This window comes from Streptomyces asiaticus, assembly GCF_018138715.1.
Classification (GTDB): Bacteria; Actinomycetota; Actinomycetes; order Streptomycetales; family Streptomycetaceae; genus Streptomyces; species Streptomyces asiaticus.
On the sequence record NZ_JAGSHX010000006.1, the window covers coordinates 3,087,892 to 3,145,562 of the forward strand.

A 57,671-nucleotide genomic window follows, 5' to 3' on the forward strand; every position below is an offset into this window, starting at 1 on the left:
AGGACACCGCGGCCCGGCGCGGACGGCCGGTCTCCGGCCACTCCGTCTGGTCGGTGAGCAGCGACACCGCGCCCGCCGTCCAGTCCACGTGCGGGGACGGCTCGTCCACGTGCAGGGTCCTGGGCAGCACACCGTGCTCGATGGCCTTGACCATCTTGATGATCCCGGCGACACCGGCCGCGGCCTGGGTGTGGCCGAAGTTGGACTTCACCGAGCCCAGCCAGAGCGGTTCGTCCTCGGTGTGCTCCTGGCCGTAGGTGGCGAGCAGCGCCTGCGCCTCGATCGGGTCGCCCAGCGTCGTACCGGTGCCGTGGGCCTCGACCACGTCCACCTCCGAGGCGGACAGCCGGGCGTTGGCGAGGGCCTGACGGATGACGCGCTGCTGGGACGGGCCATTGGGGGCGGTGAGGCCGTTGGAGGCACCGTCCTGGTTGATGGCCGAGCCCCGGACGATCGCGAGGACCGGGTGGCCGTTGCGGCGGGCGTCCGACAGCCGCTCGACCAGCAGCATGCCCACGCCCTCGCCCCAGGCCGTACCGTCGGCCGCGGCGGCGAAGGGCTTGCAGCGGCCGTCGGTCGCGAGGCCGCGCTGCTTGCTGAAGGCCACGAAGGTGCCGGGGGTGGCCATGACGGTCACACCGCCCGCGAGGGCGAGCGAGCATTCGCCGTTGCGCAGCGCCTGCACCGCCATGTGCAGGGTGACGAGGGAGGACGAGCAGGCCGTGTCGACGGTGACGGCCGGGCCTTCGAGGCCGAACGTGTACGAGACTCGGCCCGAGGCGACGCTGCCGGAGCTGGCGGTGCCCATGTAGCCCTCGAGGCCGTCGGGGGCGCGGTGCAGCAGGGTGCCGTAGTCGTTGTACATGACGCCGGTGTAGACACCGGTCCGGCTGCCGCGCACCGTCGCCGGGTCGATCCCGGCCCGCTCGAACGCCTCCCAGGTGGTCTCCAGCAGCAGCCGCTGCTGCGGGTCCATCGCGAGCGCCTCACGCGGCGAGATCCCGAAGAAGACGGGGTCGAAGTGGTGGGCGTCGTGGAGGAATCCGCCGTTGCGGGCGTAGCTGGTGCCCTGCTGGTCGGGGTCGTCGTCGTAGAGCGACTCGATGTCCCAGCCGCGGTCGGTGGGCATGTCGGTGATGGCGTCCGCGCCGTCGGTGACCAGCTTCCACAGGTCCTCGGGCGAGGTCACGCCGCCGGGGAACCGGCAGCTCATCGCCACGATGGCGATCGGGTCGTCGTCGTGGGCGGTGGCGGCGGCCACGGGCGCGGCCGCGTCCTCCTGGCTGCCCTGGGCCTCGGCCCGCAGATACGCGGCGAGGGCGGCGGGGGTCGGGTAGTCGAAGATCAGCGTGGCGGGGAGCCGGACGCCGCTGACGGCGGTCAGGCGGTTGCGCAGTTCCACGGCGGTGAGCGAGTCGAAGCCGACCTCGCTGAACGCGCGCTGGGGCTCGACCGCTTCGGGTCCGGCGTAGCCGAGCACGGCCGCCACCTGCGTACGCACCAGGCCGAGGACGATGGCCTCGGCCTCGGCGTCGGATGCCGCCCCGGCCAGTTGCTGGGCGAGCGCGCCGGACCGCGCCGCGGCGGCGGCCTGGGCCGCGCGGCGGGGCGGGACGCGGACGAGTCCGCGGAAGAGCGGCGGCAGCATTCCGGCGCTTGCCTGTGCCCGGAGGGCGGCCAGGTCGAGGGGCATGGGGACCAGCAGCGCGTCGTCCGTGGCGTTCGTCGCCAGGTCAAACAGCTCTCGGCCCTGGTCGGCGGTGATGGCGGCGATGCCACCGCGCTGGAGGCGGGCGAGTTCCGCCTCGTCCAGGTCTCCGGCCATGCCGCCGGGCTCGGCCCACAGGCCCCAGGCGAGGGAGGTGGCGGGCAGGCCGGCGGTGCGGCGGTGCTGGGCGAGGGCGTCCAGGAAGGCGTTGGCCGCGGCGTAGTTGCCCTGGCCTGCGCCGCCGAAGACGCCTGCGGCTGAGCTGAACAGGATGAACGCGGACAGGTCCGCGTCCTGGGTCAGCTCGTGGAGGTTCCACGCCGCGTCTGCCTTGGGGCGGAGGACGGTGGTGAGGCGGTCGGGGGTGAGGGACGCGATGACGCCGTCGTCCAGGATGCCTGCGGTGTGGACCACGGCGGTGAGGGGGTGTTCTGCCGGAATGGCGGCGAGGGTTTCGGCCAGGGCGGTACGGTCCGCCACGTCGCAGGCCGACCAGTGCGCTTCGGCGCCCAACTCGGCGAGCTCGGTGGTGAGTTCGGCTGCGCCGGGGGCGGTTTCGCCGCGGCGGCTGACCAGGAGGAGGTGGCGTACGCCGCGGTCGGTTACGAGGTGGCGGGCGAAGAGGGTGCCCAGGGTGCCGGATGCGCCCGTCAGCAGCACCGTGCCGTCCGGGTTCCACTCGGGGGTTTCGGTCTCCGGCTGCGTGGTGGCGCGGGTCAGGCGGGGGGCCTTGACCTTGCCTTCGCGTACCGCGAGTTCCTGTTCGCCGGAGGCGAGGGCGGTGGGCAGGGCTTCGAGGGAGTCCGGGTGGGTGTCGGTGTCCACCAGGATGATGCGGCCCGGGTTCTCCGACTGGGCGGAGCGGATGAGGCCGTGGGCGGCGGTGTGGGCGAGGTTGGTGGCGGAGGTGAGGACCACCAGGCGGGTGTTCGCGAAGCGGTCGTCCGTGAGCCAGGTTTGGAGGAGGTGGAGGGCTTGGGTGGTGGCCTCGTGTGCGGCTTCGGCGGGCGAGGGGTTGTTCCCCACCCCGCCCCTTCCCGAATCCAGGGGCTCCGCCCCTGGCACCCCGCCGGGGCTCCGCCCCGGACCCCGGTCCTCAAGCGCCGGACGGGCTGGAGAGGCCGCGCCTGGGCGCCCTTCGGGCGTGTCCTCAAGCGCCGGACAGGCTTGATTTCGCGCACTGTCCGAGGCCAGAGGTGACAGGGAGACCACTACGTACTGCGGGGTCTGCGCGCCCGCGTCCAGGGCCTCGGTCAACGCCTCCAGGTCCGGGTAGGGGGCGTCGGGGCCTATCGTCGTCCAGTCGGCCTGGGACACCGGCTCGGACGTTGCCGGGATCGGGGTCCAGTCCACCGTGAACAGGGCGTCCGACGCGCCGCCCGGGGCCGTCAGCTGGTCCTGGGAGACCGTGCGGAGGGCCAGGCGGTCGACCGTGGCCACCGGGGTGCCCGTTACGTCCGCCAGTTGGAGGGAGACCGTGCCGTTTCCGGCGGGCGACAGGCGGACGCGTACCGTGTCGGCGCCCACCGAGTGGATGCGGACGCCGGTCCAGGAGAAGGGGAGTCCGCCCTGGCCCGGGTTCTCGGTCAGGTCGCTGAGGCCGATGGTGTGCAGGACGGCGTCCAGCAGGGCCGGGTGGAGGCCGAAGTGGGCGGCGTCGGGCTCGGTGTCCTCGGGGAGGGCGACCTCGGCGTAGACCTCGCCGTCGGCGCGCCAGGCGGCGCGCAGGCCCTGGAAGACCGGGCCGTAGCCGAAGCCCGCCTCGGCCAGACCCTCGTACAGGCCGTCGGTCTCGATGCGCTCCGCCCCGGCGGGCGGCCAGGCGCTCAGGTCGAACGACGGGGCCGCGGGGGCGCTCTCCGCGAGGACGCCCGTGGCGTGGCGCAGCCACGGCTCCTCGTCTCCGGCCTCGTCGGGGCGGGAGTGGAGGGCGAGGGTGCGGCGGCCGGTGTCGTCCTGGGCGCCCACGGCGATCTGGAGCCGGACCCCGCCCCGCTCGGGCAGGATCAGCGGGGCCTCCAGGGTGAGCTCCTCCACCAGATCGCAACCGGCCTGCTCACCGGCGCGCACCGCCAGTTCCACGAACGCGGTGCCGGGCAGCAGCACCGCGCCCATGACGGCGTGGTCGGCCAGCCACGGGTGGGTGTCCAGCGCGAGCCGCCCGGTGAACAGGAAGCCCTCCGCGTCGGCCAGGGAGACGGCCGTGCCGAGCAGCGGATGATCGGCGGCGCCGAGGCCGAACGAGGAGACGTCGCCGTAGGCGGTGCCCGCGTCCAGCCAGTAGTGCTCGCGCTGGAAGGCGTACGTGGGCAGCTCGACGCGCTCGGCGCCGGTGCCCGCGTAGTACGCCGCCCAGTCGGGGGCCGTGCCCCGGGTGTGCAGGGTGGCCAGGGCGGTGGTCAGGGTCTCGGCCTCGGGGCGGCCGGACCGCAGGGCGGGGGCGAACGCCACGTGTTCGGACTCGCCCGCCAGGCACTCCTGGCCGAGCGCGGACAGCACACCGTCCGGGCCGAGCTCGAGGTACGTGGTGACGCCCTGCGCCTCCATCGCGCGCATACCGTCGAGGAAGCGCACGGCCTCGCGGACGTGGCGGACCCAGAAGTCGGCGGTGGCGATCTCCGCGGCGGGCGCGATGCCGCCGGTGAGGTTGGAGACCACCGGGATCTTCGGGGCCTCGTACGTCAGGCTCTCCGCGACCTTGCGGAACGGCTCCAGCATCGGGTCCATCAGCGGCGAGTGGAAGGCGTGGCTGACGGTGAGCCGCTTGGTCTTACGGCCCTGCGCCTCGAACGACGCGGCGATGGCGACAGCGGCGTCCTCATCACCCGCGATGACCACCGACGACGGGCCGTTGAGGGCGGCGATGGACACCCGGTCGGTGAGCAGCGGCGCCACCTCGTCCTCGGACGCCTGGACGGCGATCATCGCGCCGCCACCCGGCAGCCGCTGCATGAGGCGGCCCCGGGCCGCCACCAGCAGGGCGGCGGCGTCGAGGGAGAGCACCCCCGCGACATGCGCGGCGGCGATCTCGCCGATGGAGTGGCCGGAGACCACGTCCGGCTTCAGGCCCCAGGATTCGACGAGGCGGAAGAGGGCCACCTCGATGGCGAACAGCGCGGGCTGGGTGAAGCCGGTCCGGTCCAGCGCGGCGGCGTCGTCCCCGAACAGCACGTCCTTCAGGGGACGTTCGAGGCGCGGGTCGAGCGCGGCGCACACGGCGTCCAGCGCCTCGGCGAACGCCGGGTAGGTGTCATAGAGCTCGCGGCCCATGCCGAGCCGCTGGCTGCCCTGGCCGGTGAAGAGGAACGCCAGCTTGCCCCGGGTCTCCACGCCCTGGACCACCCCGGCGGCGGGCTCACCGGAGGCGAGCGCGGCGAGGCGGTCGAGGAAGGTGGCGCGGTCACCGGCGATGACGGCGGCGCGGTTCTCCAGGGCGGCGCGGGTGGTGGCCAGCGAGTGGCCGACGGACACCGGGTCAAGATCGGGACGTTCGGCCACGTGGGCGTGGAGCCGGGCGGCCTGGGCGCGCAGCGCGTCCTCGCCCTTGCCGGAGACCAGCCACGGCAGGAGGGGGAGGGTGCGGGGCGCCGCCGTCTCCTCTGAGGGCGCCGCCGTCCCTTCGGCGGGGGCCTCCGCGGTCTCCTCCTCGGCGTCGGGGTCCTCCGCCGGGGGCTGCTCGATGATCAGGTGGGCGTTGGTGCCGCTGATGCCGAACGACGACACGGCGGCGCGGCGCGGACGGCCGGTCTCCGGCCACGGCCGGCCCTCGGTCAGCAGCGAGACGGCCCCGGCCGACCAGTCGATATGCGGTGACGGCTCGTCGATGTGCAGGGACTTGGGCACATAGCCGTGCTCGATGGCCTTGACCATCTTGATGATCCCGGCGACACCGGCGGCGGCCTGGGTGTGGCCGACGTTGGACTTGATCGAGCCCAGCAGCAGCGGCCGTTCGGCGGGCTTCTCCTTGCCGTACGTGGCGAGCAGCGCCTGCGCCTCGATCGGGTCGCCGAGCGTGGTGCCCGTGCCGTGGGCCTCGACCACGTCGATCTGGTCGGCCGTCAGCCGGGCGCTGGCGAGCGCCTGGCGGATGACGCGCTGCTGGGACGGGCCGTTGGGCGCGGTCAGACCGTTGGACGCGCCGTCCTGGTTGATGGCCGAGCCACGGACGACGGCCAGCACCTTGTGGCCGTTGCGGCGGGCGTCCGACAGCCGCTCGACCAGCAGCATGCCCGCGCCCTCGGACCAGCCGGTGCCGTCGGCGGACGCCGCGAAGGACTTGCAGCGGCCGTCGAAGGACAGCCCGCGCTGGCGGCTGAACTCGGTGAAGGTGCCGGGCGTCGACATCACGGTGACGCCGCCGGCCAGGGCGAGTGAGCATTCGCCGTTGCGCAGCGCCTGCATGGCCAGATGGAGGGTGACCAGGGAGGATGAGCACGCCGTGTCGACGGTGAGCGCGGGGCCCTCCAGGCCGAAGGTGTACGCCACCCGGCCGGAGGCGATGCTGCTCGAACCGCCGGTGCCGAGGTAGCCCTCGACACCGGGCGGCACGGCGCGCAGCCGGGAGGCGTAGTCGTGGTACATGACGCCCGCGAAGACACCGGTACGGGTGCCGCGCACGGAGGTGGCGTCGATGCCCGCCCGCTCGAACACCTCCCAGGTGGTCTCCAGCAGCAGCCGCTGCTGGGGGTCCATCGCCAGGGCCTCGCGCGGATTGATACCGAAGAACGCCGGGTCGAAGTAGTTGGCGTCGTGGAGGAAACCGCCCTCCCGGACATAGCTCGTGCCCGCGCCGTCCGGATTGTCGTCGAAGAGCCGCCCGATGTCCCAGCCGCGGTCGGTGGGGAATTCGGAAATGCCGTCCCCGCCCTCGGACACCAGCCGCCACAGGTCCTCGGGCGAGCCGACCCCGCCCGGGTAGCGGCAGCTCATGCCGACGATCGCGATGGGCTCCTGGTCCTCCGACTCCACCTCTTGCAGGCGGCGCCGGGTCTCATGCAGGTCGGCGGTCACCCGCTTGAGAAAGTAGCGGAGCTTTTCCTCATTCATACGTGCGTTTCCCTCTCGAGGAATCCGGAAGACCTTGTCACTTGACGTCGGCTGCGGTCGTTTCAGGAGATCCCGAATTCCTTGCCGATGAAGTCGAAGAGGTCGTCGTCCGTGGCGGACTCCAGCTCCTCGGCGACTCCGGCGCCGTCTTCCGGTCCTCGGTTGTCATTCCATTGCGCGAGCAGGGCCTGGAGTCGCGCGGTGACCCTGCTCCGGTCCTCGTCGTCCGGGGCGGCCCCGGTCCCGGCTCCGGCCCCGGCTCCGGACCCGGCCAGCGCCAGGGCCAGGGACTTCTCCAGGCCGTCGAGCTCCGCGAGCAGCGAGGTGACCGCCGACGCGTCGTCCGGGAGGATCTCGCCCCTGAGGTACTCGACCAGTGCGTTCGGGGTCGGGTAGTCGAAGACCAGCGTCGCCGGGAGGCGGACTCCGGTCGTCGCGTTGAGACGGTTGCGGAGCTCGACCGCGGTCAGCGAGTCGAAGCCGACCTCGCTGAACGAGCGGGCCGGGTCGACCGTCTCCGGGCCGGGGTAGCCGAGGACGGCCGCCACCTGGGTGCAGACCAGCTCCAGCAGCACCTCCTCGCGCTCGGGCTCGGAGAGCCCGGCGAGCCGCTCGCGCAGCGCCTCGGCACCGGCCGCGGCGGCCGCAGCGGACTCGGCGGCGCGGCGGGCGGGGGCGCGGACCAGGCCGCGGAAGAGCGCCGGGAGCATGCCGCTGCCCGCCTGTGCCCTGAGCGCGGCCATGTCCAGCGGCAGCGGTACGAGCAGGGGCTCGTCCGAGCCCTGCGCGGCGTCGAACAGCTCCAGGCCGCTCTCGGCCGTGAGCACGCCGACACCGCCGCGCCGGATCCGGGCGATCTCGGCCTCGTCCAGCTCACCGCCCATGCCTCCGGCCACCGACCACAGGCCCCAGGCGAGGGAGCTGGCGGGCAGGCCGTTGGCGCGGCGGTGCTGGGCGAGGGCGTCCAGGAAGGCGTTGGCCGCCGCGTAGTTGCCCTGACCGGGGCCGCCGAAGACGCCCGCGGCCGAGCTGAACAGGATGAACGCGGACAGGTCCGCGTCCTGGGTCAGCTCGTGGAGGTTCCACGCCGCGTCCGCCTTGGGGCGGAGGACGGTGGTCAGCCGGTCCGGAGTGAGAGACGCGATCACGCCGTCGTCCAGGATGCCTGCCGTGTGCACGACGGCGGTGAGGGGGTGGGCGGTGGGGATCGCGGCCAGGGTTTCGGCCAGGGCGGTACGGTCCGCCACGTCGCAGGCCGACCAGTGCGCTTCGGCGCCCAACTCGGTGAGTTGGGTGGTGAGTTCGGCGGCGCCGGGGGCTTCCGCGCCGCGACGGCTCACCAGGAGGAGGTGGCGTACGCCGTGCTCGGCCACCAGGTGGCGCGCGAAGAGGGCGCCCAGCGTGCCACTGGCACCGGTGACCAGAACGGTGCCCTCGGGGTCGAACGCCGGGGTCTGCTGGTCCGCCGTCCCGGTGACCCGTGCCAGCCTTGGCGCCCGGGGGGCGCCGTCGCGGAGGGCGATGTGGGGTTCGCCCGTTGCCAGGGCGGTGGCCAGGGTGTCCTGTGGCTTGCCCTTGCCGTCGGTGTCCACCAGGACGATGCGGTCCGGGTTTTCCGCTTGGGCGGAGCGGGCCAGGCCCCAGATGGCGGCTTGGGCCGGGTCGGTGGCGGGGGTGTCCGTGCCGGTGCTTACGGCCCCTGAGGTGAGGATGACTAGGCGAGCGTCGTCCGTGAAGCGGTCGTCGGCCAGCCACTGCTGGAGGAGGGTCAGGGTGTGGGTGGTGGCGTGGTGCGCCGTCTCGGCGGGCGAGGGGGTTTCCCCAATCCCGCCCCTTCCCGAAACAAGGGGCTCCGCCCCTGGACCCCGGTCCTCAAACGCCGGACGGGCTTGATTTACCACGACGTATTCCGGGAGCCGCGTGCCGGAGGCGATCGCCTCTGCCAGTGCGTCCAGATCCGCGTAGGTCGGGACGTCCAGGGTGTTGGGGCCTACTGCTGCCCAGGTGTTGGGGGTCACCTCGGTGGACTGGGCCGGGGTCGGGGTCCAGTCCACGCGGAACAGGGCGTCGGACGCGGCGCCCGGGCGGGTTGCGCCCAGTTGGTCCGGGGAGATCGTGCGGAGGGCCAGGCCCTCGACCGATGCCACCGGGGCACCCGTTGTGTCGGCCAGCTCCAGGGTCACCGTGCCCGTGGCCGTGCCGTCCAGCCGCACCCGTAGGGCCGAGGCGCCCACCGCGTGCAGGGAGACTCCGGTCCAGGAGAAGGGCAGGCGGCCTTGGCCTCCAGCCTGTTCGGCCGTCTGGAGCCCCAGTGCGTGCAGTGCGGCGTCCAGCAGTGCCGGGTGGAGCCCGAACGCGCCCGCGTCGGACCTGCGGTCCTCCGGCAGGCTTACCTCGGCGAACACCTCGTCGCCGCGTCGCCAGGCGGCCGTCAGGCCCTGGAAGACCGGGCCATAGGCGAAGCCCGAATCGGCCAGGCCCTCGTAGAGGCCCTCCACCTCGATCTTCTCGGCCTCCGCCGGGGGCCAGGCGGTCAGGTTGAACGACGGGGGCGTGGCGTCCGACGCCACCAGTGCACCCGTGGCGTGGCGCAGCCACGGTTCGTCCGTCGGGGCGCCCTCCGCACGCGAGTGCAGGGTGAGCGCGCGGCGGCCGGTGTCGTCGGGGGCGGCGAGGGAGAGCCGGAGCTGGACGGCGCCCTGGTCGGGGACGATCAGGGGGGCTTCCAGGGTGAGCTCGTCCAGGCGGTCGCAGCCCGCGTGGTGCCCGGCGCGCAGGGCCAGTTCCACGAAGGCGGTGCCGGGCAGCAGCACCGTGCCCATGACGGCGTGGTCGGCGAGCCAGGGCTGGGTCTGGAGGGAGAGCCGTCCGGTGAAGGCGATGCCGTCCGAGTCGGGCAGCTCCACGGCGGCGCCCAGCAGCGGGTGGCCCGCCGCGTGGAGGCCGATCGCGGTGGCGTCGCCGCCGACCGGTCCGGCGTCCAGCCAGAACGAGCGGCGCTGGAAGGCGTACGTCGGCAGATCGACCAGCCGCGGGCCGTACGGGGCGTACAGCGGACCGAAGTCCACGGCGGCGCCGCGGGCATGGGCGGTGCCCACAGCCGTCAGCAGCGTCTCGGCCTCGGGGCGGCCCTTGCGCAGCGCGGCGGCGAAGGCGGCCGTGTCGGCGTCGGTCACGCAGTCCTGGGCCATGGCGGTCAGGACACCGTCCGGGCCCAGCTCGAGGTAGGTGGTGATGCCCTGCGCCTCCATCGTCCGGACGCCGTCGAGGAAGCGGACCGCCTCGCGGACGTGGCGCACCCAGAAGTCAGCCGTCATGATCTCCTCGGCGGAGACCACGGCACCGGTCAGGTTGGACACGATCGGAATGCGCGGGGCCTGGTACGTCACCTCGTGCGCCACCTCGCGGAAGGCGTCCAGCATGCCGTCCATGTGGGGCGAGTGGAACGCGTGGCTCACGGTGAGCCGCTTGGTCTTGCGGCCCTCCGCCTCGAAGGCCGCCGCGATCTCCAGCGCCGCGTCCTCGTCGCCCGCGACCACGACCGAGGTCGGGCCGTTGACGGCCGCGATGCTCACGCGCTTGCCCAGCCGCGGGGTCACCTCGTCCTCGGACGCCTGGACGGCGATCATCGCGCCACCGGCCGGCAGCCGCTGCATCAACCGCCCACGGGCGGCCACCAGCTTGGCGGCGTCGGCGAGCGTCAGCACACCGGCCACATGGGCGGCCGCCAGTTCGCCGATGGAGTGGCCGGAGAGGAGGTCCGGCTTCACGCCCCACGCCTCGACCAGGCGGAACAGCGCCACCTCGATCGCGAACAGCGCGGGCTGGGTGAAGCCGGTCTGGTCCAGCTCCTCCGTGTCGTCCCCGAACATCACCGTCTTCAGGGGCCGCATCAGGTGCGGGTCCAGCGCGTCGCAGACCTCGTCCAGCGCCTCGGCGAACGCCGGGTAGGTGTCGTAGAGCTCGCGGCCCATGCCGAGCCGCTGGCTGCCCTGGCCGGTGAACAGGACGGCCAGCTTGCCGCCCTCGGCCACCGCGCCCTCGACAAGACCGGTCGTGGCGCGGCCCTCGGCGAGGGCGTCCAACCCGGCCAGGAAGGCGTCCCGGTCCCGGGCGACGAGGGTCGCCCGGTGCTCGAACGGCACCCGGGAGGTGGCCAGGGAGTGGCCGAGGTCGGCCAGGGACAGCTCGGGGTGGTCGGCCACATGGGCGCGGAGCCGGGCCCCCTGGGCGCGCAGCGCCTCGGGGGTCTTGGCGGACAGCACCCACGGCAGCGCCGACGGCAGCACGGACGGCTCACCCGACGGGAGCGCGGAAGCCTCCGCCTCCTCGGGCTCCGGCACCTGCTCGATGATGGCGTGCGCGTTGGTGCCGCTCATGCCGAACGACGAGATACCGGCCCGGCGCGGACGCCCGGTCTCCGGCCACTCCCGCGCCTCGCTCAGCAGCGACACCGCACCCGCCGCCCAGTCCACATGCGGCGACGGCTCATCGATGTGCAGCGACTTCGGCAGCACACCGTGCCGCATCGCCTGCACCATCTTGATGATGCCCGCGACACCCGCCGCGGCCTGCGTATGACCGAAGTTGGACTTGATCGACCCCAGCCACAAGGGCTGCTCGGAAGACTTCTCCTTGCCGTACGTGGCCAGCAGCGCCTGCGCCTCGATCGGGTCACCCAGCGTGGTGCCCGTACCGTGCGCCTCGACCGCGTCCACCTCGGACGCCGACAGACCCGCGTTCGCCAACGCCTGACGAATCACCCGCTGCTGCGACGGACCGTTCGGCGCCGTCAGACCATTCGACGCACCATCCTGATTGACCGCCGTGCCCCGCACGACCGCCAGCACCTTATGACCGTTCTTCTTCGCCTCCGACAGCCGCTCGACCAGCAGCATGCCCACGCCCTCGCCCCAGGCCGTGCCGTCGGCGGCCGCGGCGAACGGCTTGCAGCGACCGTTCCTGGCCAGGCCGCGCTGGCGGCTGAACTCGGTGAACACATCAGGGGTGGTGATGATGGTGACACCGCCCGCGAGCGCCATCGTGCACTCGCCGTTGCGCAGCGCCTGCGCCGCCAGGTGCAGCGCCACCAGCGACGACGAACACGCCGTGTCGACCGTGACGGCCGGGCCCTCGAAGCCGAAGGTGTACGCCACCCGGCCGGAGGCGATGCTGCTGGAGCCGCCGGTGCCGAGGTAGCCCTCGACGCCCTCGGGGACGGTGTGCAGCCGGGACACGTAGTCGTTGTGCATCTGGCCGACGAACACGCCGACCTGTTTGCCGCGCAGCGCCCCCGGGTCGAGGCCCGCCCGCTCGAAGGACTCCCAGGAGGTCTCCAGCAGCAGTCGCTGCTGGGGGTCCATCGCCAGGGCCTCGCGCGGGTTGATGCCGAAGAAGGCCGGGTCGAAGTGGTGGGCGTCGTAGTAGAAGCCGCCCTCGCGGGCGTACGAGGTGCCGGGTCGGTCGGGGTCCGGGTCGTAGAACGCCTCGAGGTCCCAGCCCCGGTCCTCCGGCAGCCGGGCGATGCCGTCCCGGCCCTCGGCCAGCAGCTCCCACAGCTCCTCGGGGGTGCGCACATCCCCGGGGAAGCGGCAGCTCATCGCGATGATGGCGATCGGGTCGTCCTCGTCCGCCCCGGCGCCCGCCGACCCCTCGGCCCGCGCGGGGACGGCCGCCGCCTCGGAGCCGAGCAGCTCCTCCAGCAGATATCCGGCGAGCGCGGTCGGTGTCGGGTAGTCGAAGACCAGCGTGGCGGGCAGCCGCAGCCCGGCGGCGCCGCCGAGGCGGTTGCGGAACTCCACCGCGGTCAGCGAGTCGAAGCCGAGGTCCTTGAAGGCCCGGCTCGCCTCCACCGCGTCGGGCGAGTCATGGCCGAGCACCACGGCCACCTGGGCGCGCACCAGGTCCAGCAGGGTCTGCTCGCGCTCGGCCGCGTCCAGCCGGACCAGCCGCTCCACCAGCGAGGAGCCGTCCCCGGCCGCGCCCGACTCGGCGGTGCGGCGGGTCGTACCGCCGCGCACCAGACCGCGCAGCAGCGGCGGCACCATCTCGATGGGCGCGCCGGTGAGCGGCGCCAGGTCGAGCTGCATGGGCACCAGGAAGGCGTCGCCCACCTCCTGGGCGGCATCGAACAGCGCCAGGCCCTCCTCGGAGGAGAGCCCCAGCACTCCGGAGCGGCTCATCCGGGACTTGTCGGTGGCCTCCAGCTCACCCGTCATCCCGCTGGCCTCGGCCCACAGGCCCCAGGCCAGCGAGGTGGCGGCGAGGCCCTGGGACTGGCGGTGGCGGGCCAGGGCGTCCAGGAAGGAGTTGGCCGCCGCGTAGTTGGCCTGGCCGGGGCCGCCGAACGTCCCGGCCGCCGAGGAGAACAGCACGAACGCGGCCAGGTCCTGGTCGCGGGTCAGCTCGTGGAGGTTGACGGCCGCGTCCACCTTGGGGCGCAGCACCTTCTCCAGCCGCTCCGGTGTCAGCGCGTCGATCACCCCGTCGTCCAGCACACCGGCGGTGTGCACGACGGCGGTCAGCGGACGCCCGGCGGGGATGTCGGCCAGGACGGCGGCGAGCGCGTCCCGGTCGGCCGCGTCGCAGGCGGCGATGGTGACCTCGGCGCCCAGCTCACGCAGTTCGGCGGCGAGTTCGGCCGCGCCCGCGGCCTGCTCACCGCGGCGGCTGGTGAGCACCAGGCGGCGTACGCCGCGCTCGGTGACCGCGTGCCGGGCGACCAGGCCGCCCAGGGTGCCGGTGCCGCCGGTGATCAGCACCGTGCCGTCCGGGTTCCACGGGGCGGGCACGGTGAGCACGACCTTGCCGATGTGGCGGGCCTGGCTGAGGTAGCGGAACGCGTCCGGGGCCTGCCGCAGGTCCCACGCGGTGATCGGCAGCGCCCGCAGCGCGCCCTGCCGGAACAGCTCCAGCAGCTCGCTCAGCATCTCCTGGATGCGGTCCAGGCCCGCCTCGGTGAGGTCGAACGCCTGGTAGGAGACGCCGGGGTAGGTGGCCGCGACCTCCTCGGGCGCCCGGACGTCGGTCTTGCCCATCTCGACGAACCGGCCGCCGCGCGGCAGCAGCCGCAGCGAGGCGTCCACGAACTCCCGGGCCAGCGAGTCCAGTACGACATCGACGCCGCGCCCGCCGCTGACCTCGCGGAACTTCTCCTCGAAGGCCAGGTCGCGGGAGGAGGCGATCCGGTCGTCGGCCAGCCCCAGCGAGCGCAGCGTGTCCCACTTGCCCTGGCTGGCGGTGGCGTAGACGTCCACGCCCCAGTGGCGGGCCAGCTGCACGGCGGCCATGCCGACACCACCGGCGGCGGCGTGCACCAGCAGCGACTCCCCGCCCTGGAGGTCGGCGAGGTCGCGCAGCGCGTAGTAGGCCGTCATGAAGACGATCGGCACGGACGCGGCCTGGGCGTACGACCAGCCCTCCGGCATCGGCACGACCATGCGGCGGTCCACGACCACCAGCGGGCCGAAGCCGCCGGGCAGCATGCCCATCACCCGGTCGCCGGGCGCCAGATCGGTGACGCCGGGGCCGGTCTCGAGGACGACTCCCGCGCCCTCGCTGCCCATCAGGCCCGCGTCACCGGGGTACATGCCGAGCGCGTTGAGCACATCGCGGAAGTTCACACCGGCGGCCCGGACCGCGACCCGCACCTGCCCGGCCTCCAGCGGCGCGGCGGCCTCCGGGCTGGGCAGCAGGGTGAGGTTCTCCAGGGTGCCCTTGTCCTGGATGTCCAGCCGCCAGGCCGGCTCGCCGGGCGGCGGCACCATGGGCCCGGTGGCGGCGGTGCGCGCCAGCCGGGGGGCGTGTACGGCGCCCCGGCGCAGCACGAACTGCGGCTCGCCGGAGGCGAGCGCGGCGCCCAGCGCCTCGTAGGAGGCGTCGGTGCCGTCGAGGTCGGCCAGTACCAGCCGGTCCGGGTTCTCCGACTGCGCCGAGCGCACCAGGCCCCATACCGGGGCGTGCGCCAGGTCGTGGGTCCCGGCGTCCCCCGCGGTGGCCACCGCGCCCCGGGTGACCAGCACCAGCTGGGACGCGGCGAACCGGTCGTCGGCCAGCCACGCCCGGACGAGCGCCAGCGTCCGCTGGGTGGCGGTGTGGACGGCGGCGGTCACCTCGTCGCCGGTGGCGCCGCGCGGGTCGAGGTACGCCAGGACGTAGGCGGGCGGGTCCCCGGCCGCGGCCAGCGCGTCCAGGTCGGCGTGGATCGCGGCGCCGGAGGTCAGCGGGGCGGGCGCGCCCTCGCCGAGCACCGTCCAGAACGCGGCCGGGCTCTCGGTGGACATCGGCACGGTGGCCCAGTCCAGCCGGTACAGCGACTCGTGGTACGCGGCGGAGCGGCCCTCGGCGAGCTGCCCGGCCGAGACCGGGCGCAGCGCGAGCTGCTCGACCGAGGCCACCGGGGCACCGGTGCCGTCGGCCAGCTCCAGCGACACGCCGTCGGCACCGGCCGGGGTCAGCCGGACCCGGAGCGCGTCGGCGCCGACCGCGTGCAGCGACACCCCGCTCCAGGAGAACGGCAGCCGCCCCTGCTCATCGCCGCCCGCGCGGGCGAACGTGCTGTGCAGCGCGGCGTCCAGCAGCGCCGGGTGCAGCCCGAACGCGCCCGCGTCGGCCTTGCGGTCCTCCGGCAGCCGCACCTCGGCGAACACCTCGTCGCCGCGCAGCCAGGCCGCCGTCAGCCCCTGGAACATCGGCCCGTACGCGAAGCCGCCCTGCGCCAGGTGCTCGTAGAGCCCCTCGACCTCGGCGGGCTCGGCGCCCTGCGGCGGCCACGCCGTCAGGTCGAACGAGGGCCGCGGGCCGCCGGCCACCAGCACACCGCTCGCATGCCGGATCCACGGCAGCTCGGCGGGCGCGTCCTGCGCCCGCGAGTACAGCTCCAGCGTGCGGTGCCCGGCCTGCTGCGGGGCGCCGACGACGATCTGCAACTGGACCGCGCCGCGCTCGGGCAGCACCAGCGGCGCCTCGATCGTCAGCTCGTCCAGCCGGTCGCAGCCCACCTGGTCACCGGCGCGGATGGCCAGTTCGACGAAGGCGGTGCCGGGCAGCAGCACGGTGCCCATGACGGCGTGGTCGGCGAGCCACGGGTGGCTTTCGAGGGAGAGCCTGCCCGTGAACAGGAAGCCGTCGGAGTCCGCCAGCGGCACGGCCGCGCCCAGCAGCGGATGGTCGGCCCGGTCCAGACCCGCCGACTCGACGTCGCCTACGAAACCCGCGGGGGACGTCAGCCAGAAGCGGCGGTGCTGGAAGGCGTAGGTCGGCAGGTCGACGCGGTGGGCACCGGTCCCGGCGAAGTACGCGGACCAGTCCGGCGTCACACCACGGACGTGCAGGGCGGCGAGGGCGGTGGCCACGGTCTCGGCCTCGGCGCGGTCCTTGCGCAGCGCGGCGGCGAAACCGGCCACGTCGGCGTCGGTGACGCACTCCTGGGCCATGGCGGTGAGGACACCGTCGGGGCCGAGTTCGAGGTAGGTGGTGACTCCCTGGGCTTCCAACGTCTGTACGCCATCGAGGAAGCGGACCGCCTCGCGGACGTGGCGCACCCAGAAGTCCGGGCTGGTGATCTCCTCGGCGGAGACCACGTTCCCGGTGAGGTTGGAGACGATCGGGATGCGCGGGGCCTCGTACGACAGCCCCTGCGCCACCTCGCGGAACGCCTCCAGCATCCCGTCCATGCGCGGCGAGTGGAACGCGTGGCTGACCGTGAGCCGCTTGGTCTTACGGCCTTGGGCCTCGAAACCGGAAGCGATCGCGACAGCCGCGTCCTCATCGCCCGCGATGACCACGGAGGTCGGGCCGTTGAGGGCGGCGATCGAGACGCGCTCGGTGAGCAGTGGCAGGACCGCGTCCTCGGACGCCTGCACCGCGATCATCGCGCCACCGGCGGGAAGCGCCTGCATCAGACGGCCACGCGCCGCCACCAACTTGGCAGCATCGGCCAGCGAGAGCACACCCGCCACATGCGCGGCGGCCAGCTCGCCGATGGAGTGCCCGGAAAGGAAGTCGGGCCGCAGCCCCCACGCCTCCGAGACCAGCCGGAACAGCGCCACCTCGATCGCGAACAGCGCGGGCTGGGTGAAGCCGGTCCGGTCCAGCTCCGCCGCGTCGTCCCCGAACACCAAGGTCTTCAGCGGCCGTTCGAGATGCGCGTCCAGCTCGTCGCAGACCGCGTCGAACGCCTCCGCGAACACCGGGTAGGCGTCGTAGAGCTCACGGCCCATGCCGAGCCGCTGGCTGCCCTGCCCGGTGAACAGGAACGCCACCTTGCCATCGGCCACCGAACCCTGGACCAGCCCCGCGGCCGACTCGCCGCGCGCCAGCGCCTCCAGGCCGGAGATCAGCGCCGCACGGTCCCCGCCGACCACGACGGCCCGGTGGTCCAGCGCGGCACGGGAGGTCGCGAGCGAGTACGCCAGGTCGGTCGGGGAGACATCCGGCCGCTGCTCCAGGTCGGCGAGCAGCCGCTCGGCCTGTGCCCGCAGCGCGTCGGCGTTCTTCCCGGACACGGTCCACGGCAGCACGGACGGCTGAACCGCCGGAAGCGCGGAGACCTCGGCCGGTTCGGTCTCCGGCGCCTGCTCGATGATGGCGTGCGCGTTGGTGCCGCTCACGCCGAAGGAGGAGACACCGGCCCGGCGCGGGCGCCCGGTCTCCGGCCACTCCCGCGCCTCGCTCAGCAGCGACACCGCGCCCGCCGCCCAGTCCACATGCGGCGACGGCTCGTCGAGGTGCAGCGACCGGGGCAGTACGCCGTGGTGCATGGCCTGCACCATCTTGATGATGCCCGCGACACCGGCCGCGGCCTGCGTATGACCGAAGTTGGACTTGATCGACCCCAGCCACAGCGGCTGGTCCTCGGTCTTCTCCTTGCCGTACGTGGCCAGCAGCGCCTGCGCCTCGATCGGGTCGCCCAGCGTGGTGCCCGTACCGTGCGCCTCGACCGCGTCCACCTCGGACGCCGACAGACCCGCGTTCGCCAGCGCCTGACGGATCACCCGCTGCTGGGAGGGACCGTTCGGCGCCGTCAGACCATTCGACGCGCCGTCCTGGTTGACCGCCGTGCCCCGCACGACCGCCAGCACCTTATGGCCGTTCTTCTTCGCGTCCGACAGCCGCTCGACGAGCAGCATGCCCACGCCCTCGGCCCAGCCGGTGCCGTCCGCGTCGGCCGAGAAGGACTTGCAGCGGCCGCTGGCCGAAAGCCCGCCCTGGCGGCTGAAGTCGATGAAGGTGTCCGGGGTGGACATGACGGTGACACCGCCCGCGAGCGCCATCGTGCACTCGCCGTTGCGCAGCGCCTGCGCCGCCAGGTGCAGCGCCACCAGCGACGACGAACACGCCGTGTCGATGGTGACCGCCGGGCCCTCCAGACCGAAGGTGTACGCCACCCGACCGGAGGCGACACTGCCCGCCGTACCGGTGCCGAGGTAGCCCTCCAGGCCCTCCGGCAGGGCGGTCAGCCGGGAGAGGTAGTCGTGGTACATGACGCCCGCGAAGACGCCGGTCTTGCTGCCGCGTACGGTCGCCGGGTCGATCCCGGCCCGCTCGAACGCCTCCCAGGAGCTCTCCAGCAGCAGCCGCTGGTGCGGGTCCATGGCGAGGGCTTCGCGCGGGTTGATGCCGAAGAAGTCGGGGTCGAACTCGCCCGCGTCGTAGAGGAATCCGCCCTCGATGGTGGCGCTGGTGCCGGTCTGCTCGGGGTCGTCGCCCAGCAGTCCCTCGAGCTGCCAGCCGCGGTCGGTCGGGAAGCCGGAGATGGCGTCCACCGAGCCGGTGACCAGCTGCCACAGCCCCTCGGGGCTGGTGACCCCGCCCGGGTAGCGGCAGCTCATGCCGACGATGGCGATGGGCTCGTCGTCGGCGACGGCCACGGTGGCGGCCGGGGCCGCGGCGGCCTCGTCGGCCTGGTCGCCGAGGATCTCGGTGCGCAGGAAGCCGGCGAGCGCGGTCGGCGTCGGGTAGTCGAAGACGAGGGTGGCCGGGAGCCGGACGCCCGTGACGGCGCCGAGGCGGTTGCGCAGCTCGACGGCGGTGAGCGAGTCGAAGCCCAGCTCCTTGAAGGCGCGTGCCGAGCCGACGGCCTCCGGGCCCGCGTAGCCGAGGACGGCGGCCACCTGGCCGCAGACGATCTCCAGCAGCAGCCGGTCGCGCTCGGGGACGGACAGCCCGAGGAGCCGGTCGGCGAGCCCGCCGGGGGCCGCGCCGCCGCCCGCCTCGACCACGCGGCGGCCGGGGGCCCGCACCAGGCCGCGCAGCAGCGCGGGGACCATGGTGGCATCGGCGTGGCGCAGCGGCGCCAGGTCCAGGTGCATGGGGACGAGCGTGGGGTCGCCCACGGCGAGGGCGGTGTCCAGGAGGGCCAGGCCCTCCTCGGAGGAGAGGGCGGCCACTCCGGCGCGGGTGATGCGCTGGATGTCGGTGTCGTCCAGGTCGCCGGTCATCCCGCTGCGCTCGGCCCACAGGCCCCAGGCGAGGGCGGTGGCGGGCAGCCCCTGGGCGCGGCGCCGGTGGGCGAGGGCGTCCAGGAAGGCGTTGGCGGCCGCGTAGTTGGCCTGGCCGGGGCCGCCGAGGGTGCCGGCGGCGGCGGAGAACAGCACGAACGCGGACAGGTCGAGGTCGCGGGTGAGCTCGTGGAGGTTCCATGCGGCGTCCACCTTGGGCGGCAGTACGCGGTCGACGCGCTCGGCGGTCAGCGAGCCGATGACGCCGTCGTCGAGCACACCGGCGGTGTGCACCACGGCGGTCAGCGGGTGTTCGGCCGGGATGGCGGCGAGCGCCTCGGCGAGCGCGTCGCGGTCGGCCACGTCGCAGGCGGTGAGGGTGACCTCGGCGCCCGACGCGCGCAGCTCGGCGACGAGTTCGGCGGCGCCGTGGGCGTCTCCCCCGCGCCTGCTGAGCAGCAGCAGGTGGCGTATGCCGTGCTCGGCCACCAGATGGCGGGCGACGAGCCCGCCGAGGGTGCCGGTGGCGCCGGTGACCAGGGCGGTGCCCTCGGGGTCGAGGGCGGGGGCGGTCCGCTCGGCGGCGGAGGCGACCTTGGCCAGCCGCGGTACGACCACGGTCCCGGCGCGGACGGCGAGCTGCGATTCGCCGGTGGCCAGGGCGGCGGACAGCACCCGGTGGGACTCGTCGGTGCCGTCCAGGTCCGCCAGGACGAAGCGGTCCGGGTTCTCGGACTGCGCGGAGCGCAGCAGTCCCCACAGCGGGGCGTGGGCCAGGTCCTCGGTGTCGGCGTCCGTCGAGGTGGCGACGGCGCCACGGGTGGCGATCACCAGCCGGGAGCCCTCGAAGCGGGCGTCGGCGAGCCAGTTCTGGACCAGCGCCAGCGCGCGGTGCAGGGCCTCGCGCACGGCGGTCTGGACGGGGAGCCCGGTGTCGTCCGCGAAGAACGGCGCGACGACGGCCTGCGGCACCGGGGCCCCGGCGTCCACGGCCGCGCCGAGCGCGGCCAGGTCGGCGTACCCGGCGGCGGTGGGCAGGGCGACGGCGAGCTCGGGGCGCTCGGCGCCCAGCACCGCCCACTGCCCGGCCACCACGGTGGTGTTGGCGGGCACCGGCGCGGGGGTCCACTCGACGCGGAACAGCGCCTCGTGGAAGGCGCCGCGCGCGGCGTGCACCTGGTCGGGCGAGACGGGGCGCAGCAGCAGCGAGTCGACGGAGGCGACGGGCGCGCCGCTCTCGTCCGTCACCAGCACGGCCACCGCGTCCTGACCGGCGGGCGAGAGCCGGACGCGCAGCGTGGCGGCGCCCACGGCGTGCAGCCGGACACCGCTCCAGGAGAAGGGGAGGCGGCCGTGTTCGGTGTCCTCCAGGAGGGAGCCGATGCCCACGGCGTGCAGGGCCGCGTCCAGCAGCGCCGGGTGCAGCCCGAACAGCTCGGCCTCGGCGCGGGCGCTCTCGGGCAGCCGCACCTCGGCGTACACCTGGTCGCCGTGTTGCCAGGCGCCCTGGAGCCCCTGGAAGACCGGGCCGTAGGCGAATCCGGTCCCGGCGAGCCACTCGTAGAGGCCGTCCACGGGCACTTCGGTGGCACCGGCCGGGGGCCAGGTGGTGAGGTTGTCGTCGGGGGTGGTGGCGCCGGTGCCGAGCACACCGGTGGCGTGGCGGGTCCACTCGCCCTCGCCCCAGGTGCCGTCGGGGGCCTCCTCCAGCCGCGAGTGCAGGGTCAGCGAGCGGCGGCCGGTCCCGTCCGGGGCGCCCACGGACACCTGGAGCTGGACGCCGCCCTGCGGGGGCAGGACCAGCGGGGCCTCGAGGGTGAGCTCCTCCAGCACATCCGCGCCCACGTGGTCACCGGCGCGGATGGCCAGCTCCACGAAGGCGGTGCCGGGCAGCAGCACGGTGTCCATGACGGCGTGGTCGGCCAGCCAGGGGTGGGTCTGGAGGGACAGCCGTCCGGTGAAGAGGAATCCGGCGCCGTCGGCGAGCGACACGGCGGCGCCGAGCAGCGGATGGTCGGCGGAGCCGAGCCCGGCGGCGGTGACGTCACCGGTCCAGGGGCCGGGCGGCTCGGGCCAGTACAGCTCGCGCTGGAAGGCGTAGGTGGGCAGTTCGACGCGGCGGGCGCCGGAGCCCTCGAAGACCGCGGCCCAGTCGACGGCCACGCCGTGGACATGGGCGCGGGCGAGCGCGCCGGCCAGGGCGGTGGCCTCGGGGCGGTCGCCGCGCAGCACGGGCACGAAGGCGGCGCCGTCGCCGGTGACGCAGTCCTGCGCCATGGCGGAGAGCACCCCGTCGGGGCCCAGCTCCACATACGTGGCGACGTCGTACTCCTCGAGCCGGCGGATGCCGTCGGTGAAGCGGACCGCCTCGCGGACGTGCCGGACCCAGTAGTCGGGCGAGCAGATCTCGTCGGCGGAGACCGAACCGCCGGTGAGGTTGGAGATGATGGGGATGACCGGCGGGGCGTAGGTCATCTGCCGCGCGACCTCGCGGAAGGCGTCCAGCATGCCGTCCATGCGCGGCGAGTGGAACGCGTGGCTCACGGTGAGCCGCTTGGTCTTGCGGCCCCGCGCCTCGAAACCGGCCGCGATCGCGACAGCCGCGTCCTCGTCGCCCGCGATGACGACGGAGGCGGGCCCGTTGAGCGCGGCGATCGAGACACGCTCGGTGAGCAGCGGCGTCACCTCGTCCTCGGACGCCTGGATCGCGATCATCGCGCCACCGGCGGGCAGTTCCTCCATCAGCCGGCCGCGCGCCGCCACCAACTTGGCGGCATCGGCGAGCGACAGCACACCGGCCACATGCGCGGCGGCCAGTTCGCCGATGGAGTGGCCGACGAGGAAGTCGGGCTTGACGCCCCACGTCTCCAGCAGCCGGAACAGCGCCACTTCGAGGGCGAACAGCGCGGGCTGGGTGTAGCCGGTGCGGTCCAGCGGTCCGCTGTCGTCCGACCCGCTGTCGTCCGACCCGCTGTCGTCGCCGAACATCACCTCGCGCAGCGGCCGCTGGAGGTGCTGGTCGAGCTCGGCGCACACCTCGTCCAGGGCGCGGGCGAAGCCGGGGACGGCCGCGTACAGCTCACGGCCCATTCCGGCGCGCTGGCTGCCCTGGCCGGTGAAGAGGAACGCGACCTTGCCCTCGGTGACCTCGCCCCGGACGACGCCGCCCGCGGGGGCGTCCTCGGCGAGCTCGGCCAGTCCGCGCAGCAGTTCCTCGCGGCCGCCCGCGCCCGTGAGGACCACGGCCCGGTGGTCCAGCGCGGCACGGGTGGTGGCCAGCGAGTGGGCGAGGTCGACCAGGCCGAGGCCCGGGTCGTCCTGGATCCGGGCGGTGAGCCGCTCGGCCTGGGCGCGCAGCGCCGGTGCGCTCTGCGCGGACACCAGCAGCGGCACCTGCCCGCCGATACCGGTCCACTCCGCGTCGCCGGGGGCCTGCGGCTCGCGGTCCTCCGCCGGGGCCTGCTCGATGACGGTGTGCGCGTTCGTACCGCTCACACCGAAGGAGGAGATGCCCGCGCGGCGCGGCTGGCCGGTCTCCGGCCACGGGGTGTTCTCGGTGAGCAGGGAGACCGCGCCCGCGTCCCAGTCCACGTCCCGGGAGGGCGCGTCGACATGCAGGGTCCTGGGCAGCACCCCGTGCTCGATGGCCTTGACCATCTTGATGATCCCGGCGACACCGGCGGCGGCCTGGGTGTGCCCGAAGTTGGACTTGATCGAGCCGAGCCACAGCGGGCGGCCCTCGGCCCGGTTCTGCCCGTACGTGGCGAGCAGGGCCTGCGCCTCGATGGGGTCGCCGAGGCTGGTGCCGGTGCCGTGTGCCTCGACGGCGTCCACCTGGGCCGGGGTGAGCCGGGCGTCGGTGAGCGCCTGGCGGATGACGCGCTGCTGGGACGGGCCGTTGGGCGCGGTCAGACCGTTGGACGCGCCGTCCTGGTTGATGGCCGAGCCCCGGACGATCGCGAGCACCTTGTGGCCGTGTCGGCGCGCGTCCGACAGCCGCTCGACGAGCAGCATGCCGACGCCCTCGCCCCAGCCGGTGCCGTCCGCGCCGTCCGCGAACGCCTTGCAGCGGCCGTCGGGCGCGAGGCCGCGCTGGCGGCTGAAGTTGATGAACGCACGCGGGCTGTTCATCACCGTGACACCGCCGGTGAGCGCCAGCGAGCACTCGCCGTTGCGCAGCGCCTGGATGGCCAGGTGCAGCGCCACCAGCGACGCCGAGCACGCGGTGTCGACGGTGAGCGCCGGGCCCTCCAGGCCGAAGGTGTAGGAGATCCGGCCGGAGATGACGCTGGCGGCGTTGCCGGTGAGCAGATACTGCTCCACGCCCTGCGGCAGCGTGTGCATCAGCTCGGGGTAGTCCTGGCCGTTGGTGCCGACGAAGACACCGGCCTTGCTGCCGCGGAGCGTGGCCGGGTCGATCCCGGCCCGCTCGAACGCCTCCCAGGACGTCTCCAGCAGCAGCCGCTGCTGCGGGTCCATGCCGAGGGTCTCGCGCGGGCTGATCCCGAAGAACCCGGCGTCGAACTCGCCCGCGCCGTCGAGGAACCCGCCCTTGTCGGTGTAGCTGGTGCCCTGCTCGTCGGGGTCGTCGGCGAAGAGCGCGTCGACGTCCCAGCCACGGTCCGTGGGGAAGTCCGCGATGGCGTCACCGCCCGCGGCCACGAGCTCCCACAGCTCCTCCGGAGACGTGACGCCTCCGGGGAACCGGCAGCTCATTCCGACGATCGCGATCGGCTCAGGCTCCTGCGACTCGACCTCGCGAAGACGCTGCCGCGTCTGGTGCAGATCGGCAGTTACCCGCTTGAGGTAGTCGAGGATCTTGTCCTGATCCGCCATTGGAGTCTCACCCATGCTTCTCGTCACAAACCTTGCGCCCTCGGACCCGTCGATCCTCAGATTCCGAGTTCCTTGTCGATGAAGGCGAAGACCTCGTCGGGCGTCGCCTCCTGCAACTTCTCCGTCACGGTGCCGCCGTCGCCGTCGGCCGCCTCGGCATCGGCCGTACGGGGCTCCGCCCACTTCGCCGCGAGGTCCCGCAGCCGGGCCGCGATGTCGTCCCGTGCCTCGCTGTCGGGGTCCAGGACGGACAGCGCGGACTCCAGCGCGTCGAGCTCCGCGAGCCCGGGCGCCGCGGCCGTACCGCCGTCGCCCACGATCCGGCCGCACAGGAACTCGGCGAGCGCCGCCGGGGTCGGGTAGTCGAAGACCAGCGTGGCGGGCAGCTTCTGCCCGGTGGCGGCGGTCAGCCGGTTGCGCAGCTCCAGCGCGATGAGCGAGTCGAAGCCCAGCTCCTTGAACGCCCGCCCGGCGCCGACCTCGTCGGTCGAGGGGTGGCCGAGCGCGGCGGCCGCGTTCGTGCGCACGACCTCCAGGACCACCACGGACTGCTCGGCCCGGGAGATCCCGGCCAGCCGCTTGCGCAGCGCGTCCGCCGGGGACCCGTCGGTCGCCGCGCCTGCCTCACCGGCCGGGCCGCCGGTCTCCCGCAACCGCTTGACCTCGGGCAGCTCGCCGATGAGCGGGCTGGGGCGTACCGCCGTGTAGCCGTAGGCGAAGCGGTCCCACTGGATGTCGGCGACGGCCACGACCGTGTCCGCGTGGTCCAGGGCCCGCTGGAGCGCCGTGATCGCGGCGTGCGGGGCCATCGCCGGGACGCCGCCCCGGTCCAGCCGCTCACCGATGGCGCCGTCGGCGGCCAGGCCCGTCTCGCCCCAGCGGCCCCAGGCCACCGAGGTGGCGGGCAGGCCCGCCGCGCGGCGCCGCTCGGCCAGCGCGTCCAGATAGGCGTTGGCCGCCGCGTAGTTGCCCTGTCCGGCGTCGCCGAGGGTGCCCGCGATACCGGAGAACAGCACGAACGCGGACAGGTCCAGATCGCGGGTCAGCTCGTCCAGATGGCGCGCCGCGTCGGCCTTGGGGCCGAGGACGGTGGCGAACCGCTCCGGGGTGAGCGCGTCCAGGACGCCGTCGTCCAGGACGCCCGCGGCGTGCATGACGGCCGTGAGCGGCCGGTCGGCCGGGATGGCGGCGAGCAGCGTCTCGACGGCCTTGCGGTCGGCCACGTCGCACGCGGCGACCGTGACCTCGGCGCCCAGCTCGGTCAGCTCGTCCCGCAGTTCGGCGGCGCCCGGCGCCTCCAGGCCGCGGCGGCTGGTGAGCACCAGGTGCTCGGCCCCGTTGCCCGCCAGCCAGCGCGCCACATGGGCGCCCAGCGCGCCCGTACCGCCGGTGACCAGCGTCGTACCGGACGGCTTCCACGACCGTACGGCGGGAGCGCCGGCCAGCGGGGCGTGGGCGAGCCTGCGGGCGAACACCCCGGCCGCGCGCACCGCGAGCTGGTCCTCACCGTCGGTCCCGGCGAGCACCCCGGCGAGCCGGGCCAGCGCCCGCTCGTCGGGCGCCCCGGGCAGGTCCACCAGACCGCCCCAGCGCTCCGGGTACTCCAGTGCGGCGGTCCGGCCGAGCCCCCAGACGAGCGCCTGCTCGGGGGATTCCACCTGGTCCGTCTGGCCGACGGCGACCGCGCCCCGGGTGGCGCACCACAGCGGCGCGTCCACCCCGGCGTCGCCGAGGGCCTGGATCAGCACGGCGGTGCCGACCAGCCCGGCGCTGACACCGTCGGTGCCGGGCGCGGTGCCCGCGTCGAAGGCGAGCAGCGACAGCACACCCGAGACGGCTCCGGCGTCGGCCAGTTCCTCGCGCACCAGTCGGGTCAGCGACGCGCGGTCCGACTCCACGGCGGTCGGGGTGATCTGCCGCACCTCGGCGCCGCGTTCGGTGAGCATCCGCACCGCGCCGAGCGTCCAGTCGTCGATGGCGGCGGACTCGGGCACGGCCAGCAGCCAGGTCCCGGACAGCCGCGGGGCCTGTGCCTCGGTCAGCGAGGTCCAGGTCACGCGGTAGCGCCAGCCGTCCACCGTGGACTGTTCACGGGCCTGCTTGCGCCAGGACGCCAGGGCCGGCAGGACGGCGCCGAGCGAGGACCGCTCGCCGTCGTCCGCGAACGCGAGGGTGTCGGCCAGCGACTCCAGGTCCTCGCGCTCGACGGCCTCCCAGAAGCGGGCGTCCACGGCATCCGACTGGGCGCCCGACTCATCGGCCGGGGTGTCGGCCGGCTGCGGCCAGTAGCTCTGGTGCTGGAAGGCGTACGTGGGCAGCTCGACGCGGGCCGCGCCCGTACCGTCGAACACCGCCGCCCAGTCCACGGCCACGCCACGCGTCCACGCCTCGCCCAGCGAGATGTAGAAGCGGTCCAGACCGCCCTCGTCGCGGCGCAGCGAGCCGATCGCGGCGGCCTCGCGGCCCGCGTCCTCGGCGGTCTCCTGCACACCCATCGTCAGGACGGGGTGCGCGCTGGACTCGATGAACACACCGAAGCCCTCGTCCAGCAGCCGCCGGATCGCGCCCTCCAGCTCAACGGTGCGACGGAGGTTGGTGAACCAGTACTCGGCGTCCAGCTCCGGGCCCTCGATCCACTCCCCCGTGACGGTGGAGAGGAACGGCACCTCGGCGGCCCTGGGCTCCACCGGCGCCAGCAGCTCCAGGAGTTCCTCGCGGAGCAGCTCGACCTGGGCCGAGTGCGAGGCGTAGTCCACCGGCACCCGGCGCGCCCGCACCTCATCGGCCTCACACGCGGCGACCAGCTCCCCGAGGGCCTCGGGCTCACCGGAGACAACCACCGACGACGGGCCGTTGACGGCCGCCACCGAGATCCGCTCCTCGCCCCACGGCGCGATCCGCTCCCGTACGTCCGCCACCGGAAGCGCCACCGACACCATGCCGCCCTTGCCCGCCAGCACCCGGCCGATCGCCTGGCTGCGCAGCGCCACCACACGCGCCGCGTCCTTCAGCGACAGAATCCCCGCCACACACGCCGCCGCGATCTCACCCTGCGAGTGGCCGACCACGGCCGACGGCCGCACACCCAGCGAACGCCACAGCTCCGCGAGCGAAACCATCACGGAGAACAACACCGGCTGAACAACGTCCACCCGCTCCAGTGACGGTGCGCCCTCCGCCTCGCGCAGCACATCCACCAACGACCAGTCGGTGAACTCTGCGAGCGCGGCGGCACACTCATCAATACGGGCAGCGAACACCGGTGAAGCATCCAACAGCGCCACGGCCATGCCTACCCATTGTGACCCCTGTCCTGGGAACACGAATGCGGCCTTGCCCCCGATTGAGGCCCCCTGCACCAGGTTCGGCAGGACCTGCCCCCTAGCGAGGGCGTCCAAACCCCGGACGAAATCGTCCCGATCCGTGCCCACCAGCACCGCGCGCCGGTCGAAGGCGGCGCGGGTGGTGGCCAGCGAGTGGCCGATGTCCAGCGGGCGCTGGGCGGGGTCGGCGTCGAGGTGGGCCAGCAGCTTGGCGGCCTGGTCGCGCAGCGCCGCCTCGCTCTTGCCGGACACCGTCCACGGCAGCGCGCCGAGCGGGCGGGTCACCGGCTCGGCCTCGTTGGGCTCCTCGGCGGGCGCCTGCTCGATGATGGCGTGTGCGTTGGTACCGCTGAAGCCGAACGAGGAGACGGCGGCCCGGCGCGGACGGCCGGTCTCCGGCCACTCCCGCGCCCCGGTCAGCAGCTCGATGTCGCCCGCCGACCAGTCCACATGCGGGGTGGGCTCGACGATGTGCAGCGACTCCGGCAGCACGCCGTGGCGCAGCGCGAGCACGAGCTTCATCACACCCGCGACACCGGCGGCCGCCTGGGCGTGGCCGATGTTGGACTTGATGGAGCCGAGCAGCAGGGGCTGCCCGTCGGGGCGCTCCTGACCGTAGGTGGCGAGCAGCGCCTGCGCCTCGATCGGGTCGCCCAGCGTCGTACCGGTGCCGTGTGCTTCCACGACGTCCACCTCGGCGGGAGACAGTCGGGCGTTGGCGAGGGCCTGCCGGATGACGCGCTGCTGGGACGGGCCGTTGGGCGCCGTCAGACCGTTGGACGCGCCGTCCTGGTTGATCGCCGAGCCACGCACGACGGCCAGCACCGGGTGGCCGTTTCGACGCGCGTCCGACAGCCGCTCGACCAGCAGCATGCCCACGCCCTCGGCCGGGCTGAAGCCGTCCGCGTCCGAGGAGAACGCCTTGCTGCGGCCGTCGGAGGACAGTCCGCGCTGGCGGCTGAACTCGATGAAAGTGCCCGGGGTGGCCATCACGGTCACCCCGCCCGCGAGCGCGATCGAGCACTCGCCCTGGCGCAGCGACTGGACGGCCAGGTGCAGCGCCACCAGCGACGCCGAGCACGCGGTGTCCACGGTGACCGCCGGGCCCTCCAGGCCGAAGGTGTACGAGAGGCGGCCGGAGACGACGCTCGCGGCGCTGCCGGTGGCGAGGTGGCCCTCATAGCCCTCGGTGTTGTTGCGCATGACGATGGAGTAGTCGGAGCCGTTGGTGCCGACGAAGACACCGGACGGGCTGCCGTGCAGCGTGGCCGGGTCGATGCCCGCACGCTCGAACGCCTCCCAGGACGTCTCCAGCAGCAGCCGCTGCTGCGGGTCCATCGCCATGGCCTCACGCGGCGAGATCCCGAAGAAGGTGGGGTCGAAGTCGGCGGCCCCGGTGAGGAATCCGCCCTCGCGGGTGTAGCTGGTGCCCTGCGCGTCCGGGTCCGGGTTGTACAGCGACTCGATGTCCCAGCCGCGGTCGGCCGGGAACTCCGACAGCGCGTCGCCACCGGAGACGAGCAGCTGCCACAGCTCCTCGGGGGTGCGCACCCCGCCCGGGAAGCGGCAGCTCATGGAGACGATGGCGATCGGCTCGTCGTCGGCGAGCGCCGCCGCGGTCGGCAGCGCGGCCACGGCGGCCCGCTGCCCGCCCGCGATCTCGGTGCGCAGCTGGCGCGCGAGCACGGTCGGGGTGGGGTAGTCGAAGATCAGGGTCGGCGGCAGCTTCAGCCCGCTGGCGGCGCTGAGCCGGTTGCGCAGTTCGACGGCGGTCAGCGAGTCGAAGCCCAGCTCCTTGAAGGCCCGGCCCGCCTCGACGTCGTCGGCGCCCGCGTAGCCCAGGACGGCCGCGACGGCGGTGCGCACCAGCTCCAGCACCAGCCGCTCCTGCTCGGCCTCCGGCACCCCGGCGAGCTGCTGCGCGAGAGCGACCGCGCCCGCGCCGTCCGCCTCGGCGTCCCCGGCCATGTCCTGGATGACGTCCCGCGCCTCGGGCAGGTCGTGCAGCAGCGGACGGGAGCGGCCGGAGGTGAAGGCGAGGACGAAGCGCTTCCACTCCATGTCGACGACGGTGAGCACCGACTCGTCGCGTTCCAGCGCGTGCTGGAGCGCGGTGACGGCCGACCGCGGCGCCATCTCGATGACGCCGTGGCGGCGCATCCGGTCACCGACGCCGCCCTCGGCCATTCCGCCCTCGCCCCACGGGCCCCAGGCCAGCGAGGTGGCGGGCAGGCCCTGGGCGCGCCGGTGCTCGGCGAAGGCGTCCAGGAAGGCGTTGCCCGGCGCGTAGTTGCCCTGGCCGGGCGCGCCGAAGGTGGCCGCGAAGGAGGAGAACAGCACGAACGCGCTCAGGTCCAGATCCCGGGTGAGCTCGTGCAGGTGGCGGGTGGCGTCCACCTTGACCTTCAGCACCCGGTCCACCTGCGCCGGGGTCAGACCCTCGATCACCCCGTCGTCCAGCACGGCGGCGGTGTGGACGACGGCGGTCAGCGGGTGTTCGGCGGGGATGTCCGCGAGCAGCGCCTCGACCTGGACGCGGTCGGCCACATCGCACGCGGCGATGGTGACCTTGGCACCGAGCTCGGTCAGTTCGGACCGCAGATCCGCCGCGCCCGGGGCGTCCAGGCCACGGCGGCTGGTGAGCACCAGATGCTCGGCCCCGTTGCCCGCCAGCCAGCGCGCCACGTGGGCGCCCAACGCGCCCGTACCGCCGGTGACCAGCGTCGTACCGGACGGCTTCCAGGCCCGTACGGCGGGCGTGGCGGCCAGCGGGGCGCGCACCAGACGGCGTACGAGCAGCCCGGTGGCGCGGATCGCGACCTGGTCCTCCTCCTCGGCCCCGGCGAGCACGGTCACCAGCCGGGCCAGCGCCCGCTCCTCGGGCGCCCCGGGCAGGTCCACCAGACCGCCCCAGCGCTCGCCGTGCTCCAGCGCGGCCACCCGGCCCAGGCCCCAGACCAGCGCCTGCTCGGGGGAGTCCAGCGGGTCCGCGCGGCCCACGGAGACCGCGCCTTGGGTGGCGGACCACAGCGGCGCGCCGATCTCCGCGTCGCCGAGGGCCTGCACCAGCGCGAGCTGCGCCGCCACTCCGGCCGGGACGGAGGGGTGCCGGGGGTGCGGACGGCCGTCGAGGGCCAGCAGCGACAGCACTCCGGTGAACGGGATGCCGTCGGTCTCCGCGAGCGCGGCGCGCAGCCGCTCGGTCAGCTCGTCGCGGCCGTCGGCGCCGGTGTCCACGGCGATCCGCGTCACGACGGCGCCGCGTTCGGCGAGCACACCGGCCACGGCGTCGGTCCAGGCGGTCCCGGTGTCCTCGGCGTCCCCCGTGTCCGGGGCGACGACGAGCCAGGTGCCGGTCAGCCGCGCGGACTGACTGTCGGCGAGCGGCTTCCAGGTGACGCGGTAGCGCCAGCCGTCCACCGTGGACTGCTCACGGGCCTGCTTGCGCCACGACGCAAGGGCGGGCAGCAGCGCGCTGACCCGCTCGTCGCCGTCGACGTCAAGCTCGGCCGCGAGCGTCTGCCAGTCCTCGCGCTCGACGGCCTCCCAGAAGCGGGCCTCGACGGGGTCGGCGACGGCGGCGGCAGCGGCGGGGCTGCCCGCCTCGAGCCAGTAGTGCTGGTGCTGGAAGGCGTACGTGGGCAGTTCGACGCGGGCCGCGCCCGTACCGTCGAACACCCCGGCCCAGTCCACGGTGACGCCCCGCGTCCACGCTTCGCCGACGGAGGCCCAGAAGCGGTCCAGGCCGCCCTCGTCGCGGCGCAGCGAGCCGATCGCGGCGGCCTCGCGGCCCGCGTCCTCGGCGGTCTCCTGCACACCCATCGTCAGGACGGGGTGCGCGCTGGACTCGATGAAGGCTCCGAAGCCCTCATCGAGCAGCCGGCGAACGGCACCCTCAAGCTCAACGGTGCGACGGAGGTTGGTGAACCAGTACTCGGCGTCCAGCTCCGGGCCCTCGACCCACTCCCCCGTCACGGTGGAGAGGAACGGCACCTCGGCGGCCTTGGGCTCCACCGGCGCCAGCAGCTCCAGGAGTTCCTCGCGGAGGAGTTCGACCTGGGCCGAGTGCGAGGCGTAGTCCACCGGCACCCGGCGCGCCCGCACCTCATCGGCCTCGCAGGACGCCAGCAGCTCCTCCAGCGCCTCGGGCTCACCCGAAACCACCACCGACGACGGGCCGTTGACGGCCGCCACCGAGATCCGCTCCTCGCCCCAGGGGGCGATCCGCTCCCGTACATCCGCCACGGAAAGCGCCACCGAGACCATGCCGCCCTTGCCCGCCAGCACCCGGCCAATGGCCTGGCTGCGCAGCGCCACCACACGCGCCGCGTCCTTCAGCGACAGAATCCCCGCCACACACGCCGCCGCGATCTCTCCCTGGGAGTGGCCGACCACGGCCGCCGGGACGACGCCCAGCGAACGCCACAGCTCGGCCAGCGACACCATCACCGCGAACAGCACCGGCTGGACCACATCCACCCGGTCCAGCGACGGCGCGCCCTCGGCACCCCGCAACACATCCACCAGCGACCAGTCGGTGAACTCCGCCAGCGCCGCCGCACACTCCTCGATCCGCGCGGCGAAGACGGGCGAGGCGTCCATCAGCCCCACCGCCATCCCGGCCCACTGCGACCCCTGCCCGGGGAAGACGAACGCCGTGCGGCCGCCGACGACGGAGCCCTGTGCGACGCCCGCCGCCATGCCGCCCTCGGCCAGGGCGGTGAGCCCGGCCAGCAGTTCGTCGCGGTCGTGGCCGCGCACCACGGCGCGGTGGTCGAGCTGGGCCCGGGTGGTGGTCAGCGAGAGGGCCACGTCCACCGGGTTCAGGGACGGGTCGGCCTCGAGGTGGGCCAGCAGCCGCTCGGCCTGGGCGCGCAGCCCCGCCGCGCTCTTGCCCGACACCGCCCACGGCAGCACGTCCAGCCGCTTCGTCGGGGCCGCCGGTCCCTCGGTGGCTTCCTCGGTGGCTTCCTCGGCCTCCTCGGCGGGGGCCTGCTCGAGGATGGTGTGGGCGTTGGTGCCACTGAAGCCGAAGGAGGACACGGCGGCGCGGCGCGGACGGCCGGTCTCCGGCCAGGGGGTGGTGTCGGCGAGCAGCGCCACCGCCCCCGCCGACCAGTCCACATGCGGAGTCGGCTCGTCGATGTGCAGCGTCTTGGGCAGCACACCATGGCGGATGGCCATGACCATCTTGATGATCCCGGCGACACCGGCGGCGGCCTGGGTGTGTCCGATGTTGGACTTGATGGAGCCGAGCAGCAGCGGCTGGTCCTCGGTGTGCTCCTGACCGTACGTGGCGAGCAGCGCCTGCGCCTCGATCGGGTCGCCCAGCGTGGTGCCGGTGCCGTGTGCTTCGACGGCGTCCACATCGGCGGCGGAGAGGCGGCCGTTGGTGAGCGCCTGGTGGATGACGCGCTGCTGGGACGGGCCGTTGGGGGCGGTGAGGCCGTTGGAGGCGCCGTCCTGGTTGATGGCCGAGCCTCGGACGATCGCGAGCACCGGGTGGCCGTGTCGACGGGCGTCCGACAGCCGCTCGACCAGCAGCATGCCGACGCCCTCGCCCCAGCCGGTGCCGTCCGCGGCGGCGGCGAAGGGCTTGCAGCGGCCGTCGGCGGCGAGCCCGCGCTGCCGGCTGAACTCGGTGAACGTGGAGGGCGTGGCCATCACGGTGACACCGCCCGCGAGCGCGAGCGAGCATTCGCCGTTGCGCAGCGCCTGCACCGCCATGTGCAGGGTGACCAGCGACGACGAGCACGCCGTGTCGACGGTGACCGCCGGGCCCTCCAGACCGAAGGTGTACGACACCCGGCCGGAGGCGATGGAGCCGGAGCTGCCGGTGCCCAGGAAGCCCTCGACGCCCTCGGGCACGGAGTCCAGCCGCGAGGTGTAGTCGTGGTACATCACGCCCGCGAACACACCCGTCCGGTGGCCGCGCAGCCCGGTCGGGTCGATCCCGGCCCGCTCGAACGCCTCCCAGGACGCCTCCAGCAGCAGCCGCTGCTGCGGGTCCATCGCCATGGCCTCGCGCGGCGAGATCCCGAAGACCGCCGGGTCGAAGCCGCCCGCGTCGTAGAGGAACCCGCCCTCGTTCACATAGCTGGCGCCCGCCTGGTCGGGGTCGGCGTCGTAGAGCGACTCGACGTCCCAGCCACGGTCCGTGGGGAAGCCGGAGATCGCGTCCTCGCCGTCCAGGACGAGCCGCCACAGCTCCTCGGGGGTGCGCACGCCGCCCGGGTAGCGGCAGCTCATCGCGACGATCGCGATGGGCTCCTGGTGCCGCTCCTCGACCTCGCGGAGCTGTCGGCGGGCCTGACGCAGGTCAGCGGTGGCCCGCTTGAGGTAGTCCCGGAGCTTGTCCTCGTTACTCACCATTGCGTCGGCTCCTTGCGAAGAGGGAGGTGGTGCTCATGAGTTCCATGGGTTCAGAACGCTCCCGTTCAGGAGGAGCCGAGTTCGTCGTCGAGCAGGTCGAAGAGCTCATCGTCGGTCGCGGATTCGAGGTCGTGGTCGTCGGTGTCGCCGTCGCCGGTCGCGTCCTGGGCGTCGTTCCACTTCGCCAGGAGCGCCTGGAGGCGCATGGTGATCCTGGAGCGGGTCACGCTGTCGTCCGCGGCCACCGCCAGGGCGGCTTCCAGCCGGTCGAGTTCGCCGAACACCGACGGACCGCCGCCGTCTCCGTGCGGGAGTTCCGCGCGCAGATGGTCGGCCAGGGCGTCGGGGGTCGGGTAGTCGAAGATCAGCGTGGCGGGCAGCCGCAGGCCGGTGGCCGCGCCGAGCCGGTTGCGGAGTTCGACGGCGGTGAGCGAGTCGAAGCCCAGCTCCTTGAAGGCCGCGCCGGGTTCGATCGCCGCCGCGCCGCCGTAGCCGAGCACGGTGGCCACCTGGCCGCAGACCAGGTTGAGCAGGAAGCGGTCCCGTTCGGCCGCGGACATGCCCGCGAGCCGCTCGGCGAGGCTCGCCGCCTCGTCCGCCCCGCCGCCGCCACCGGCCGCGGCGCGCCGTACGGGGGTACGGATCAGCCCGCGCAGCAGCGGGGCGACCCCGGCCGTGGACTGGGCGCGCAGGGCGGCGATGTCCAGGGCGGCGGGGATCAGCACCGCGTGTCCGGCCAGGCCCGACACATCGAACAGGGCCAGGCCCTCGGCGTTGCTCAGCGCGCCCATGCTGCCGCGGCTCATCCGCTGCCGGTCGGCGTCCGCGAGGGTCGCGGCCATGCCACCCTCGTCCTCCCACAGGCCCCAGGCCAGGGAGACGGCGGGCAGGCCCTGGGCGCGGCGGTGCTGGGCGAGGGCGTCCAGGAAGGTGTTGGCCGCCGCGTAGTTGCCCTGCCCCGGGTTGCCGAAGACACCGGCGGCGGAGGAGAACAGTACGAAGGCTGTCAGGTCGAGGTCTCGGGTGAGCTCGTGCAGGTTCCACGCCGCATCCACCTTCGGGCGCAGGACGTGGGCGACGCGCTCGGGGGTGAGGGACTCGATGATCCCGTCGTCGAGCACGCCCGCCGCGTGGATCACGGCGGTGAGCGGGTGGTCGGCGGGGACGGACGCGATGACCTCGGCCAGGGCGGTGCGGTCGGCCGCGTCGCACGCCACCCAGTGGGCTTCGGCGCCCAGCTCGGTGAGTTCGGCGGCGAGTTCGGCGGCGCCCGCCGCCTCCGCGCCCCGCCGGCTGGTGAGCAGCAGCCTCCGGGCGCCGCGCTCGGTCACCAGATGGCGGGCCAGCACCCCGCCCAGGGTGCCGGACGCGCCGGTGACCAGCACGGTGCCCGCCGGGTCAAGACCGGGCACGGCCGCCTCGTCCAGGGCCGCCACCCGCGCGAGCCGCGGCGCGTGGACGACCCCGGCGCGCACGGCCAGCTGCGGCTCGTCGGTCCGCAGGGCCGCCACGAGGGCGGGGAGCCAGCCGTGGGGGGTGGTGGGGGTGGCGGTGGGCGGGGTGCCGTGGGGCGGGGTGCCGGTGGCCGGGACGCCGTGGGTCGGGGTGCCGTTGGCCAGGTCGCGGTGAGCCAAGTCGCCGTGGGCGGTGCCAGCGGCCGGGTCGCCGTGGGCGGGGGCACCGGTGGCCGGGGTGCCGGTGGCCGGGTCGCCGTGCGTGGCGACGCCACGGGCCAGGGCTCCGTGGATGTCGATGTCTCCCTGGACGTCGACCAGGACGAACCGGCCCGGGTGCTCGGCCTGCGCCGAGCGCACCAGGCCCCAGGCGGCGGCGTGCGTCAGGTCGTCCACGCCCTCGGCCGCTTCGACGCCCTCGGCCGCCTCGGCCCCCGCGTCGTCCCCCATGGTCACGGCCACGGCGCCACGGGTGAGCAGGACCAGCCGGGAGTCGGCGAACCGCTCGTCCGCGAGCCACTCCTGGACCAGCGCCAGCGTCCGCCGGACGACGGCGTGCGCGGCGCCCGCGGTGTCCCCGGGCGTGCCCAGGTCGGGCAGGCACGGCACCAGGACCACATCGGGCGCGATGCCCTCGGCCTCCACCGCCTCGGCGAGCGCGGGAAGTCCCGCGTACGTCTCGGCCTCGATACCGGTGTCCGCGTCCGCCAGCGCGGCCGTGAGCTTCAGATCGCCGCCGCCGAAGCCGTCCAGGACGGCCCACAGGGCGGTGTCCTCCGACCGCTGCGGCGCTGCGGGTGTGGGCAGCGCGGCCCAGTCGACGCGGAACAGCGCCTCGTGGTGTGCGGTACGGGCGCCGGCGAACTGCTCGGCGTCCAGTGGCCGCAGCGCCAGCGAGCCGACCGACACCACCGGGGCACCGGACTCGTCGCTGATCTCCAGCGCCACCGCGCCGTGCCCGGCCGGGGAGACCCGCACCCGCAGCGCGGTCGCGCCGACCGCGTGCAGCCGTACGGCGTCCCACGAGAACGGCAGCCGCGCCTGACCCGCCTCCTCGGCCGGGAAGAACCCGCCGAGCGCCACCGTGTGCAGCGCGGCGTCCAGCAGCGCCGGGTGCAGCCCGTACGCACGGGCCTCGCCCTGCCGGTCCTCGTCGAGCGCCACCTCGGCGAACACCTCGTCCCCGCGCCGCCAGGCCCTGCGCAGGCCCTGGAACACCGGGCCGTAGGCGAGGCCGAGCGCGGCGAAGCCGTCGTACAGCCCCTCCACGTCGAGCGGTTCGAGGTCGGCGGTCGCGGTGGCGGCCGTTTCAGCGGCCGGGGGCCACTCCGCCGGGCCGGTGGCGGTGGTGGCGGAGCCGGAGACCGTGAGCACACCGGAGGCGTGCCGGATCCACGGCTCGTCGGTGGCGTCCTCCAGCCGCGAGTAGACGGTCAGCGCGCGCCGCCCGTCGGGGCCTTCGGGCTCGTCCACGGCGACCCGCAGCTGCACCCCGCCGCGCTCCGGCAGGATCAGCGGCGCTTCGAGGGTCAGCTCGTCCAGCAGATCGCAGCCGACCTGGTCACCGGCCCGAACCGCCAGCTCGACCAGGGCCGTACCGGGCAGCAGCACGGTGTCCATGACGGCGTGGTCGGCCAGCCAAGGGTGGGTACGGAGCGAGAGACGGCCCGTGAAGAGGACGCCCTCGGAGTCGGGCAGATCCACGGCCGCGCCGAGCAGCGGGTGATCGGCCGCGCCCAGACCGGCCGAGGCCACGTCGCCGATGGTCCCGGCGGGGGCCTCCAGCCAGTAACGCTCGCGCTGGAAGGGGTACGTGGGCAGCTCGGTGCGCTGGGCACCGGTCCCCGCGAAGAACGCCCTCCAGTCCACCGCCACACCACGGACGTGGGCCCGAGCGACGGCCGTGGTCAGCGCCTCGGCCTCGGGACGGTCCTTGCGCAGCGCGGCGGCGAAGCCGGCCGCGTCGGCGTCGGTGACGCACTCCTGGGCCATGGCGGTGAGGACACCGTCCGCGCCCAGCTCGATGAACGTGGTGACGCCCTTGGCCTCGAGGGTGCGGACACCGTCGAGGAAGCGGACGGCCTCGCGGACGTGGCGCACCCAGAACTCGGGGGTCGTGATCTCCTCGGCGGAGACCACGTTCCCGGTGAGGTTGGAGACGATCGGGATGCGCGGGGCCTCGTAGGTCAGCCCCTCCGCGACCTCGCGGAAGGCGTCCAACATGCCGTCCATACGCGGGGAGTGGAACGCGTGGCTCACGGTGAGGCGCTTGGTCTTACGGCCTTGGGCCTCGAAGCCCGCCGCGATCTGTACGGCCGCGCCCTCGTCACCTGCGATGACGACGGAGGTCGGCCCGTTGAGGGCGGCGACGCTGACGCGCTCGGTGAGCAACGGCACCACCTCGTCCTCGGACGCCTGGATGGCGATCATCGCGCCACCGGCGGGCAACGCCTGCATCAGACGGCCACGAGCGGCCACCAGCTTGGCGGCGTCGGCGAGCGAGAGCACACCCGCCACATGCGCGGCGGCCAGCTCACCGATGGAGTGGCCGGACAGGAAGTCCGCCTTCAGACCCCAGGTCGCCACCAGCCGGAACAGGGCCACCTCGATGGCGAACAGCGCGGGCTGGGTAAAGCCGGTCTGGTCCAGCGCCTCGGCGTCGTCCCCGAACAGCACCGTCTTCAGCGGCCGTTCGAGATGCGCGTCCAGCTCATCGCACACCGCGTCGAACGCCTCCGCGAACACCGGATAGGCGTCGTAGAGCTCACGGCCCATGCCGAGCCGCTGGCTGCCCTGGCCGGTGAACAGGAATGCCACCTTGCCATCGGCCACCGAGCCCTGCGTCAGCCCGGCCACCGACTCACCGCCCGCCAGCGCCTCCAGACCCGCGACCAGCCCGGCACGGTCCGCGCCGACCACGACCGCACGGTGGTCCAGTGCGGCGCGCGTGGTGGCGAGCGAGTAGCCGAGGTCGGTGAGCGAGACGTCGGGCCGCCGGTCGAGGTCGGCGAGCAGCCGCCCGGCCTGCGCGCGCAGCGCGTCAGCGCTCTTGCCGGAGAGCAGCCACGGCAGAGCGGACGGCTGAGTGACCGGGGCCGGGGCCGGGGCCGGGGAAGCCTCCGCCGGTTCGGCCTCGGGGGCCTGCTCGATGATCGTGTGCGCGTTGGTACCGCTGAAGCCGAACGACGAGATCGCCGCCCGCCGGGGACGACCCGACTCCGGCCACTCCACCGACTCCTGCAACAGCGACACCGCACCCTCAGACCAGTCAATATGCGGCGACGGCTCCTGCGCGTGCAACGTACGCGGCAACACACCATGCCGCATCGACATGACGATCTTGATGATCCCCGCGACACCGGCCGCGGCCTGCGTGTGCCCCATGTTCGACTTGATGGAACCGAGCAGCAACGGCCGCTCCGCCTCCCGCTCCTGGCCGTAGGTGGCCATGAGCGCCTGGGCCTCGATGGGGTCGCCGAGGCTGGTCCCCGTGCCATGCGCCTCCACCGCGTCCACCTCGGACGCCGACAGACCCGCATTCGCCAACGCCTGACGAATCACCCGCTGCTGCGACGGACCGTTCGGCGCCGTCAGACCATTGGACGCACCGTCCTGGTTGATCGCGCTGCCCCGCACGACGGCGAGCACCGGATGACCGTTCTTCCGCGCGTCCGACAACCGCTCCACCAGCAGCATGCCCGCGCCCTCGGACCAACCCGTACCATCCGCATCCGCCGAGAACGCCTTGCACCGCCCATCAGCAGCCAACCCACGCTGACGACTGAACTCCACAAACGGCGCCGGAGTCGCCATCACCGTCACACCGCCCGCGAGCGCCAGCGAACACTCACCGTTCCGCAACGCCTGCACCGCCAGATGCAACGCCACCAACGACGACGAACACGCCGTGTCCACCGTGATCGTCGGCCCCTCAAGGCCAAACGTGTACGCCAACCGACCCGAAATCACACTCGCCGCATTACCCGTACCGACGAAGCCCTCCACACCTTCCGGAAGTGCCGGCAGCGAGGACGCGTAGTCGTGGTACATCACACCGGCGAACACACCGGTACGGCTGCCGCGCAGCACGCCCGGGTCGATGCCCGCCCGCTCGAACGCCTCCCACGACGTCTCCAGCAGCAACCGCTGCTGCGGATCCATGGCGAGGGCCTCACGCGGCGAGATCCCGAAGAAGCCCGGGTCGAAATGGCCCGCCCGGTCGACGAATCCGCCCTCTCGGGAGTACGAGGTGCCCGGGTGGTCGGGGTCCGGGTGGTAGAGCCCTTCCAGATCCCAGCCACGGTCGGTCGGGAACTCGGAGATCGCGTCCCGGCCCTCCAAGACCAACCGCCACAGATCCTCCGGAGTCTCCACCCCACCCGGATAACGGCAACCCAACCCCACGATCGCGATCGGCTCATCATCGGCGGCCGACACCACCACCGGACCCGCCACCGCAGCCGCAGCCCCCACAACCTCCGCACGCAGGAACTCGGCGAGCACCGCAGGCGTCGGATAGTCGAAGACCAGCGTCGCGGGCAGCCGCAGCTCACTCACCGCACCCAACGCGTTCCGCAACTCCACCGCCGTCAGCGAGTCAAAGCCCAGCTCACGGAAGGAGCGATGCGGTTCGACGGTGTCCAGCGAGTCATGACCGAGTACGGCCGCGACCTGCGTACGGACCAGCTCCAGCAGGGCGTCGAACTGCTCAGTCTCGCCCAGCCCGGCGAGCCGCCGCGCCAGCGCGCCCGACGCCGCCGCACCCTTCGCCGCACGCCGCGCCGGAACCCGCACCAGGCCCCGCAGCAGCGGCGCCACCACACCGGTCGACGCGGCCTCGGCGCGCATCACGGCCAGGTCGAGCCGTACGGGGACGAGCAGCGCCTCGTCCGTGCGGTACGCGGTGTCGAACAGCTCCAGACCCTCGGACGCCGAGAGCGCCACGACGCCACCCCGGCTCATCCGGGACACATCCGCGTCGTCCAGCTCACCGGTCATGCCGCTGGAGTCGGCCCACAGGCCCCAGGCCAGCGAGGTGGCCGGCAGGCCACGGGTCCGGCGGTGCTGGGCTAGGGCGTCCAGGTAGGCGTTGGCGGCCGCGTAGTTGCCCTGGCCCGCATTGCCGAAGACGCCTGCGGCGGAGGAGAACAGTACGAAGGCGGTCAGGTCGAGGTCGCGGGTCAGCTCGTGGAGGTTCCACGCCGCATCCACCTTCGGACGCATGACATGCGCTATACGCTCGGGGGTGAGCGAACCGATCACACCGTCGTCCAACACACCGGCCGTGTGCACCACGCCCGTCAGCGGATGCTCCGCCGGAATACCCGCCAGCACCTCGGCCAACGCGTCACGATCCGCCACATCACACGCCGCCCAGCGCGCCTCGGCGCCCAGCTCGGTGAGTTCGGTGGTGAGTTCGGCTGCCCCGGGGGCCTGGTCGCCGCGGCGGCTGACCAGCAGCAGGTGCCGTACGCCACGCTCGGCTGCCAGGTGGCGGGCGAACAGGCCGCCCAGGGAGCCGGACGCGCCGGTGACCAGCACCGTGCCGTCCGGATTCCACTCCGGGGCCGCGTTGTCGGCCGCCGAGGCGGCGCGGGCCAGGCGTGGCGTCTTCAGGACGCCCTCCCGCACCGCGACCTCGGCCTCCCCGGTCGCGAGCACGTCGGGCAGTACGGCACGCGAGTCGTCGTGGCCGTCGACGTCGATCAGGACGATGCGGTCCGGGTTCTCGGACTGCGCCGAGCGCACCAGACCGCGGACCGCGGCGCCTGCCAGGTCTGTCACCGGCTCAGCGGCCTCGGTGGCCACGGCGCCGGAGGTCAGCAGGACCAGACGGGAGTCCGTGAAACGGTCCTCGGCCAGCCAGGACTGGAGGAGGTGGAGGGCTTGGGTGGTGGCCTCGCGTGCGGCCCGGGTGGGGTTCTCCCCCACCCCGCCCCTTCCCGAAACTCGGGGCTCCGCCCCAAGACCCCGGTCCTCAAACGCCGGACGGGCTTGAATTGCCGCACCCGAGCCTTCAGATACCGCGCCCGGACTTTCAGATGCCGCGCCGCCCGAGTGAGCGCCCGGACGCCCCTCGGGCGTGTCCTCAAACGCCGGACGGGCTTGATGCGTCAGGTTCACCACAACCTGAGCCGGCAGGACCGTTCCGGAATCCACGGCCTCGGACAGCGCCGCCAAGTCCGGATACACCGTGGCGCCCAACCCGAACACGTCCGTGCCCAGCACCGCCCACCGGCCGTCCGCCGAGTCCACGGGGACGGGCGTCGACGCCCACTCCACGCGGTACAGCGACTCGTGATACGCCGTACGCGCGCTCTCCAACTGCTCGGCCGACACCGGCCGCAACACCAGCGAGTCCACCGACAGCACCGCATGCCCGGCACCATCCGCCACCGCCAACGACACCGCGTCCGTACCGGCCGCCGACAACCGCACCCGCAGCACCGAAGCACCCACCGCATGCAGCGAAACCCCGGACCACGAGAACGGCAGCCGGGCCCCGGCCTCGCCCTCGATCAGGCCACCGAGTCCGACCGCGTGCAGCGCCGAGTCCAGGAGCGCCGGATGCAGACCGAACAGCCCCGCGTCGGCCTGTCCGTCCTCCGGCAGCTCCAGCTCCGCGTAGACCTCATCACCCAGCCGCCACGCGGACGTCAGACCCTGGAACACCGGGCCATAGGCCAGCCCCAGGCCCGCCATGCCCTCGTAGAAACCATCCAGCGCAACCGGCGTCGCACCCGCCGGAGGCCATACGCCCAGGTCGAACGACGCCGCCGACGCACCCTCCACGAGCGCACCCGAGGCGTGCCGCAGCCACGGCTCATCGGCGGCCGCGTCCTCAAACCGCGAGTACACCTCAAACGCACGACGACCGGACCCATCCGGCTCACCCACCGACAGCTGAAGCTGAACACCACCCACCTCCGGAAGCACCAGCGGCGCCTCCAGCGTCAACTCCTCAACCTGGTCACAGCCCACCTGGTCACCCGCGCGAACCGCCAGCTCAACAAAGGCCGTACCCGGCAGCAGCACCGACCCCATCACGGCGTGATCCAACAGCCACGGATGAGTCTGCGCCGAGATCCGCCCGGTCAGCAGCACACCGTCACCGCCCGCGAGCGGTACGGCGGCCCCCACGAGCGGATGGTCCACGGCGGCCAGCCCGAGCCCCGCCGTGCCACCGACGCCGTAGGCCGACGCCTGCGGCCAGTACCGGCGGCGCTGGAAGGCGTACGTCGGCAGGTCGGTCAGCTCGACGCGAGCCGCCCCCGTACCGGCGAAGACGGCCGCCCAGTCCACGGCCACACCACGGACGTACGCCCGTGCCACGGCGGCGTGGACCGCCCGTGCCTCGGGCCGACCGGCCCGCAACACGGCGGCGAATCCGGCCGCCTCGGCGTCGGTGACGCACTCCTGGGCCATGGCGGTGAGGACACCATCGGGGCCGAGTTCGAGGTAGGTGGTGACGCCCTGGACTTCCATCGTCCGGACACCGTCGAGGAAGCGGACCGCCTCGCGGACGTGGCGCACCCAGAAGTCAGCCGTCGTGATCTCCTCGGCGGAGACGACGTTCCCGGTGAGGTTGGAGACGATCGGGATGCGCGGGGCCTCGTAGGTCAGCCCCTCCGCGACCTCGCGGAAGGCGTCGAGCATCCCGTCCATACGCGGCGAATGGAACGCGTGGCTCACGGTGAGCCGCTTGGTCTTACGGCCCTGTGCCTCGAACGACGTGGCGATCGCGACAGCCGCCTCCTCGTCACCTGCGATGACGACGGAGGTCGGGCCGTTGAGCGCAGCGATTGAAACGCCGTCGGTGAGCAGCGGTACGACTTCGTCCTCGGACGCCTGGATGGCGATCATCGCGCCACCGGCAGGCAGCGCCTGCATCAGACGGCCACGCGCCGCAACCAACTTCGCCACGTCCGCCAGCGAGAGCACACCCGCCACATGCGCGGCGGCCAGCTCACCGATCGAATGCCCGGACAGGAAGTCCGCCTTCAGGCCCCAGGTCTCGACCAGCCGGAACAGCGCCACCTCAACCGCGAACAACGCGGGCTGAGTGAACCCCGTCTGATCCAGCGCCTCGGCGTCCTCCCCGAACAGCACCGTCTTCAACGGCCGCTCAAGGTGCGCATCCAGCTCATCGCACACCGCGTCCAGCGCCTCGGCGAACACAGGATAGGCGTCGTACAGCTCACGGCCCATCCCGAGTCGCTGGCTCCCCTGTCCCGTGAACAGGAACGCCACCTTGCCGCCAGCAGCCGACCCCTGGATCACCTCGGCGCCGGACTCGCCGCGTGCCAGCGCGTCCAGGCCGCGCAGGAAGCCCTCGCGGTCGTCGGCCACCAGCACCGCACGGTGGTCCAGCGCGGCGCGCGTGGTCGCAAGGGAGTAGCCGAGGTCGGCCGGTGCGAGCTCCGGCCGCTCGTCCAGGTAGGAACGGAGCCGCCCGGCCTGCGCAGGCAGCGCGTCGGCGGTCTTCGCCGACAGCGGCCACGACGTCACACCAGGCGCCGCCGCCACCGCACGCGGGGGCTCGTCCTCGCTGACCGGGGCCTGCTCGATGATCGTGTGCGCGTTGGTACCGCTGAAGCCGAACGACGAGATCGCCGCCCGTCGGGGACGACCGGACTCCGGCCACTCCACCGACTCCTGCAACAGCGACACCGCACCCGCAGACCAGTCAATATGCGGCGACGGCTGCTCCGCGTGCAACGTACGCGGCAACACACCATGCCGCATCGCCTGCACCATCTTGATAATGCCCGCGACACCGGCGGCGGCCTGCGTGTGCCCCATGTTCGACTTGATCGAACCGAGCAGCAACGGCCGCTCCCCATCCCGCTCCTGGCCGTACGTCGCCATGAGCGCCTGGGCCTCGATGGGGTCGCCGAGACTGGTCCCCGTGCCATGCGCCTCCACCGCGTCCACCTCGGACGCCGACAGACCCGCATTCGCCAACGCCTGACGAATCACCCGCTGCTGCGACGGACCATTCGGCGCCGTCAGACCATTCGACGCACCATCCTGATTGATCGCGCTGCCCCGCACCACCGCCAGCACCGGATGACCGTTCTTCCGCGCGTCCGACAGCCGCTCCACCAGCAGCATGCCCGCACCCTCGGACCACCCCGTACCATCCGCATCCGCCGAGAACGCCTTGCACCGCCCATCAGCAGCCAACCCACGCTGACGACTGAACTCCACAAACGGCGCCGGAGTCGCCATCACCGTCACACCACCGGCCAACGCCAGCGAACACTCACCGTTCCGCAACGCCTGCACGGCCAGATGCAACGCCACCAACGACGACGAACACGCCGTATCCACCGTGATCGTCGGCCCCTCAAGGCCAAACGTGTACGCCAACCGACCCGAAATCACACTCGCCGCATTACCCGTACCGAGGAAGCCTTCGACGCCCTCGGGCACCCGCTCCAGCAGCGAGGCGTAGTCGTGGTACATGACGCCCGCGAAGACACCGGTACGGCTGCCCCGCAGCACACTCGGATCGATGCCCGCCCGTTCGAACGCCTCCCACGACGTCTCCAGCAGCAACCGCTGCTGCGGATCCATGGCGAGGGCCTCGCGCGGCGAGATCCCGAAGAAGCCCGGGTCGAAGTGGCCGGCGTCCTCCACGAAGCCGCCCTCGCGGGCGTAGCTCGTTCCGCTGTGGTCCGGGTCCTCGTGGTAGAGCGCCGAGAGGTCCCAGCCGCGGTCGGTGGGGAACTCGGAGATCGCGTCCCGGCCCTCCATGACCAACCGCCACAGATCCTCCGGAGTCTCCACCCCACCCGGATAACGGCAACCCAACCCCACAATGGCGATCGGCTCATCATCGGCGGCCGACACCACCACCGGACCCGCCACCGCAGCCGCAGCCCCCACAACCTCCGCACGCAGGAACTCGGCGAGCACCGCAGGCGTCGGATAGTCGAAGACCAACGTCGCGGGCAGCCGCAGCTCACTCACCGCACCCAACGCGTTTCGCAGCTCCACCGCCGTCAGCGAGTCAAAGCCCAGCTCACGGAAGGAACGGTCGGGCTCGACCGTCTCCGGACCGGCGTATCCGAGCACCGTCGCGACGTTCGTACGGACCAGGTCCAGCAGCACATCTTGCTGCTCGGCCTCGCCCAGCCCGGCGAGCCGCCGCGCCAGCGCACCCGACGCCGCCGCGCCCTCCGCCGCACGCCGCGACGGAACCCGCACCAGTCCACGGAACAGCGGCGCCAGCGCACCGCTGCCCGCCTGTGCCCGGAGCGCGGCCATGTCCAGCGACATCGGCACCAGCACCGCCTCGTCCGTGCGGTACGCGGTGTCGAACAGCTCCAGACCCTCGGACGCCGAGAGCGCCACGACGCCACCCCGGCTCATCCGGGACACATCCGCGTCGTCCAGCTCACCAGTCATCGCGCTGGAGTCGGCCCACAGGCCCCAGGCCAGCGAGGTGGCCGGCAGGCCACGGGTCCGGCGGTGCTGGGCTAGGGCGTCCAGGTAGGCGTTGGCGGCCGCGTAGTTGCCCTGACCCGCATTGCCGAACACACCGGCGGCGGAGGAGAACAGTACGAAGGCGGTCAGGTCGAGGTCGCGGGTCAGCTCGTGGAGGTTCCACGCCGCATCCACCTTCGGACGCATGACATGCGCTATACGCTCGGGGGTGAGCGAACCGATCACACCGTCATCCAGCACACCGGCCGTGTGCACCACGCCCGTCAGCGGATGCTCCGCCGGAATCCCCGCCAGCACCTCGGCCAGCGCGTCACGGTCCGCGACATCACACGCCGCCCAGCGCGCCTCGGCGCCCAACTCGGCAAGCTCAGCCGTGAGGTCGGCCGCGCCCGGCGCCTCGTCACCACGACGGCTCACCAGCAGCAGCTGCCGTACGCCACGCTCCGCCACCAGATGGCGGGCGAACAGGGCGCCCAGCGTGCCACTCGCGCCGGTGACCAGCACCGTGCCATCGGCTGCGAACTCCGGCGCGCCGTCCCCGGAGCCCGTAGCGGCGGCCCGCGCCAGACGCGGCGACCGCAACACCCCGTCCCGAACGGCCACCTGCGGCTCGCCCGACGCCAGCGCGTCCGGCACCGCCGCCACCGACTCAGCCGCGCCATCGACGTCCACCAGGACAAACCGGCCGGGGTTCTCCGACTCAGCCGAGCGCACCAGACCCCAGACAGCTGCATGGGCCAGATCGGACACCGGCTCATCCGCACCAGCAGCCACGGCACCAGAGGTCAACAAGACAAGGCGCGAGTTGGTGAAACGGTCGTCCGCCAGCCACTGCTGCAGCAGGCTCAGCGCCTCGGCGGTGGCGCGGTGCGCCGTATCGGCGGGTGAGGAGCATTCCCCAATCCCGCCCCTTCCCGCAACCTGGGGCTCCGCCCCAAGACCCCGGTCCTCAAACGCCGGACGGGCTTGATTTGCCGCAGCAGCGTGCGGCGCCGCAAAGCTCGAGGACAGGGCGACCACCACATCATCCGGCAACTCCGTGGCACCGGACTCCACCGCCGCAGCCAACGCGTCCAGATCGGCATAGGTATCGAACCCCTGCCCGGCCGACGCCAAGCCGAGACCGTCCGACCCCAGCAGCGCGCAGCGCCCGACCCCGCCCTGCGCGGGCACCTCGACCCAGTCGAGCCGGTACAGCGACTCCTGACGACCACCCCGCGCACCCTGAATCTGCTCGACCGACACCGGCCGCAACACCAGCGAATCCACCGACAGCACCGCACGCCCAGCACCATCCGCCACCGCCAACGACACCGCACCCACACCCGCCGCCGACAACCGCACCCGCAGCACCGAAGCACCCACCGCATGCAGCGAAACCCCGGACCACGAGAACGGCAGCCGGGCCCCGGCCTCGCCCTCGATCAGGCCACCGAGTCCGACCGCGTGCAGCGCCGAGTCCAGGAGCGCCGGATGCAGACCGAACAGCCCCGCGTCGGCCTGTCCGTCCTCCGGCAGCTCCAGCTCCGCGTAGACCTCATCACCCAGCCGCCACGCGGACGTCAGACCCCGGAACACCGGGCCATAGGCCAGCCCCAGGCCCGCCATGCCCTCGTAGAAACCATCCAGCGCAACCGGCGTCGCACCCGCCGGAGGCCATACGCCCAGGTCGAACGACGACGCCGACGCACCCTCCACGAGCGCACCCGAGGCGTGCCGCAGCCACGCCTCATCGGCGACCGCGCCCTCAAACCGCGAGTACACCTCAAACGCACGACGACCGGACCCATCCGGCTCACCCACCGACAGCTGAAGCTGAACACCACCCACCTCCGGAAGCACCAGCGGCGCCTCCAGCGTCAACTCCTCAACCTGGTCACAGCCCACCTGGTCACCCGCGCGAACCGCCAGCTCAACAAAGGCCGTACCCGGCAGCAGCACCGACCCCATCACGGCGTGGTCCAACAGCCACGGGTGAGTGTCGAGTCCCAGACGGCCCGTGAGCAGCAGCCCCTCGCCACCGGCCAGTGGCACAGCGGCCCCGACCAGCGGATGGTCGACGGTTGCCAGGCCCAGCCCGGCCGTACCGCCCACGACGGTCGGGAGCTCGGGCCAGTAGCGCGCGTACTGGAAGGCGTACGTCGGCAGCTCCACCCGAGCCGCGCCCGTACCGGCGAAGTACGCCGCCCAGTCCACCGCCACACCGCGCACATGGGCGCGTGCGAGGGCCTTCGTCAGCGTCTCGGCCTCGGCCCTGCCCTTGCGCAGGGCCGAGACGAACGCGGCGTCCTCACCGGTGACACACTGCTGCGCCATCGCGGTGAGCACACCGTCCGGGCCCAGCTCGACAAACGTGGTGACACCCTGGGCTTCCAGGGCCCGCACCCCGTCCAGGAAGCGGACGGCCTCGCGGACATGGCGCACCCAGAAGTCGGGAGTCGTGATCTCCTCGGCGGAAATCAGCTCGCCCGTCAGGTTGGACACGATCGGGATGCGCGGAGCCTCGTACGACAGCCCCTCCGCGACCTCGCGGAACGCCTCCAGCATCCCATCCATACGCGGCGAATGGAACGCGTGGCTGACCGTGAGCCGCTTGGTCTTACGACCCTGCGCCTCGAAACCGGAAGCGATCGCGACAGCCGCGTCCTCATCACCCGCGATCACCACCGACGACGGCCCGTTGAGGGCGGCAATCGACACACGCTCGGTCAGCAGCGGCGTCACCTCGTCCTCCGACGCCTGCACCGCGACCATCGCGCCACCCGCCGGAAGCGCCTGCATCAACCGCCCACGCGCCGCCACCAACTTCGCCGCATCCGCCAGCGACAACACACCCGCCACATGCGCGGCCGCCAGCTCACCGATCGAGTGCCCCGACAGGAAGTCCGCCTTCAGACCCCATGCCTCGACCAGCCGATACAGCGCGACCTCGATCGCAAAGAGCGCGGGCTGAGTGAACCCGGTCTGGTCCAGCGCCTCCGCGTCATCCCCGAACAGCACATCCCGCAGCGGCCGCTCCAGATGCGCGTCCAGCTCCGCACACACCGCGTCCAGCGCCTCCGCGAACACGGGGTAGGCGTCGTACAGCTCACGCCCCATCCCCAGCCGCTGGCTCCCCTGCCCCGTGAACAGGAACGCCACCTTGCCACCGGCCACCGAACCCTGAACGAGCGTCGCGGCGCGACGCCCCTCGGCCAGCGCCCCCAGAGCCTTCAGCAGGCCATCCCGGTCCTCGGCCACCACCACCGCGCGGTGGTCGAACGCCGATCGGCCGGTCGCCAGCGAGTAGCCCAGGTCGACCGCGCCCAGCTCGGGCCGGTCCGCCACATGGGCGACCAGCCGCTCGGCCTGGGCCCGCAGGGCGGCCGCGCTGCGGCCGGACAGCACCCACGGCACCACACCCGGAGCCACAGCACTCGCAGGAGCCTCAGCCGTCTCCACCTCCGGCGCCTGCTCGATGATGGTGTGCACATTCGTGCCGCTGATGCCGAACGACGACACGCCCGCGCGGCGCGGACGGCCGGTCTCCGGCCATTCCGCCTGCTCGGTGAGCAGCGAGACGGCCCCCGCCGACCAGTCCACGTGCGGCGACGGCTCGTCCGCGTGCAGGGTCCGCGGAAGCACCCCGTGCCGCATGGCGAGGACCATCTTCATGATGCCCGCGACACCGGCGGCGGCCTGGGTGTGGCCCATGTTCGACTTGATGGAACCGAGCAGCAGCGGCCGCTCGGCGTCCCGCTCCTGGCCGTACGTGGCGAGCAGCGCCTGCGCCTCGATCGGGTCGCCCAGCGTCGTACCCGTGCCGTGCGCCTCGACCGCGTCCACATCGCCGACCGACAGCCCGGCGGCGGCCAGTGCCTGCCGGATGACGCGCTGCTGCGACGGACCGTTCGGCGCCGTCAGACCATTCGACGCACCGTCCTGGTTCACGGCGCTGCCGCGCACCACCGCGAGCACCGGGTGGCCATTCCGCCGCGCGTCCGACAGCCGCTCCACGAGCAGCATGCCCGCGCCCTCGGCCCAGCCCGTGCCGTCCGCGTCCGCCGAGAACGCCTTGCAGCGGCCGTCGGCGGACAGACCGCCCTGGCGGCTGAAGCCGACGAACGTACCGGGGGTCGCCATCACCGTGACACCACCGGCCAGCGCCATCGTGCATTCGCCCGAGCGCAGCGCCTGCATCGCCCAGTGCAGCGCCACCAGCGACGACGAGCACGCCGTGTCCACGGTGACGGCCGGGCCCTCCAGGCCGAGGGCGTAGGCGACGCGGCCGGAGGCGATGGAGCCCGTGCTGCCGGAGCCGATCGCGCCCTCGCCGCCACCGTCCGGTGCCTGCTCCACGAGCGTGGCGTAGTCGTGGTACATCACGCCCGCGAACACACCGGTCCTGCTGCCGCGCAGCGTGGCCGGGTCGATGCCCGCGCGCTCGAACGCCTCCCACGACGTCTCCAGCAGCAGCCGCTGCTGCGGATCGGTGGCGAGGGCCTCGCGCGGCGAGATCCCGAAGAAGGTGGGGTCGAAGTCTGCGGCGTCGTGGAGGAAACCGCCCTCGCGGGTGTACGAGGTGCCGGGGTGTTCCGGGTCCGGGTGGTAGAGCGCGTCCAGGTCCCAGCCACGGTCGGTGGGAAAGCCGGAGATCGCGTCCTGGCCGGAGGACAGCAGCCGCCACAGGTCCTCGGGGGTGCGCACCCCGCCCGGGAAGCGGCAGCTCATGCCCACGATGGCGATCGGCTCGTCGTCGAGCGCGCCCACGGTCGACACCGGCAGGCCGGACTGGGCGCGGGTGCCCGCCAGTTCGTCCCGGAGGTGTTCGGCCAGGACGAGGGAGGTCGGGTAGTCGAAGACCAGGGTGGCGGGGAGCCGCATCCCGGTGACCGCGTTCATGCGGTTGCGCAGTTCGACGGCGGTCAGCGAGTCGAAGCCCAGGTCGCGGAAGGCGCGGTCGGGGTCCACGGAGTCGGCGGTGGCATAGCCCAGGACGGCCGCGACCTGGGTACGGACCAGCTCCAGCAGCGTCTCCAGCTGCTCGGCCGCGTTCAGGCGGGCCAGCCGCTGCGCCAGGGCGCCCGTTCCGGCGGAGCCCTCGGCCGTACGCCGTGCCGGGACCCGCACCAGCCCGGACATCAGCGGGGCCACCACACCGGTGGACGCCGCCTCGGCCCGTGCCGCCGCCAGGTCGAGACGCACCGGGACGAGCAGGGCCTCGCCCGCCCGTCCGGCCGCGTCGAACAGCTCCTTGCCCTCGTCGGTGGCGAGCGCGGCGACGCCGCCCCGGCTCATCCGGGACATATCGGCCTGGTCCAGTTCACCGGTCATCGCGCTGGAATCGGCCCACAGGCCCCAGGCCAGCGAGGTGCCGGGCAGGCCGAGCGCCGTACGGTGCTGGGCCAGCGCGTCCACGTAGGCGTTGGCGGCGGCGTAGTTGGCCTGTCCGGCGGCGCCGAAGACGCCGGCGGCGGAGGAGAACAGTACGAAGGCGGTCAGGTCGAGGTCGCGGGTCAGCTCGTGGAGGTTCCACGCCGCGTCCACCTTCGGACGCAGCACCCGCTCCAGCCGCTCCGGCGTCAGCGAACCGATCACACCGTCGTCCAGCACACCGGCCGTGTGCACCACGCCCGTCAGCGGATGCTCCGCCGGAATCCCCGCCAGCACCTCGGCCAGCGCGTCACGGTCCGCGACATCACACGCCGCCCAGCGCGCCTCGGCGCCCAACTCGGCAAGCTCGGCGGTGAGGTCGGCCGCGCCCGGCGCCTCGTCACCACGACGGCTCACCAGCAGCAGCTGCCGTACGCCACGCTCCGCCACCAGGTGGCGGGCGAACAGGCCGCCCAGCGTGCCACTCGCGCCGGTGACCAGCACCGTGCCATCGGCTGCGAACTCCGGCGCGCCGTCCCCGGAACCCGAGCCCGCGGCGGCGGCCCGCGCCAGACGCGGCGACCGCAACACCCCGTCCCGAACGGCCACCTGCGGCTCGCCCGACGCCAGCGCGTCCGGCACCGCCGCCACCGACTCAGCCGCGCCATCGACGTCCACCAGGACAAACCGGCCGGGGTTCTCCGACTCAGCCGAGCGCACCAAGCCCCAGACAGCTGCATGGGCCAGATCGGACACCGGCTCATCCGCACCAGCAGCCACGGCACCAGAAGTCAGGACGACCAGGCGCGAGTTGGTGAAACGGTCGTCCGCCAGCCACTGCTGCAGCAGGCTCAGCGCCTGGGCAGTGGCGCGGTGCGCCGTATCGGCGGGTGAGGAGCATTCCCCAATCCCGCCCCTTCCCGCAACCTGGGGCTCCGCCCCAAGACCCCGGTCCTCAAACGCCGGACGGGCTTGATTTGCCGCAGCAGCGTGCGGCGCCGCAAAGCTCGAGGACAGGGCGACCACCACATCATCCGGCAACTCCGTGGCACCGGACTCCACCGCCGCAGCCAACGCGTCCAGATCGGCATAGGCGTCGAACCCCTGCCCGGCCGACGCCAAGCCGAGACCGCCGGACCCCAGCAGCGCGCAGCGCCCGACCCCGCCCTGCGCGGACACCTCGACCCAGTCGAGCCGGTACAGCGACTCCTGACGACCACCCCGCGCACCCTGAATCTGCTCGACCGACACCGGCCGCAACACCAGCGAATCCACCGACAGCACCGCACGCCCAGCACCATCCGCCACCGCCAACGACACCGCACCCACACCCGCCGCCGACAACCGCACCCGCAACACCGAAGCACCCACCGCATGCAACGACACACCAGCCCACGAGAACGGCAACCGCGCCCCCGCCTCACCCTCGATCAGACCACCCAACCCCACCCCGTGCAGCGCAGAATCCAACAGCGCCGGATGCAGACCAAACGCACCCGCCTCAGACCGCGCACCCTCCGGCAGCTCCAGCTCCGCGTAGACCTCATCACCCAGCCGCCACGCGGACGTCAGCCCCCGGAACACCGGGCCGTACGTCAACCCGGCCTCGGCCAGGCCCTCGTACAGGCCCTCGACCGGCAGCGGCGACGCCCCCGCCGGGGGCCACGCCGCCAGGTCGAACGACGCCGTGGGAGCGCCCGAGCCCAGCACACCCGACGCGTGCCGCATCCACAACTCGTCGACCGCCGCGTCCTCGGACCGCGAGTACACCGTCAGCGCGCGCCGTCCCGAACCGTCGGGCGCGCCCACCGAGAGCTGGAGCTGGACACCGCCCGCCTCGGGAAGCACCAGCGGCGCCTCCAGCGTCAGCTCCTCCAGCAGATCACAACCGACCTGGTCACCGGCGCGTATCGCCAGTTCCACGAAGGCCGTACCGGGCAGCAGCACCGAGCCCGCCACCGCGTGGTCGGCCAGCCACGGATGGGTGTCCAGGGCGAGCCGGCCGGTGTAGAGGAAGCCGTCGGAGTCGGCGAGCGCCACCGCGGCGCCCAGCAGCGGATGGTCGGCCACGCCGAGCCCGGCGGACGCCATGTCGCCCGCCCAGTAGCCGGTGTCGAGCCAGTAGGTGTCGCGCTGGAAGGGGTAGAGCGGAAGGTCGGTACGGGCCGTGTCCGTTCCGGCGAACACCGCGGCCCAGTCCGGGGAGACACCGTGCACATGCGCCCCGGCGACGGCGGTGGCCAGACTCTGGAGCTCCGGACGGCCGGAGCGCAGCGCGGACACAAGGGTGGCGTCGTCGCGGGTCAGGCAGTCCTGGGCCATGGCGGTGAGCACACCGTCCGGGCCCAGCTCCACGAACGTCGTGACGTTGCGCTCCTCCAGCGTCCGTACGCCGTCGAGGAAGCGGACGGCCTCACGGACGTGGCGCACCCAGAAGTCAGGAGTGGTGATCTCGTCGGCGGACACCACGCCACCGGTCAGATTCGACACGATCGGAATCTTCGGAGCCTCGTACGACAGCCCCTGCGCAACCTCGCGGAACGCGTCCAACATGCCGTCCATACGCGGCGAGTGGAACGCATGGCTCACGGCGAGCCGCTTGGTCTTACGACCCTGCGCCTCGAAACCAGAAGCGATCGCGACAGCCGCGTCCTCATCACCCGCGATGACCACCGACGACGGCCCGTTGAGGGCGGCGATGGACACGCGCTCAGTGAGCAGCGGCGCCACCTCGTCCTCGGACGCCTGGACGGCAATCATCGCGCCACCCGCCGGAAGCGCCTGCATCAACCGCCCACGCGCCGCCACCAGCTTCGCCGCATCCGCCAGCGACACCACACCCGCCACATGCGCGGCAGCCAACTCACCAATCGAATGCCCGGAGAGGAAAGCGGGCCGCAGCCCCCACGCCTCCGAGACCAGCCGGAACAACGCCACCTCAACCGCGAACAGCGCGGGCTGAGTGAAACCGGTCTGGTCCAGCGCCTCGGCATCGTCCCCGAACAGAACGTCCTTCAAAGGCCGCGCGAGATGCGGATCCAGCTCCGCGCACACCTCATCCAGCGCCTCCGCGAACACCGGATAGGCGTCGTACAGCTCACGCCCCATCCCCAGCCGCTGGCTCCCCTGCCCCGTGAACAGGAACGCCACCTTGCCGCTCGCGACCTTGCCCTCGACCAGCCCGGTCGCGGGCTCCTCGCGGGCCAGCGCGTCAAGGGCCCGTATCAGGCCCTCGCGGTCATCGGCGACGATCGCGGCCCGGAGTTCGAAGGCGGCCCGGCCGGTGGCCAGCGAGAAGCCGACGTCGGTGAGGCGCAGTCCGGGGTTGGCCTCGAGGTGGGCGCGCAGGTTGGCGGCCTGGGCGCGCAGCGCGGGGCGGCTCTTGGCGGCCACGGTCCACAGCGGCAGCGCGGTGGCGGTGCGGGTCTCGGCCGGCGCGTCGCCGTCAGCCGTCTTGGCGGCTTCCGCCTCCTCCGGCTCCGGCGCCTGCTCCAGGATGGTGTGCGCGTTGGTGCCGCTGATGCCGAACGAGGACACCGCGGCCCGGCGCGGCTGCCCGGTGTCCGGCCAGGCGCGCCCCTCGGTCAGCAGCGAGACGGCGCCCGCCGACCAGTCGACGTTGGGGGTGGGCTGGTCGACGTGGAGGGTGCGCGGAAGCACCCCGTGGCGCATCGCCATGACCATCTTGATGATGCCCGCGACACCCGCGGCGGCCTGCGTGTGCCCGATGTTGGACTTGATGGAGCCCAGCCACAGCGGCTGGTCCTCGCTGTGGTGGCGCCCGTACGTGGCGAGCAGGGCCTGGGCCTCGATGGGGTCGCCGAGCGTGGTGCCCGTGCCGTGCGCCTCGACCACGTCGATCTGCCCGGGGGCGAGCCGGGCGGCGGCCAGGGCCTGGCGGATGACGCGCTGCTGCGAGGGGCCGTTGGGCGCGGTCAGCCCGCTGCTGGCGCCATCCTGGTTGATGGCGCTGCCACGGACGACGGCCAGCACCTGGTGGCCGTTGGCGCGGGCGTCGGAGAGCCGCTCCAGCAGCAGCATGCCCGCGCCCTCGCCCCAGCCGGTGCCGTCGGCGGCGGCCGCGAACGACTTGCAGCGGCCGTCCGCGGCGAGTCCGCGCTGGCGGCTGAACTCGGTGAAGGTGCCGGGGGTGGACATGACGGTGACACCGCCGGCCAGGGCCAGCGAGCACTCCCGGCGGCGCAGCGCCTGCGCGGCGAAGTGCAGGGCGACCAGCGAGGAGGAGCAGGCCGTGTCGATGGTGACGGCCGGCCCCTCCAGGCCGAAGGTGTAGGCGACGCGGCCGGAGGCGATGGAGCCGGAGCTGCCGTTGCCGAGGAAGCCTTCGACGTCCTCGGGCGCGGAGAACAGCCGGGAGGCGTAGTCGTGGTACATCACGCCCGCGAACACGCCGGTCTGGCTGCCCTGGAGGGTGGTCGGGTCGATGCCCGCGCGCTCGAACGCCTCCCACGACGTCTCCAGCAGCAGCCGCTGCTGCGGGTCCATGGCCAGGGCCTCGCGCGGTGAGATGCCGAAGAACGCGGGGTCGAAGTCGGCCGCGTCGTGCAGGAATCCGCCCTCGTGGACGTACGGCTCCTGGCCGCTGTCCGGGTCCGGCTCGAAGAGGACGTCGGTGGCCCAGCCGCGGTTGGTGGGGTACGGCGTGGCCGCGTCACCGCCGCGGGCGACGAGCTGCCACAGCTCCTCGGGGGTGCTGACCCCGCCGGGGTAGCGGCAGCTCATCGCCACGATGGCGATCGGCTCCTGCTCGCGCTCCTCGACCTCGCGCAGCCGCCGCCGCGCCTCGCGCAGGTCGGTGGTGGCCCGCTTGAGGTAGTCGAGGTACTTCTCTTCGTTCGCCGTCGCCATTACGCCGTCCCCGCGGTGCTGAGGTAAGTCGATGAGCTCTTGTGGAGCAGGTCAGGAGAGCCCGAGCTCGTCGTCGAGGAGATCGAAGATCTCGTCTGCCGTCGCGGACTGGATTTCACGGTCATCTGCGGTGCTGTCCGTAGCACTTTGCGTTTCATTCCACTTCGACAAGAGGTCGCGCAGGCGGGTGGTGATGCCGGGGCGCTCGAGGTCGTCCGGGGCGATCGTGGCGAGGATCGCCTCGAGCTTGTCGAGCTCCGCGTGTACGGGCTGGTGTCCGGCCGCGCCGTCCAGGCCCAGCTCCTCGCGCAGATACCCGGCGAGCGCGGTGGGCGTCGGGTAGTCGAAGATCAGCGTGACCGGCAGGCGCAGCCCGGCGGCGGCGCCCAGTCGGTTGCGCAGATCCACGGCGGTGAGCGAGTCGAAGCCGAGGTCGAGGAAGCCCCGCCCGGCGTCCACGTCGTCCGGGTTGGCGTGGCCGAGGACGGCCGCCACATGGGCGCGGACGACCTCCAGCAGCTCGCGGTCGCGTTCGGTCTCCGAGAGCCCGGAGAGCCGGGTCGCGAGCGAGCCCGCACCGGAGTCGGCCACGGCACCGGAGGTGGCCCCGGTGTCGGCGGAACGCCGTACGGGGGTGCGGACCAGGCCGCGCAGCAACGGCGGCAGCAGCCCGGCGGCGGCCTGGCCGCGCAGCGCGCCCGTGTCGATGCGGATCGGCACCAGCGCGGCCTCGGACAGGGTGCCCGCCACGTCGAACAGCGCCAGGCCCTCGTCCTGTCCGAGCGCCGCGAAGCCACCGCGCGAGATGCGGCTGACATCGGAGGTGTCGAGGCTTCCGGCCATGCCGTCGGCCGCCGCCCACAGGCCCCAGGCGAGCGAGCTCGCGGGCAGGCCCTGGGCGTGGCGGTGCTGGGCGAGCGCGTCCAGGAAGGTGTTGGCCGCGGCGTAGTTGCCCTGTCCCGAGCTGCCGAAGGCACCGGCGGCCGAGGAGAAGAGGACGAACGCGGCCAGGTCCAGCTCGCGGGTGAGCTCATGGAGGTTCCACGCCGCGTCCACCTTGGGGCGCAGCACGGTGTCGATCCGCTCACCGGTCAGCGAACTGATCACCCCGTCGTCCAGGACGCCCGCGGTGTGCACCACGGCGGTCAGCGGATGCTCCGCCGGGATGGCCGCGAGGGTGGCGGCGAGGGCGTCCCGGTCGGCGGTGTCGCAGGCCGCCCAGGTGACCTCCGCGCCCAACGCGCCGAGTTCGGCGGCGAGTTCGGCCGCGCCCGGGGCCTCGCCACCGCGTCGGCTCACCAGCAGCAGATGCCGCACTCCGCGCTCCGCCACCAGGTGGCGGGCGAAGAGTCCGCCCAGGGCTCCGGTGGCGCCGCTCAGCAGCACGGTGCCCGACGGGTCGCCGAGTCCGCCCGGCTCGGGGCTGTCCGCCAGGGCCGGGACCCGGGCGAGGCGGTAGGCGTGGCCGGTGCCGGAGCGCAGGGCGAGCTGCGGTTCGTCGGTGGCGAGCACCGACGGCAGGGCCCGCTGGGAGGCGTCGGTGCCGTCGGTGTCCACCAGGACGAAGCGGCCGGGGTTCTCCGACTGCGCGGACTTCACCAGGCCCCACGCGGTGGTGTGGGCCAGGTCGGCGACGTCCTCGCCGGGTGCCGCCGCGACCGCGCCACGGGTGACGAGGACGAGCCGGGTGTCGGCGAGCCGCTGGTCGTTCAGCCAGTTCTGGACCAGGTCCAGGGCGTCCCGGGCGGCGGCCCTCGCGGTGTCGGGTACGGACGCGATGCCGCCGGTGGCGGTGAGGGGAGCCGTACCGTCCGTGGCG

General features: G+C 73.3%; 5 protein-coding genes (2 of these 5 only partly in view). All 5 read right to left on the reverse strand.

Annotated features, from left to right (window positions below):
* Positions 1-6,754 carry the 5' portion of a type I polyketide synthase gene (locus KHP12_RS20860; protein ID WP_211833425.1) on the reverse strand. It extends 5,039 nt beyond the left edge of the window, so 6,754 of the gene's 11,793 nt are visible here — the first part of the coding sequence; its start codon is at positions 6,752-6,754; the stop codon falls past the left edge of the window.
* Between the two features lie 62 nt (positions 6,755-6,816).
* Positions 6,817-24,030, reverse strand: a complete 17,214-nt coding sequence (locus KHP12_RS20865) for a type I polyketide synthase (protein ID WP_211833433.1) — start codon at positions 24,028-24,030, stop codon at positions 6,817-6,819.
* A 56-nt stretch (positions 24,031-24,086) separates the two neighbouring features.
* A complete protein-coding gene (locus tag KHP12_RS20870; protein WP_211833435.1) occupies positions 24,087-33,725 on the reverse strand; it encodes a type I polyketide synthase in 9,639 nt (3,212 codons plus the stop codon).
* Positions 33,726-33,790: 65 nt separating this feature from the next.
* Complete coding sequence (locus KHP12_RS20875) at positions 33,791-55,852, reverse strand: type I polyketide synthase (RefSeq protein WP_211833436.1); 22,062 nt, start codon at positions 55,850-55,852, stop codon at positions 33,791-33,793.
* Between the two features lie 51 nt (positions 55,853-55,903).
* Positions 55,904-57,671: the final stretch of a type I polyketide synthase gene (locus tag KHP12_RS20880; protein WP_211833438.1), read on the reverse strand. 13,934 nt of this gene lie beyond the right edge of the window; 1,768 of the gene's 15,702 nt are visible here — the last part of the coding sequence; its start codon lies off the right edge, out of view; its stop codon occupies positions 55,904-55,906.

Excerpts from the sequence above, each read along its gene's own strand:
- KHP12_RS20865 (WP_211833433.1), bottom strand. The coding sequence starts at position 24,030 with ATGGCGGATCAGGACAAGATCCTCGACTACCTCAAGCGGGTAACTGCC.
- KHP12_RS20870 (WP_211833435.1), bottom strand. The coding sequence starts at position 33,725 with ATGGTGAGTAACGAGGACAAGCTCCGGGACTACCTCAAGCGGGCCACC.
- KHP12_RS20875 (WP_211833436.1), bottom strand. The coding sequence starts at position 55,852 with ATGGCGACGGCGAACGAAGAGAAGTACCTCGACTACCTCAAGCGGGCC.